Consider the following 55,981-nt stretch of genomic DNA (forward strand, 5'->3'; position numbering starts at 1 on the left):
GATCCGTGTGAACTCGGTCGCTCCGTCGATCGTCGACACGCCGATGAGTCGCGGCGACCTGGGCGAGGCCGCCCTCGACGAGCCGGCGTTCCCCGTGCAGACGGCGCACGAGGTGGCCGCGCACGTGGCCTACCTGCTCTCACCGCATTCCCGAGCCGTGAACGGCACGACCCTGATCAGCGACTTCGGGTACACAGCCCGGTCGGGATTCCCCGCCTGACGCGACCGCGTCAGCGAAGACCACGCGCACACGCGCGTCGGAGAGAACACAGGAGAAGACATGGGACTCGTGGTCGGATCGAGCGTCTCGGGGCGCGTCGTCGTCATCACCGGAGGGGGCACCGGCATCGGCGCCGCGATCGCCGAGCGCTACGCGGCGGAGGGGGCGCACGTCGTGGTCGTCGGCAGGAGGGCGGCGCCCCTGCAGGAGGTCGAGCGGGCGGTCGGCGCGGTGCCCGTCATCGCGGATGCAGCGGACACCGCCTCGGCGAACGCGGCGGTCGCCGAGGTGCTGGCCCGGTTCGGGCGCATCGACGTGCTGGTCGCGAACGCCGGGGGCCACGGGTTCTCACCGGTCGGTGACACCGACGATGCGAGCTGGGAGGCCGCGATCCGCGCGAACCTCACCACCGCGTTCACGATGGCGAGGGAGGCCCTTCCCGCCCTGATCGAGGCGAAGGGGCAGATCGTGATCGTCTCCTCGCTGGCCGGGCTCTTCGCCGGTCCATCGGTGGCCGGCTACACGGTGGGCAAGCACGCCCTGATCGGCCTGACCCGCACTCTCGCGCGCGACTACGGTCGGCACGGCGTCCGGGTCAATGCGATCTGTCCCGGCTGGGTGCAGACACCCATGGCCGACGACGAGATGGACGAGTTCGCCTCGCACGCGGGTCTCGGATCGCGCGAGGAGGCGTACGCCGCGGTGACCGCCGACGTGCCGCTGCGGCGCCCGGCCCGCCCGTCCGAGATCGCCTCGGTGGTGCGCTTCCTCGGCTCAGGGGAGTCGTCCTACATCACGGGCGCCGTCATCGTGGCGGACGGCGGCTCTCACGTGGTCGATGTGCCCACGATCGCGTTCGATCACGCGGGGATGTAGTCGTCGGCGCCGCTCACGCGCGGGGGTCTCAGCCGATCGTGAGCGTGAATCCGTCGCCATCGGCGTCGATCTTCACCTGCGTCAGATCATCGACGAGGAAGGTGGGCTCGTGCGCCGTGGCGTGCGGTCCGACCCCGATCACGCGCATCCCGGCCGCGAGCCCCGCGCGGATGCCGGCCCCGGAGTCCTCGAACACGACGCAGTCGGCGGGGGCGACTCCCAGCAGCTCTGCGCCCCGGAGGAAGCCTTCCGGGTCGGGCTTGGATGCGGAGACGTTCTCCGCGGTGACCGCGAGGGTGGGGACGGCGAGCCCGGCCTGGCGCATCCGTGCCGTCATGAGGGCGACGTTCGCCGAGGTGACGATGGCATGCGGGAACGGCTCGAGGGTGCGCAGCAGAGCGTCCGCTCCGGGGATCATGATGACGCCGTCCACGTCTTCCGCCTCGTTCGCGAGCATGACGTCGTTCTCGCGCAGGTTGATCGCGTGGTCGCGTTCGGGCAGCATGATCGCCATGCTCTGGTGCCCCTGGCGGCCGTGCACCACGCTCAGCACCGTCTCCGGTGCGATCCCGTGCGGCTCCGCCCACGCGAGCCAGAGCCGTTCGACGACCGACGTCGAGTCGACGAGGGTGCCGTCCATGTCGAGGAGGGCGGCGCGGGCGTGGATGATCTCGGTCACCCCTTCAGGCTAACCCCACGAACGCTCAGGGAGAGGACGCGGCGCTCAGCCGCCGAGGTAGGCGCGGTGCAGCAGCTCGGGGTCGGCCTGCAGCGCCTTCGCCGTCCCCTGGAAGGAGACGCGCCCTCCGGCGACGACCACCGCTTCCTCGGCCAGTCCGAGGGCGAGCTGGGTGAACTGCTCGACCAACAGTACGCCGACACCGGACTCGGCGATCGACTGCACGATCGGCATCAGCCGCAGGAACACCACGGGGGCGAGCCCGAGCGACATCTCGTCGATGAGCAGGATGCGGGGTTTCGCGGCGAAGGCGCGGGCGAGCACGACCATCTGCTGCTCCCCGCCCGACAGCAGGGCGGTGGGTGCGTCGATGCGCTTCTCGAGCTCGGGGAACTGCGCCAGCACCGCGTCGAACTCCGACGGGGTGCGTGCGGTGAGTGAGATGTTCTCGCGCACCGTCAGCGAGGGGAACACCGCTCGCCCCTGCTCGATGTGCACGATGCCGCGGCGCGCCCGCGCCACGCGCGAGAGCTTGTCGATCGGATCTCCATCCAGGATGATCGTGCCGGCGGAGTGGGGCGTCACCCCCGACACCGACTCGATCAGACTCGTCTTGCCCGCGCCGTTGGGACCGACCAGCGCCAGCACCTCTCCTCCGGCGACCCGCAGCGAGACGTCGGAGATCACGGGTCCGGCGCCGCGGCTCACCGTCACGGCGTCCAGTACGAGTTCGCTCATGTCAGAAGCTCCGTCTCTCCCATGTACGCCTTCACGACGTCGGGGTTCGCGAGGACCTCGGCCTGCGGTCCGCTCGCCAGCACTCGACCGAAGTCGAGCACGGTCAGGGTGGGGCATACGGAACGGACGAGATCGAGGTCGTGCTCGATGATGATCAGGGCGACGCCGTAGCGTGCCGGCAGGTCGCGCAGCCGCGCCGCGAGCGCCAGGTGCTCCTCGTGCGAGAGGCCGGCGGCGGGTTCGTCGAGGATGAGCAGACGCGGACGGGCGGCCACGTTCGCGGCGACCTCCACCAGTCGACGCGTACCCACATCGACGCTGGAGAGGCGCGCGCGCGAGGACGGGCATCCGAAGAACGTGAGCACCTCATCGATGTCGGAGGTCGCCAGGCGGCGCCGGGCTACGAAGCGCACGTAGGCGCCGACCGTGAGAGCGGGCGGAACCCTGTCCTGCTGGAAGGTGCGCCGCAGACCCCGTCGTGCGCGCCGGGTGGGGGAGAGCCCCGCCAGATCACGGTCGCCCAGCAGCACGCGCCCGCCGTGCTTCGGCAGGAACCCGCTGATCGCATCGACGAAGGTCGACTTGCCGGCTCCGTTGGGTCCGATCAAGCCCATGATCGATGCGGCCGGCACGTGGAACGAGACGTCGTCCAGTGCCTTCAGAGCGCCGAACTGCACCGTGAGCCCTTCCACGGTGAGCACGGGCGCGCCGCTCAGAGCAGCCTCGTCGACCGTCGCGGTGGTGGTCGTGGTGATGGCGGCCTCGTCTGCGCCGGCATCGGGCGGCAGGGCGGTGAGCTGCGCGTTCGCTGTTCGCCGGTCCGCGCGGCGGTAGAGCAGGTTGCGGATGCCCTGACCCAGGTTGGTACCGCTGGTGAGAGCCTGCACGCCGAGCACTCCGAAGACGACGAAGCCCCAGTCCTGCGGGATGCCCCAGCGCTTGAGGAGTTCGGGCACCAGCACCCACAGCAGGCCGCCGAAGATCGCCATGTCGATCAGGTGGGCTCCCGACATGATGGCCAGCACGTAGAGGGCGAGGGACTGCAGAGGCGTGAAACTCGATGCGAACGGCAGCTGCACCTGTCCGGCGAGCAGCCCGCCGGAGATGCCGCCGAGGGCCGCCGACACCGCGAAGGCGGTCAGCTTGGCCGTCTGCACGCTCTGGCCCGCAGCGGCCGTTCCGCGCTCGGAGAACGCGACGGCCTTCCAGCTCGACCCCCAGCGGCCGCGCTGCAGGAAGAACACCCCGAGTGCGCAGACCGCCAGCACCACGATGGAGAGGAAGAAGAACTGCCGGTCGTTCGAGAACATCGCTGGCCGCTCGATGGCGGTGCCCTCGGAGGAGCCGGGGAACTGGATCTGCACCAGGGTGACATCGGCGGCCGCGGCGAATCCGAGGGTCACGACCGCGAGGTTCACACCGCGCAGGCGCAGAGCGGGAAGCCCGACGAGGATGCCGACGAGACCGGCGGCGATGCCGCCCAGCACAAGCCACACGATGAACCCGCCCGGCGCCTGCATCACGTTCAGCAGCGACACGATCCACGCGCCGACGGCGGCGAAGGTGAGCTGGCACAGCGCGATCATTCCCGCGGAGCCGGTCACGATGCCCAACCCGAGGATCGCGATCGCGGCGGTGACCGCGCTGATCGCGAGGAAGACGAAGTATCCCGGCAGGGCCGAGCTGAGGATCGCGCCGACCCCGATGCCGGCGAGGGCGACGGCGAACGGCCATGTGACGCGGAACCACGAGCGGTCAGCGAGCGGCATCCCACACCTCCTTGCGCTGCGTCCACAACAGGAGGACGACGATGAACAGGAACGGGAGGAAGTTGCGCACCAGCGCCACCTCGTCGATCTGGGCGACGAGTCCGCCCAGCACCCCCAGGACGAGTCCGCCGACGACAGCCAGGTCGAGGCGGCGGAAGCCGCCGAGCAGCGCGGCTGCCGCGGCGGGGACGATGAGCATCGACAGGCTGGTGGCGTCGTTGGACTGCGACGGCGCCACGATGATGATCGCGATCGCGCTGATCACCCCCGTGACGAACCACACCGCGATCGAGAGCGGTCGGGAGCGGATGCCGAGCAGTTCCGCCGTCGTCGGACGCTCGGAGAGGGCGCGCAGCTGCGTTCCCACCCTGGTGCGCCGCAGGACGATCCGGACGGCGACCGCGGTCACGATCGCCATAGCGACCGTCGCGACGGTGACCTGGCTGACCACGACGCCGCCGATCGAGAACGCGGGACCGGCGATGATCGGAGCGAACGGCTGCGGCTTGTTGCCGAACAGGATGAACGACATCGAGATCAGCAGCAGGAGCGGTCCGACCGTCATCGCCGAGCGGGTGGTCGTCGATGCCTCGGACAACCATGTCGCCGCGATGAAACCGATCGCCGCGGCGAGGAGGCCTGCCACGAGCACACCGAGCACGGAGCCGGCCCAGATGGGCAGTCCGAGCTCGCGCACCAACCAGACGGCCGTGAAGCCGCCGAACATGCCGGTCGCAGCCTGGGCGAAGTTCACGACCCGCACCAGACGCGACATGAGCGTCAGGCACACGCCGAGAACCGCGTAGAGGCCGCCGGCGGCGAGTCCGGCGATGGCGCCTTGCAGCATGGGGCGTCCTTTCTGTTCCGTGGGGGAGGGGGAAGGGCCTGCCGCCGGTAATGCGCCCGGCGGCAGGCGGTCTGTGGGGTTACTCGCCGATGCGGAGCCAGTCGTCGGCGACCTGCTCCCAGGCGTGGGTGCCGGACTTGAGGATGATCGGCCAGCCCGCGGTGTTCTGCGTGCCGAACGCGTAGGGCGTGCCGACCATCGGGTTCTCGATGGGCTCCATGCTCTTCAGCGCCGCCGACACGCTCTCGCGGGTGATGTCGCCGTCGATGCCCTTCAGCACCTCGATGAAGTAGGTCGCCGCGAGGTAGCCGCCCTGGCTGAACGAGGTGAGCGGGATGTCGTTGTCCTCCATCAGCGTGCGCCAGTCGGCGTTGATCTCGCTGTCGTCGGTGAACGGGTAGAACTCGGCGGGCACGTAGATACCGGCGCCCGCGTCATCGATCGCCTCGGCGAAGTTCTCGCTGTAGACGCTCGTCAGGTACAGCCAGGTCACGTCGTCCCAGCCCTGTGCGTTGGCGGCTTTGACCTGTCCGATCGCGTCGGGCTCGACCGGGTTGATCGCGAGGGCCTTGCAGCCGGCCTCGCGCGCCTTGACGATGTAGGGGGTGTAGTCGGATGCGCCGTACGGGACCGTGTCGTCGACGTACTTCGGCTCCTTGCCGGTGATCTCGGACCACTTGTCGATCGCGGCCTGGTAGGTCGGACGGGTGGAGCCGGCGATCTCGAGCAGGATGCAGATGTCGTCGAGCCCGAGCACCTCCGACCCGTACTGCAGTGTGAGGGTCATGTCGTTGAAGGGGCCGACATTGGCGGGCGAGATGTTCTCGCTGTCGAAGCACCCCGTGTCCACGCCGATTCCGGGCATCGAGAGGATGCTCTCCTGCTCGTAGTACTTGGCGTTGATCTCGCACTCGATCAGACTCGCGGAGCCGACCAGGGCCACGGCGCCGTCGCTGCCCACCAGCTCCCGGGCCGACGCCGTCGCCGTCGCCGGGTCACCCTTGTCGTCGAGGGTCTTGTAGTCGATCTTGCGCCCGTCGAGTCCGCCGGCGTCGTTGAAGGCGTCGAAGACGGCTGCCGCGGCCTGCGAGGCCTCGGGGAACGTCGCCGGTCCACTGATCGTGTTGATGGACCCGACCACGATCGGGGCGCCTTCGCCTCCGCCGGATCCGCCGTCTCCACCGGCGCAGCCGGCGAGGGCGAGGGCTGCCACGGCGATGAGTGCCGCGGTGCCGGATACTCGCTTGTTCATGTGATTCCTGCCTCTCGTGTTCGGGTGGTGCTGTGTGTTCGGGTGGTGCTGTGCGTTCGGGTGGTGCTGGAGGTGAGGGACTCAGTCGCGCAGGGCGCGAGCCACGAGCTCGGTGTCGGTGAACTGCTCGAATGCGACGACCTCGCCGTCGGTCAGGCGCCAGACATGGGCGACCCGCGCGGTGAAGAACCGCCCGGTGCGCCGGAACGTGCCGGAGTAGGTGCCGATTCCCACGACCACGTCGCCCGCGTCGATGACCTCGTCGATCGCCACGGTGTAGTCATCCCAGTCCTCCTGGATCCGTCGGAAGACGTTCGCGGCGACGGCATCGGGACCGATGTACGTCCCCGCGTAGGGGAAGCCAGCGGCTTCGGTCCACCGCACGTCGGGCGCGAACGGCGCGAGCATCCCGTCGAGGTCGCCGCGGTCGCTCGCCGCGTAGTGCTCGCGGATGATGTCGGCGTTGCCCATGGTGTGTCCTCTTCTCGTCGTCGGTCAGACGGGTTGTGCGTCGGGGTAGGCGACGGACCCGAGCGGATAGATGTGGCCGCCGGCCCGCGAGTGCTCGGAATCGCCGTCGCCGTTGAGTCCGAGGAAGATCCCTGTCGTCATCAGCTGGTAGCCGAGGTCGTGCAGCCAGACGCTCGCGACCGCGATGCGGAACTCGCGGAAGCAGAACAGATACAGTCCGTCGGCGAACTTCCACACCGTCGACAGGTCCATGTCGCCGTGACCGCGCTGCACGCCCTCGAGGCACTGCCACGCGTAGCGTTGGCTCGACACGTACACGTGCTCGTACAGGTGGTGCGGGCTGTAGCGGTAGATGTTGCGCTTGCCGATCAGATCGCGGCTGGGACCGGGGACCTCGCCGGTGACCGGCCCCGCATCCGTCGTCGCCGCCCAGAAGTCCTGGCCGACCTGCGGTGTGCCCTCCACGGCCTCTGCCGCGATGCGTGAGCGGATGACGGTCGCGCGATTCGTGGTGGAGGAGACCACGAGGGTGAGCGCCTCGCGTTCACGGCTCTCGAACGGGATGTTGACGAACACCACGTCGTCGCGCACGCGGACGGCGTCGTAGGGGTCCCGGCCGGAGGTGCCGAGGCCCTCCCACGTCACGGCGTCCTCGTCGAAGCGGAGCGCGAGGGTACCGCCGTCGTCGAGCGTGAGGGTCAGCGACGTTCCGGCCAGCAGGATGCTCGGCAGGCGGAAGGTGTCGATTCCGGCGGCGAACTCGTCGTAGGTGCGCCATTCGTCGAGGGCCGGGTCGGTCGTGATGTCGGTCATGCGGGTCCAGACGTCGCACGCGGCAGGGCCTCTTCGCCCCGGGCACCGCGTCGTCGCGATGCGCTTGCCTCATGCTCCGTCCGGCGCCGCCCGGCGCTCAAGATCGCGGCACCCATCGCGCGCCGAGAGTCAACCGGCGTGCCGTACCGGGCAAGCGGTGGCTCTCGGCGCGCGGCGACTCAGTGCGCCGCGCGGTACTCGCTGGGGGAGATGCCGAACGCCGACTTGAATGCGCGGCTGAAGTGCGCGGCGTCGACGAAGCCCCAGCGGGCGGCGATCGCGGCGACGGGCCGGTCCGCGAGCATGGGGTCGAGCAGGTCGCGCCGGCACTGCTCGAGGCGACGCGTGCGGATCCACGTCGACACCGTGACGCCCTGCTCCTGGAACAGCCCGTGCAGATGGCGGGTGGAGATGAAGTGGGCCGAGGCGATCGTGGCGGGACCGAGGTCGGTCGACGCCAGATTGCGGTCGATGTAGGAGCGGATGCGCTGCACGAGGGCCCGGTGCGGATCTGCCGAGACGCCGTCGAGGCCGAGCTCGCGCGTGAAGACCGTGGAGACGAGGTCGAGGGCGCTGTGGGCCAGGCGGGCTCCCGTGGTGCCGGCGAGTTGGTCGAGGTTGCCGGCGAGCTGCGTCAGGTACGGCACCACCATGCCGCCCAGGCCCTCCTGGCCGGAGATGCGCACGGCGGTGAGCTGGCCGACGACGTCGGGGGGCAGGCTGATGAGGTGCTTCGGGAACATCACGACCATCGTGCGGAACCCCTCGTCGAAGACGAGCGAGTAGGGACGATCGGTGTCGTACACGGCGAGATCACCCGCCTGGAGCACGGCTTCCCGGTCGTCCTGGATGAGCAGACCGGTGCCGGCGAGCATCAGGCTGAGCTTGAAGTACGACCGGTCGCTGCGGGCGATCAGCTCGGGCGTGCGCTCCACGACGTGCGAGGTGGCGCGCACCTCTGTCACATGGACCTCATCGACCGACGCGCCGCGGATGACGCCGCGGAAGTGGTCGGGCCCTGCCGTGGAGACCTGCAGCGGGACGAACGACTCGGAGACCGCGGCGCGGAAATCACTGATGTTGCGCGCGACGAGAGTCGATACCGATTCGGCAGGAGCAGCGGGTGCACCGTTCATGACTGATCACCTCGGGTGGTGGAACGACGACGTTGTATACGATCCGTTCCGTGATGCTACCACCGGCTGCGGCCGAAGTGCTCCGCTCCTATGATGTGGTCGGGAAGGACGACGATGAACGCGCTCGCGAGCAGGGTCATGCAGGTGCTGCGTCAGGTGCGCGGTCCGGAGACGGCGGAGGCCGTCTTCGAGGCGACAGCGCTGATCGTCGGTGCCGGCTTCTTCGTGGCGGGCTTCGTGATCGGACTCCCGGTCTTCTGGGGCCACGAGCTGGCGATCAGCGGCAGCGGGTCGATCGGGGTCTTCGCCGCATACGGTGGCGCGATCACCGCGGTGATCGCCTTCGCCCTCGGACGCGTCGCGGTGCGACCGGCGCAGCCGAACCCGCAGCAGGCACGCGACGGATTCAGCGTGCCGGGGGATCGGCTGCGATGGTACGACCTCACCGCCATCGCCTTCGCCCACGCGGCGATCGCGTATCTGGGCTGGCTCGGCATCGCGGAGCTCCTCGAACGGAGCTTCACCGACGCTCCGGTGTTCCCGTTCCCCGGCGCGATCCTGGTGGCGGTCGCCTTCGCACTGACCGGATACGTCTCGTTCCTCAGCGCCGTCGCCCTCACCCCGATGGTGCTGTCGCTGGTGCTCGCGGTGTTCCTCGTGGTCGGCGCATTCGCCAGCATGCTCGCATCCAGTGACGTGCACTGGTGGCGCGACAACCTCTCGGCCCTGGGGATGAGCACGAACAGCGCATCGGTCGCCTTCAACGTGACGCTCGTCATCGCCGGTGTCATGATCACGACGATCTCCCGGTACGCGACAGCGGGGCTCCCGGCCGAGAGCGCCGACGAGCGTCGTGGGCGTTTCATGGTCCGCGGCGGTCTGATCCTGATGGGGATCTTCCTCGCGTGCGTCGGCATCTTCCCCGTGGACGAGTTCTTCCTCCTGCACAACACCGTCGCGACGGGCATGGCCGTCGTGTTCGGGATCGTCGTGGTCGGACTGCCGTGGTTCCTGCCGACCATCCCTCGCGTGTTCGTGGCCTTCGGATGGATCTACGTGCTGGTGATCGTCCTGCTCGCCGCCTTCTTCGCGGTCGGCTACTACAACCTCACCGCGGTCGAGTTGATCGCGGCCGTGCTGATCTTCAGCTGGATCATCGTCTTCCTGCGCACGGCGGGGTCGGTCACAGCCCCCGCCGTCACGGACGGTGCGTCAGCGGAGGCGAGCTGAGGGAATCCTTCTCGCCCTAGTCCCAGATCGGGTCGTCGGGGTCGGGGGAGTCCGTGCCGTCGGCGTCGGTCATGATGCGCGCTTCGGCGATCCATGACGTCAGGGAATCGTCGTGGAGCATGTGCGGTCGCGGTGAGCCCAGGAGGTCGGGGTCCGTCACGACGTCCAGCGGCTCATCGCTGGCGAAGATGACGACGTTGCCGAGTGGCCCTTCGTCATCTTCCGGTTCTGCATCGAGAACGACCGCGATGTGTTCGAACACGGAGCTCAGCGTGGCCGCCTGTCGTCGTGAGTACTCGAACGGGTGCCCGTCGAGCAGGTTCACCGCCACGATTCCCCCTGCTGCGGAGCGCGCGGCGACGCGGCGGTAGAACTCCTGGCTGGCCACGCGATGCCGGATGACCGCGGCATCCCACAGATCGACGACGGTGAAGCGCGCATCCACCCAATCGGTGTCGACCGCGGTGCTGCCGGATGCCGCCGCGACGAGCGCCGAGGATGGGGATGGCGGCGCCGACGGTCGCTTCCCGTCCAGAAGGTCCGCGTCGGCGACCGCTCGCGCATCGCCGAAGATGACTCGCAGATCAGCACCGGGGGGCAGGGGCAGCGCCGCGATCACCGCGGCATAGAGAGCGGGCTCGAACTCGACCGCGAGCTGAGGCGATCCGGGACGCGTGGCCTCGACGTAACGTGCGAGCGTGAGTGCTCCGGCCCCCAGATGCACGGTGAACAGCGGTGCACCGGGTTCGGCCGCGGCATCGATCGCTCTGGCGATGTGCTGGATGTAGGCGTATTCGAGTGAGGTGGGCTCGGTCATCGAGACGACGGACTGCGGAATCCCATCGACGCTGAGCTCGAAGCGACCGGGTCGCCTCTTCGACTCCATCAGCTTCGCCTTGCGATTGTCGAGCATGAGCGAGAACACCCGTCGATTCCTTGGCACCCGTCGATCCTAGATCGGGCGACGTCGGTCGGAGGTCACCCTGCCGGGCGACGGCGGGCCGGATCCCCGCACGCGGCTACCCTGGAAGGAACATGGCACATCTTCTCGGCGCTGAGGCGCTCCACCTCGAATATCCGACCAGGGTCGTCTTCGACTCCGTGACCCTCGGCATCGAGGAGGGCGACCGCATCGGCATCGTCGGCCGCAACGGCGACGGCAAGTCGAGCCTCCTCGGCATGCTGGCCGGCATCAAGGAGCCGAACTCCGGCCGCGTCACCGTGCGCGGAGGCACGCGGATCGGCGTGCTCGATCAGGCCGACAACCTGCCGGACGATCTCACGATCAGCGCAGCGGTGGTCGGTGACACCCCGGAGTACGAGTGGGCGGGTGACGCGCGCGTGCGCGACGTCATCGAAGGACTGCTCACCGACCTGCCGTGGGACGCGGAGATCGGATCCCTCAGCGGTGGGCAGCGGCGCCGGGTCTCGCTCGCGAAGCTCCTCACCGGGGACTGGGACGTCATCGCGCTCGACGAGCCCACCAACCACCTCGACGTCGAGGCGATCACCTGGCTCGCCGGGCACCTCAAGAAGCGCTGGTCGCCGAACTCGGGGGCCCTCATGGTCGTGACCCACGACCGGTGGTTCCTCGACGAGATCAGCACCGAGACCTGGGAGGTGCACGATCGCATCGTCGAACCCTTCGAAGGCGGCTACGCGGCGTACATCCTGCAGCGCGTCGAGCGCGATCGCATGGCGGCCGCGACCGAGGCGAAGCGTCAGAACCTCGCCAAGAAGGAGCTCGCATGGCTCCGCCGCGGCGCTCCCGCCCGCACGGCGAAGCCCAAGTTCCGCATCGACGCGGCCAACGAGCTCATCGCCGACGTGCCCGAGATCCGCGACAAGGTCTCGCTGCAGTCGCTGGCCGTCTCGCGGCTCGGCAAGGACGTGGTCGATCTCCTCGACGTCGGTGTGACCTACCCGACGGCGGACGGCGGCGAGAAGGTCGTGCTGCGCGACATCGAGTGGCGCATCGCGCCGGGCGAGCGCACCGGCATCCTCGGCGTGAACGGTGCCGGAAAGTCCACGCTGCTCGGACTCATCTCCGGCACCGTGGAGCCGACGGTCGGCCGCGTCAAGCGCGGCACGACCGTGAAGGTGCAGACCCTCACGCAGCGGCTCGACGAGCTCACCCAGCACTGGAACGACCCGGTGCGCGTGATCATCTCGGGCCTTCGCACCTCGTACACGATGGGGGCCGGTTCCAAGGCGCAGGATCTCACTCCTGGGCAGCTGCTCGAACGGCTCGGGTTCGACTCCGCCCAGCTCTCCACTCCGGTCAAGGACCTCTCGGGTGGCCAGCAGCGCCGTCTGCAGCTGCTGCTCGTGCTGCTCGACCAGCCGAACGTGCTGATCCTCGACGAGCCGACCAACGACCTCGACACCGACATGCTCGCCGCGATCGAGGATCTTCTCGACTCCTGGTCAGGCACGCTCCTCGTCGTCAGCCACGACCGGTACTTCCTGGAGCGCGTCACCGACCAGCAGTACGCGATCCTCGACGGTCACCTGCGCCACCTGCCCGGCGGGGTCGACGAGTACCTGCGGTTGCGCCACCTTCAGGCCTCCACGGGGTCGAAACAGACCGCGACGGCCGCCGCGACGGCGACGGCGACGGCGACCGCCACGGGGCTCGACGGTGCGGCCCTGCGCACGGCGCAGAAGGAGGTGTCCGCCCTCGAGCGACGCATCCAGAAGCTCACGCAGCAGGTGAACGCCGCCAAGACCGCGCTGGCCGACCACGACCAGTCCGACTACGAGGGTCTCGGCGAGCGGATGAAGAAGATCAGCGAGCAGCAGGCCGAGATCGAGGAGCTGGAGCTGCGCTGGTTCGAACTCACCGAGGAGATCGGCTGACGGAGGAATATCCTTCTCCCAACGCTGTTGGGAGGTAGGGATGGAAGGCCTCGAAGTAACAGTCCTGCTCGGACTCACGATTCTCGTCGGAACCCTTATCGCCCCGCGCGTGCGTCTCGCGCTGCCCCTCGTCCTGGTCATCTTCGGGCTGCTGCTGGGCTTCGTGCCGCAGCTGCGCGAGGTGCAGCTGCCGCCCGAGACGGTGCTGCTGCTGTTCCTGCCGGTGATGCTCTTCTGGGAGAGTCTCACCACGTCACTCCGGTCGATCCGGCGGGACTTCCGCTACATCCTCCCGATGAGCACCGTGCTCGTGGTCGCCTCGGCGTTCGCGGTCGCCGGCATCGGGGTGCTGTTCGGGATGCCGTGGGAGATCGCCCTCATCCTCGGGGCTGCGGTGGCTCCCCCCGATGCCACGGCCGTCGCCGCCCTCGGGCGCCTGCTGCCGCGCCGCATGTTCATGAAGCTCAAGGCCGAGAGCCTGACCAACGACGGCACGGCCCTGGTGCTCTACGCGATCGCGGTGTCGCTCGCCCTCGGCGGTCAGATCACCCCGTTGTCGGTCACGCTCGACGTGCTGCTGTCGTATGTCGGCGGCATCGCCGGGGGCGTCGTGGTCGCCGGCCTCGGCTATCTGCTGCTGCGGCGCACATCGTCGACGATCGTGATCAACGTCGCTCTGCTGCTGATCCCGTTCACGGCGTTCCTCGTCGCGGAGATGGTGCATGCCTCCGGTGTGCTCGCGGTCGTCGTGGCCGGACTCATCGTCGCCTACGTGGCGCCTCGTGTCACGACCGCCTCGTCGCGACGGCAGGCGGATGCGGCCTGGCCGTTCGGCGTCTTCCTGCTCAACGGCGCCCTGTTCGTGCTGATCGGCCTCGAGGTGCAGTACGTCGTGCACGAGATCTCGGCGGCGGCGATCGGGCGCCTCGTGCTCCTCACCCTCGCGGTGTGGGTGACGCTGCTGGTCGTGCGCTATCTGTTCCAACTGCTCAACGTGCTCGTCCAGCGTCCGGCCGGCCTTCGTCCGGCTCCCGGCGCTCGGGCACGGGCCAGAGTCGTCTCCACGGTCGCCGGCATGCGCGGTGCCGTGTCACTCGCGATCGCGCTGTCGGTCCCCGCTGCCGTCACCGAGGGCGGGGCCGTAAACGGACGCGATGAGATCGTGTTCGTCACCGCCGGTGTCATCCTCCTGAGTCTGCTCGTGCAGGGTCCGCTCCTGCCCGCCATCGTGCGGTGGGCGCGGTTCCCCGTCGATCATGTCGAGGACGAGGAGTACGAGCTCGCGGAGCGGGCGATCTCCGGGGCGGCGCTCGCCGCTCTCGACGACCTCGCCTCCGAGCACGGCGTCGGGCAGGAGGTGCTCGACCACGTGCGGTCCGAGGGGTATCGCATGCTCGAGGTCGCGAACGCCCGTGCCCTGGCCCGCGAGCAGGCTCTGGTCGACGCGGAGGCCGATGCGCTCGACGAGATGCTCGGCGAACCCGACCCGCTCGGCGCCGGAACCGCGGGACCGACCCGCCCCGTCGCCCCAGGAGCGGATCAGGACTCCGACGGCGGCACCGCGCAGATCGCGGCGGCCGACGCCACCGACGGCGGGGTGCTGCAGATCATCGCCACTTCGGCGGACGTCGATCTCGCCCAGCGCTCGCCGCTGATCCGCCACGACGAGCACACGAGACTCAAGCTCGCCCTCATCGACCGCAAGCGCGAGGTGCTGCTGGGGCTGCGCGGCTCCGGCACCGTCGATGACATCGTCGTGCGCCGCATCTCAGCCCGCCTCGACCTCGAGCAGGTGCGCCTGCAGGGGATCGAGGAGTACGACTGAACGTCGGCGGCAGCGAGCCCCGGTACGACGATCGGCGAACCCCGCCGAGGAAGACGAGGAGTGCGATGTCCACGACCATGAGAGCCATCGTTCTCGACCGGTTCGGCGATGAATCCGAGCTGCGCGGGCGTTCCGTTCCGACTCCGACGGTGGGGGAAAGCGACGTGCTCATCCGCGTCGATGTCGCCGGCGTCGGGTCCTGGGATCGGGTCGAGCGCGAAGGCCACTTCGAAGGGTCCTTCGGCGTCCCCTCGGCGTTCCCCTACATCCTCGGATGGGAAGGTGCGGGAATCGTCGAGGATGTCGGCGCCGAGGTCACGCGCTTCACGCGGGGAGACCGCGTCTACGCGGCGTCGATGCCCGTGCCGAGAGGGGGGTTCTATGCCGAGTACGCCGTGGTCGATGAGGAACACGTCGCACTCGTACCCGAACGCCTCACGAACGAGCAGGCGGGTGTTCTCGCCTGGGATGCACTGACCGCCGCTAGCGGACTCGACGTGATCGATGCCAGACCCGGCGACGCGGTGATGATCTTCGGTGCGAGCGGGGGGATCGGGCATCTCGCCGTGCAGCTTGCCAAGCATCGCGGGCTCCGGGTCCTCGCGGTGGCCTCAGGACGGGACGGGGTATCGCTGGCCGGAGGCCTCGGTGCCCATGCCGCCGTCGACGGTAGGCGGGACGACGTGCTGGCGGCCATCGAGAGCTTCGCTCCGGATGGCCTCGACGGCGCACTCGTCACCGCCGGAGGTCGGGCGGCCGAGGATGCGCTGCGCGGGGTGGCATCGACGGGGCGCATCGCGTGGGCGCACGGCGTGAATCCGCCGCCGTCGGCCGACCTCGTCGAACGCGTGTCGTTCTACGACGGCGACCGCAGCCGGGAGGCGCTGCAGCGTCTGAACGAGGTCATCGAGTCCAGTCTCATCGCCCCGCACGTGGCGCAGGTGTTCGAAGCTGATGACATCGTGACGGCGCACCGGGCGCTGCGAGGCCATTACGTGGGAAAGCTGGCGTTGCGCGCACCGCGCTCCTCGCGCCCGCTGTGACGCCGTGTGACACTCGATTCCGCGTGCGTCGCGCGGCCTGCCTAACGTATTCGAGTCCCCCCAAGAGAGGAACTCCTTCACATGTCACGCCGCACCACTTCCATCCTGGCCGCGCTCGCCGCGGTCCCGCTCTTCGTCGCACTCACCGGGTGCGCCACGGGGTCGTCCGATGCCGGATCCGGCAGTGAGGGATCGTCGGAGAACGAGGTCGTCAAGATCGGCGTCGTCGGCGAGAGCGATCCGCAGTGGCCCGCGTTCGTGGATGCGGCTGCGGCGGAGGGCATCACCGTCGAGCTCGTCGATTTCGGTTCGTACGAGCTTCCGAACCCCGCGCTGAGCGAGGGCGAGGTGGACCTCAACCAGTTCCAGCACATCGTGTATCTGGCGCAGTACAACGAGGCGTCGGGCGATGACCTTGCCGCGATCGGTTCGACGCAGATCTACCCGCTGGGCCTCTACTCGACGAAGTACGACTCCGTGAAGGACATCCCAGAAGGAGAGACCGTCGCTGTGCCCGATGACGCCTCGAACCAGGCCAGGGCGCTGCTGGTGCTGCAGGCCGCGGGGCTCGTCGATCTGAAGGACGGCGGTACCGCGTTCTCGGATCTCGCTGACGTCGATGAGAGCAAGTCCAAGGTCAAGGTCACAGCGCTGGAAGCGGCCCTCACCCCTGAAGCCCTGCCCGATGTCGCAGCGGCCGTCATCAACAACGACTTCGTGGAGGACGCAGGGCTTTCGTTCGATGACGCGCTTTTCACCGACGACCCCAAGGACCCGAGCGCGCTGCAGTATGTGAACATCTTCGCGTCGCGCGCTGAAGACGTCGACAACAAGACCTACCTCAAGCTGGTGGAGATCTTCCAGACCGACAAGGGCGTGCAGGAAGGCCTGGCGAAGTCGTCGGGCGGCACCGGCGTGACGCTTCAGACTCCAGCCGACGAGCTTGCATCGCTGCTCAAGGATGTCCGGAAGGACGTTGCCGCCAACGGCTGATCAACGTGACCTGAGAGAATCGGGCGACGCATGCGCGTCGCCCGATTCCGCATCTTCAGGTCGACCACGCCCTTCTCCCCTCTCAAGACCGGAGCACCCCATGCCGATCGTCTCCCTCGAGAATGTGTCGAAGAAATACCCATCCCCGGCGGCGGCCGACGAGCAGATCACGGCGGTCGACGACGTCACGCTGCAGATCGATCAGGGTGACGTCTACGGCATCATCGGCTATTCGGGGGCCGGCAAGTCGACCCTCGTGCGTCTCATCAACGCGTTGGAGCCTGCCTCCGAGGGGCGTATCACCGTCGACGATGTGGAGATCACCGCTCTCACGGAGCGGGAGCTGCGCCGCGTGCGCAGCGGAATCGGAATGATCTTCCAGCAGTTCAATCTCTTCTCTTCGAAGAGCGTGCGGGCGAACGTCGGGTACCCGCTCAAGCTCGCCGGATGGTCGAAGCCCGACATCGAGGCGCGAGTCGCCGAGCTGCTCTCCTTCGTGGGTTTGAGTGACAAGGCGCGGTCGTACCCCGAGCAGCTCTCCGGCGGTCAGAAGCAGCGCGTCGGCATCGCCCGCGCCCTCGCCACGAGGCCGGCGATCCTCCTCGCAGACGAGGCGACCAGCGCGCTCGACCCGGAGACCACGCACGAGGTGTTGTCGCTGCTCAAGAAGGTCAACGAGGAACAGGGCGTGACGATCGTCGTCATCACGCATGAGATGGACGTCATCCAGACGATCGCGACGAAGGTCGCCGTCATGGACCGCGGTCGCGTCATCGAGCAAGGCGACGTGTTCGAGGTCTTCTCCAACCCGCAACACGCGGCGTCGCAACGCTTCGTCGGCACGGTCGTGAAGGGGGTACCGTCTCCGTCCGAACGTGCTGTGCTCCGCGAGCGCCACGATGGACGCCTCGTGACGTTCTCGTTCCGCGACGGCGGTCCGTCCCAGGCGCAGGTCTTTCTTCAGCTCGCCGATGCGGGACTGGAGTTCGAGCTCGTGTTCGGGGGAATCAACGACATCCGCGGGCGGGCCTTCGGGCACCTCACTCTCGCGATCCGCGGCGAGGACGGAGTCATCGAGCGGACGCTCGCGAGCATCGCCCAACATGTCGACGTGTCCGACATCGACAGCGAGGAGGTGCGCTGATGGATCGTCTCATCGAGCTGGGGCCGGAGTTCTGGACGGCTGCTGTCGAGACTCTCTACATGGTCTCTCTCACGCTGGTGCTGGGCGGCCTGCTGGGTGGTCTGATCGGCGTCGGTCTGTACCTCACTCGGCCGGGAGGGATGCTGCAGAACCGCGCTGTCTCCGCGGTGCTGAATCTCTTCATCAACTTCTTCCGCCCCATCCCGTTCGTGATCCTGATCACGGTGCTGATCCCGTTCTCACGCTTCATCGTGGGCACTGGCATCGGCACGAACGCCGCGATCGTCGCGCTGGTCGTGGCATCGATGTTCGCGATCGGTCGTATCGTCGAGCAGCACCTCGTCGGGGTGTCGCCCGGAGTGATCGAAGCTGCCCGCGCCATGGGAGCGGGCCCTTGGCGCACGCTCTTCACCGTCGTGATCCCGGAGGCACTGGGCCCGCTCATCCTCGGATACACTTTCGTCATCGTCGCGCTCATCGACATGACCGCAATGGCCGGGTACATCGGCGCCGGCGGACTCGGCAATTTCGCGTTGACGTACGGCCGTCGTCAGTTCGAGCCCGTGGTGATGTGGGCGGCCGTGCTGCTCATCGTCGTCTTCGTGCACGTGGCCCAGACGCTCGGAACGCGCCTGGCGCGCAAAGTCATGCGCCGCTGACGGGATCTTCGCCGACGGGATCTTCGCCGGGGGGCGCGTGCTGCAGCGTGCGCCGCGTGGTGAACACCCGCTCCTCGCCGCTCAGCGGGTCGACGAACCGCAGCTCCCGCGCGAGCAGTTGCAGGGGGCGGTCGAAGTCGTCGGGCAGGTCATCGAGCAGCTCGGGGTAGAACCTGTCGTTGAGGATGCCGATGCCGAGGGCCGCGAGGTGCACGCGCAGCTGGTGCATCTTTCCGCTGTGCGGTCTGAGCAGGGTGTGCACCACGCGATCGTCGCTGCTGATCAGCGCGATCAGCGTCTCGGCGTTCGGTTCCCTGGAGTCGTCGACCTGCACCCGCACCTGGGCCCGCGGCTTCTCGATGTGGTTGCGATACACGAGGGGGAACGAGGGCAGCCCGCCGCCCTCGGGGAGTGCGGAGACCGCCTCGTAGACCTTCTGCACGTGCCGGTTCTCGAACATCAGCTGGTAGGCACCGCGGGTCGCCGGCCGCGTCGAGAACATCAGCAGCCCGGCGGTCGCACGGTCCAGGCGGTGGATCGGCGCCAGGTCGGGATTGTCGAGGAGATTGCGTAAGCGCACCAGCGCCGAGTTCTGCAGGAACTTGCCGCCGGGAGTCGTCGGCAGGAAATGCGGCTTGTCGACGACCACGAGGTGCTCGTCCTGGTGCAGGACCTCGATCTCGAAGGGGATCCGCGTCTCGACAGCGGGTTCGCGGTAGTACCAGACGAACTCGACGCTGCCCAGCGGGGCGTCGCGAGGGACGGGGGAGCCGTCGGCCCGCACGATCTCGCCGCGGTCGAACCGCGCGAGCAGACGCTCGGGATCCAGGTGGAAGAAGCGCTCGACCATGTAGGCCGCGGCGGTGGGCCACGGCCCGGTCAGCGGCACGTGCAGTCGAGTGGCTCCCACGCCGTCGCGCACAGGGAGGGGGGAGGGCATGCCCATCAGATGCGGCCGGTCACGAGTCGAAGCTCAGGCTCAGCTTGCGCAGCAGTCCCGCGAGGCGATCCCGGTCCGAGCGGGAGAGGGCCTGCAGCAGATCCGCCTCCACGTCGACCAGACGCGTGATGGCGGCATCCACACGGATGCGGCCGTCGTCGGTGAGCGTCACCAGCACACTGCGGCCGTCACCGGGGTCTGCCTCGCGACGCACGAAGCGCCGTCCGACGAGACGGTCGATCCGGTTGGTCATGGTGCCGCTGGACACCAGTGTCTGCTGCAGCAGTTGCTTGGGGGAGAGCTGGAACGGCGTGCCGGCCCTGCGCAGCGCCGACAGCACATCCCACTCCCAGTGCTCCAGATCGCTGCGACGGAACACATCACGGCGGGCGCGGTCGAGGTGTCGCGACAGACGATCCATCCGGGAGAGGACCTCGAGGGGCGAGAAGTCGAGGTCGGGGCGCTGGGTGTTCCACGCGCCCACGATCCGGTCGACCTCATCCGCCTCGCTCATCCGCCCATTATCGCGTGTGCGGGTCGGCGATCACGGACGCGGGGGCAGATCGAGCGTCATGAAGGTGCTGTACGGGTCGGCGGTGTAGCCGCCGAACGGTCCGCATTCACGGAAGCCGACCGCGTGGTACAGGGCTCGTGCCGGGGCGAAGAAGTCGACGCTCCCGGTCTCCAGGGAGATCCGGCGGATGCCGCGGGCCTCGGCATCCGCCAGGAGGAAGCCGAGCATCGTGCGTCCGAGGCCGCGTCCGCGCAGAGCGGGGTCAGTGCGCATGGACTTGATCTCCTCGTGTGCGTCCTCGACCGCTACCAGCGCTCCGGTGGACACGGGGCGGCCGTCGAGGTGACCGGCGAACAGCCGCACACCGGGGGCGAGCAGTCGCTCGAACACCAGGGCGTGACGACTCTCCGCCGGTGCCGTGTGCTCCATCTCCGCGTGATGGGCGACCAGGAACTCGGCGAGGGCGGGGCTCGCGGTCTCCACCCGCTCGATCACGATGCTCATCTCGTCAGCATCCCAGAGCCGTGTTTCCGACGGATGACGAGCGGTGGTGTCAGCGGATCCGGGGTCGGAGCATGGCAGACTTGTCCCCGCGGCGTCCTCGGGGCGGCGCGGTCCGCCGTGGTGTAATGGCAGCACGACAGCCTTTGGAGCTGTTAGGTCTAGGTTCGAGTCCTGGCGGCGGAGCATGACTGGGAACAATCTCGCCATCATCGTCCTCGCCGCAGGCCAGGGCACCCGCATGAAGTCGCGCCTGCCGAAGGTGCTGCACCCGATCAGCGGTCGTCCGCTGGTGGGTCACGTCCTCACCACGGCGGGGCGGCTCCAGGCCGCGCACGTCGAGGTGGTCGTGCGGCACGAGCGCGACCAGGTTGTCGCAGCTCTCCAGGCCGACTACCCGGATGCGGTGTTCGTCGACCAGGACGACATCCCCGGAACCGGACGTGCGGTGCAGGTGGCCGTGGACGCTCTCCCCGCCGACTTCGACGGCGACGTGCTCGTGCTCTCGGGCGACTGCCCGCTGGCCGATGCCGACACCCTCTCCGCCTTCCTCGCGGAGCACCGCGCCTCGGGTGCTCCGGCCACGCTGATGACGGCCCTGGTCGACGATCCGACCGGCTACGGACGCGTCGTGCGCGATGCCGACGGCGGCGTCGATCGCATCGTGGAGCAGAAGGACGCCAACGCCGAAGAGGCAGCCGTGCGCGAGATCAACGCCGGGATGTATGTGTTCCGTGCTGCGACGCTTCGGGACTACCTGCCCAGGGTCGGCGTCGACAACGCTCAGGGCGAGATGTACCTGACCGACGTCCCCGGCCTGCTGCGCCGCGACGGCGACAGGGTGGCGGCGTCGGTCGTCTCCGACATCTCGGTCACCTTCGGCGTCAACGACCGTGCTCAGCTGGCCGAGGTCGGTCGTCTGCTCAACCAGCGCATCGTGCGCCGCTGGCAGCTCGAGGGTGTCACCGTGATCGACCCGACCACCACCTGGATCGATGACGACGCGACGCTCGCGCCCGACGTCACGATCCTCCCGAACACGCAGATCCTGCGGGCCACGGCGATCGCCTCCGGCGCCGTCATCGGTCCGGACACGACTCTGGTCGACTGCGAGGTCGGCGAGGATGCGATCGTCCGCCGCACCGACGCCACTCTCGCCGTGATCGGCGCCGAGGCGACGGTGGGCCCGTTCTCGTTCCTCCGCCCCGGCACGGTCCTGGGCGCCAAGGGCAAGATCGGCGCCTACGTCGAGACCAAGAACGCCGAGATCGGCGCAGGCAGCAAGGTGCCCCACCTCTCGTACGTGGGCGACGCCACGATCGGGCGCGGCGTGAACCTCGGCGCGAGCACGATCACGGCCAACTACGACGACGTGAACAAGCACCGCACCGAGATCGGCGACGAGGTGCACACCGGGTCGCACACGGTGCTCGTCGCGCCCGTTAGGCTGGGAGCCGGTGCGAAGACCGGTGCAGGCGCCGTCGTCCGCAAGGACGTCCCCGCCGGCGCTCTGGCCATGAGCGTCGCGCCCCAGCGCAACATCGAGGGCTGGGTCGAGAAGAACAGAGCAGGGACGGGCGCGGCGGATGCTGCGTCCCGCGAGAATTCGGCGGAATAGGCGGACATGGCGCGCAAGAAGAAGACGGTCGATCTGGATCGCGACAACGGCGTGGCCCCCGGGATCATCGCCAAGACCAAGAAGCGGCTCGTCGTCGCCGGCGGTCGTTCGCACCCCGAGCTCACCGCAGCCGTCGCCGAGGCGCTCGGCACCGAGATCGCACCGGTGGAGCACCGCACGTTCGCATCGGGTGAGATCTACGCCCGCTTCGAGGTGTCGATCCGCGGCGTGGATCTCTTCCTCATCCAGACGTTCGGCGAACCGGTCAACGAGTGGCTCATGGAGACGCTCATCATGATCGACGCCGCCAAGCGCGCGTCGGCCAAGCGCATCACCGTCGTCGCGCCGTACTATCCGTATTCGCGTCAGGACAAGAAGGGCCGCGGCCGTGAGCCGATCAGTGCCCGCCTCGTCGCCGATCTGCTGAAGACCGCAGGCGCCGACCGTGTCATGAGCGTCGACCTGCACGCGGCGCAGATCCAGGGGTTCTTCGACGGTCCCGTCGACCACCTGTTCGCCAAGCCCGTCCTCCTGGACTACTTCGAGCGCACCCTGTCGCCGGCCGACCGGGAGATCCTCACCGTCGTGTCGCCGGACATGGGCCGCGTGCGTGTCGCCGACACGTGGTCGGACAGCCTCGGCGCTCCGCTCGCGATCATCCACAAGCGCCGCGACCCGAAGGTCGCCAACCAGGTCTCCGTGCATGAGATCGTGGGTGCCGTCGACGGCCGCACCTGCCTGCTCGTCGACGACATGATCGACACCGGCGGCACGATCGTCAAGGCGGCCCAGGCGCTCAAGGCGAACGGCGCCCACCGCGTCATCGTGGCGGCGACGCACGCGATCTTCAGCGATCCGGCATCGGAGCGGCTGCAGGACTCGTCCATCGACGAGGTCGTGATCACCGACACGATCCCGCTCACCGAATCGCGTCGCTGGGACAACCTGACCATCCTCCCGATCGCCCCGCTGCTCGCACGCGCGATCCACGAGGTGTTCGAGGACGGCTCCGTGACGAGCATGTTCGGCGGCGACGCGTAACGCATCGTCACGGCACAGCCCGCGCATAGCCGCCGTGCCTACGGTCGAATGGTCGACGAGCGCGTCGGCCGACACCGAGCCGGGAGGACCACAATGATCCGCACGACCGTACCGACCTCTGTCCGCAAGGGAACCGCACTCCTCGGGATCGCGGGACTCTTCGTCCTCGCCGGATGCTCCGGAACCGCTGACGCCGAGACGCCGAACAGCACCGGCAGCACGCCAGATGCCGGTTCTTCCTCCTCGTCGTCCGGCGGCGATTCCACGGGGACCTACGCCGACGGCACCTACACGGCCGAGGGCTCGTACCAGACGCCGGAGACGGTCGAGGAGATCTCCGTCACCCTCACGCTCGCCGACGGCGTCGTGACAGACGTCGAGGTCACGGGAGACCCGCAGGCCCCCGAGAGCAAGCAGTACCAGGGGCAGTTCATCGCCGGGATCGCCGACGAGGTCGATGGCAAGGCACTCGACGACCTGAACGTCAGCCGCGTGGCCGGCTCGTCGCTCACCAGCGGCGGGTTCAACAAGGCCGTCGAGTCGATCAAGGAGCAGGCCGCCTCCTAGGCGCCTGACTTCCCCATGGCGAGCTGGCGCTTCGAGGCCATCGGAACGCACTGGGAGATCGAGACGACGGACGCGCTTCCGGAATCCGCGACGGCAGCGGTCTCGGCGGAGATCGAGCGCTTCGACCGCGAGTGGTCCCGGTTCCGCTCGGACTCGGACGTCTCGCGCCTCGGTCGGGAGGGCGGCGCTCTGACTTCCACCGATGCCGGGCCCATGCTCGACGCGTATCGCGAGCTCTCCGCCGCGACCGGGGGAGCCGTCAATCCGCTCGTCGCCGACAGCCTCGACGCGCTCGGATATGACGCGGACTATTCGCTGACTGCAGGGGATCCGGTGCGCGCTCCCGATACCTGGGCGCAGGGCCTGTCCTGGACGGACACCGGGGTCACCGCATCCACCCCGGCCCTGCTCGATGTCGGCGCGCTCGGCAAAGGACGCCTCGTCGACCTCGTGACGGCGGTCTTGGCGGGCGTGCCCGGAGATCTCGTGGTCGACGCCGGCGGCGACATCCGCGTCCGCGGGTCCGGTGTGCGCATCGGCCTGGAGCATCCGTTCGACCCGACGAAGGCGATCGGGGTCGTCGAGGTGCAGGATCAGGCACTGTGCGCCTCGGCGATCAACCGACGGGCGTGGGGGAACGGGCTGCATCACGTGCTCGACGCCCGCACCGGACTCCCGGTGCGCACCTGGGCCGCGACCTGGGCGTGGGCACCGGAGGCGATGACGGCCGATGCGGTGGCGACGGCCCTCTTCTTCGACGGCGGCGACGAGATCGCGACCGCCTGGGGCGTCGAGTGGGTGCGGATGAGTACGGACGGACGCGTGCAGCGCTCGCCCGAGTGCCCGGCCGAGCTGTTCCTCGCCGCGGGGGAGTCGTCCCCGGCAGCCCAGAACTAGGGAAGAGTGGAAACGTGATCACCTCATTCGCCGCCGCACGTCAGCGGGTCCTCGCGGTGCTGGGCTCGCTGTCGATGTACCGCCTCGTGCTGTTCGCGCTCGTCGCTCTCGCGGTCGTCGCCTTCGTGCTCTCGCTGTTCGGCGTGATCGTCTCGCCCACCCCGCTCGAGCTCGTGGCATCGTTCCTCGTGCTCGCGGTCGTCATCTCCGCCGTCGACGCCGCGGCGCAGCGCATGCTCCGGCTGCCCTGGCGCATCGAGTCGTCGCTGGTGACGGCGCTCATCCTGCTGTTCGTGCTCCGACCGGGCGTCGAGGCCGGCGCGCTGCTCGGTCTCGCGCTCGCCGGTGCGGTCGCGAGCGTCTCGAAGTACCTGATCGCCTGGCGCGGGCGTCACATCTTCAACCCTGCCGCGTTCGGCGCCGCCGTGGTCTCGATCCTCGGAGCGTTCGGCGCCTTCGAGTGGCTGGGCACGTCGTCGTCGTGGTGGGTCGGCACGCCGGTGCTCACGATTCCCGTGGCCGTGCTGGGCCTCGCAGTGCTGTGGCGCACCGAGAAGATCCGAGTGGTCCTGGTGTTCCTCGCCGTCGCCGTGGCCACATCGGTCGTGCGGCAGGCCGTGCAGGCCGTGGAGTTCGACATCACCTTCGACATCGCGACGGCTCTGCAGTTCGCGCTGCTGCAGTCGCCGTTCCTGTTCCTCGGAGCGTTCATGCTGTCGGAGCCGCTCACCCTCCCGCCGCGCCGCCGGCAGCAGCTCGTGGTGGCTGTCGTCGTCGGGCTGCTCGCGGGGTGGCCGATCTCGGTGGCCGGTCTCTTCACGCTCGGTCAGGAGCGCGCCCTGCTGATCGGCAACCTGGTCGCGTTCGCCTTCGCCCTGCGCGGTTCGGTGCGGCTGGTGCTCGAACGGCGCGAGTTCGTGACCCCGACCGCCCAGGAGCTGACGTTCCGCGCCAAGGGCCGGGTGCGTTTCCTGCCGGGACAGTACCTCGAGCTCGACGTCCCGCATCACCGACCCGATGCCCGAGGAACCCGTCGGGAGTTCAGCATCGTGTCGGCGCCGGCCGATCTGCCGACGCTGCGCATCGCCTACAAGAACGGCGACCAGAAGCATCCGTCGAGCTACAAGCGTGCTCTCGCCGCGGCCGAGCCCGGTGCGACCTTCGCGGTGACCGGAACCTGGGGCGACTTCATCCTGCCCCGCGGGGAGCAGCCGGTGCTCATGGTCGCCGCCGGCATCGGGGTGACGCCCTTCGTGTCGCAATTGCGCCAGCTGCAGGCGACCGGGCAGCAGCGCGACGTGGTGCTCGTGTACGTCGCCTCCGACGCCTCCGAGCTCGCCTTCCGCGAGGAGCTGGCAGCGACCGGCGTGCGCACCGTCGTGTTCACCCGTGATGAGCCCGCCGACCTCCCGGCGCACTGGTCGTGGGCGCAGGGCGCGCGTCTGGATGCGGAGACCCTCGAGCGCACCGTCGCCGACCTGGCCGCGCGTCACGCCTTCATCTCCGGCCCGCCGCGGCTCATCGCCGACCTCGCCCCCGCCCTGCAGAAAGCACGGAGCCTCACGACCGACGCCTTCGCCGGATACTGATCCGGCCTACCCGTCGGGTCAGGCCGCGGGGGTGCCGCCGGTCGTCGCCGGGTTCATGGGGATGCGGACGGTGAAGGTCGTGTCACCGGGCTCGCTGGTCACGGTGATGAAGCCGTGGTGGCCCTCGACGATGGCCTTCGCGATCGCGAGCCCCAGCCCGGTGCCGCCGGTCTGACGAGCCCGCGAGCTGTCTCCGCGGGCGAAGCGGGCGAAGAGCTCGTCGCGGATGGCGGGGTCGATCCCTGGGCCGTCGTCGTGCACGCGCAGCACGGCATCCTCGCCCTCCTGAGCGACGCTCAGAGTGACGGTCGTGCCGGCGGGCGTGTGGGTGCGGGCGTTGGCGAGCAGGTTCGCGACGACCTGGTGCATGCGTCCGGCGTCTCCCACGATCGTCACGGGCTCGTCGGGCACGTCGATGTTCCAGTGGTGGTCGACCGCGGTCGGCCGCGCGTCCGAGAGACCCTCGAGGGCCAGCTGGGTGAGGTCGACGGTTCCGTAGACCAGCTCCCGGCCCTCGTCGAGACGCGCGAGCAGCAGCAGGTCCTCGACGAGACGGGTCATGCGCAGCGACTGGGCCTGGATGCGCTCCAGCGACGACGTCGTGCTCTCGATGACCTCGGGCCGCTCCGCCTCCTGGTCCGACTGGCGCAGGGCGCGCAGCGACAGCTCCGAGTACCCGCGGATGGACGCGAGCGGGGTGCGCAGCTCGTGGCTGGCGTCGGCGACGAAGCGCCGCATCCGCTCCTCGTTCTTCTGCCGGGAGGCGAGCGAGGTGTTCACGTGGTCGAGGAGCTTGTTCAGCGAGGCTCCGACGAGTCCGGTCTCGGTACGGGGATCGGCTTCGGAAGCGGGAACGCGCTCGGTGATGGTCACCTCACCGCGGTCGAGTTGCTGATTCGCGACCCTGGTCGCGGTCAGTGCGACGGCACGGAGGGGACGCAGGCTCACGCGGATGGTGATCGCCGTGGTCAACGCGAGGAGGATCAGACCGCCGATCGTCGCCAGGGCGATCACGGTGAGCAACTGTGTGAGCTGGTTCTGGATATCGTCGCGGGGGAGACCGGTCACCACGATCAGGCCGTTGCTCGTCGGCAGCGCCATGACGCGGTACGAGCCGAGGTCGGTGAGGGTGACGGTCGCGACGGAGACGTCTTTCAGCGCGGTCGCTGCTTCCGCCATCTGGGCGCCCGTCAGCGTCGTCAGCAGGCCGCCGATACCGTCGTCGGCCGTGGCCGATGTGGCCGATGCGGTGAGCCCGCTGTACCCCGTGACGGGGCTCCACACTGCGAAGAGCAATCCCGGCGGCGGTGTGGAAGGTCCGTCCAGGATGTTCTGCGCGGTGGCCGACGAGGGTGCGAAGGCCTCGGTCGCCCGGACGAGCTGGTGGGCGTAGGTGCTCAGCTTCTGGTCGAGCTGGTCTTCCATCGTCTTGCCCAGCGTCGCGCTGGTGATGACGGCGACGATGATGAGGATCAGCGACACGAACCCGATCACGGCGGTCATCAGCCGTGTCTGCAGGCTCATCGGCCTTCTCATCATCGTCGCTGAGCTCACTGCGGGGCCTTGATCATGTAGCCGACGCCGCGCACAGTGTGCAGCAGCGGCGTGCGTCCGGCGTCGATCTTCTTGCGCAGGTACGAGATGTACAGCTCGACCACCGACGACTTGCCGCCGAAGTCGTAGCTCCACACCCGGTCGAGGATCTGCGCCTTCGACAGCACTCGGCGCTCATTGCGCATCAGGTAGCGCAGCAGCTCGAACTCGGTCGCGGTGAGCTCGATCTCGGTGCCGTCTCGCACGACCTCGTGGCTGTCCTCGTTGAGGGTGAGGTCGGCGACGCGCAGGATCGACTGTCCGTCGTCGGCGGTGGCGTGGCCGGTGCGGCGGATGATCGCCCGCAGCCGTGCGATCACCTCCTCCAGGCTGAACGGCTTCGTGACGTAGTCGTCGCCTCCGGCGGTGAGACCGGCGACGCGATCGCCCACGGCGTCCTTCGCAGTGAGGAACAGCACGGGGACGAGGTTGCCGGACTCCCGCAGACGCTTGAGCACGGACATCCCGTCGAGGTCGGGCATCATGATGTCGAGCACGAGCGCATCAGGTTCGAACTCGCGCGCCACCTGGAGCGCCTCCATGCCGGACGAAGCGGTCCTCACCTCCCAGCCCTCCATGCGCAGTGCCATCGCGAGCAGGTCGGTCAGCATCTGCTCGTCGTCGACGGCGAGGATGCGCAGGGGGGAGCCGTCGGGGCGGCGCAGTTCGGGCAGGTCGCTGGTCATGTGCCTATTCTGCGGAATCTCCTATGCGATTTCTATGGAGAACGCTATGCGTTGTCTGGGAGATCCGCAGGAGCGCTCAGATCACGCGCTCGTCGGGGAGCGCGAGGAAGTCCATGCCGTCCTGCAGGGCGAGGCGGTCGGACAGCTCGCCGAGGGGTCCGTCGAGATGACCGCAGGCTCGCACGCCGAGGCGCTTCGGGCCCGGCAGCGCGTGATACACCGCGAACTGCCCGCGCGGGTCGACGGCGGGATCGAGCACGGCCGCACTGACGTGCACGGGAATGCGCAGACGACGTGCCGCGATCGCCGCGTCGAAGTAGTCGAGGACGGGGCGAACCTCTGGATGGTCGCGCAGGTGCCCGCGAACGGCCTCTCCGCTGCCGGTGCAGCGCCGCGAGAGGCGCACGTCGTGGTTGCCGAAGCTCGGGACGTCGAGGACCGCGCGTCGGAACCGGGCGTCCCAGGGAAGGGCCAGGGCGCCGATGCCACCGCCGAAGCTGCCGCCGCTGAAGTCGAGCGATCCCGCCACGGCGGGCGCGATCTCGAGGAGGATCGTGGCTGCGCGCCAGATGTCGGCTGCGCTGAAGCGATGCGAGTAGGTGTCGCGATGGGCGATGCCGGCCAGGACATGCTCGTCCGGCGATGCGGGGAAGCGGCTGGCGGTGCCGACGTGCGTCCCGGGGGCGACGGGGAAGATCGCCGCGGTATGGGCGGGCACCCTCTCGACGTCGGGTCCCGTGCGACCGCCGTAGCCGTGCCCGACGACGAGGCCGCGCCGCGCGTCGGTGACGGCATGGGGCCGCATCACGAAGGCGGTGGCGTGTTCATCGGCCGAGGAGCGGAAGCGGATCTCCATCACGCGATGCGTCGCGGTCTCGGGGTGCTCACGAATGAGCTCCCACGCCACCGCTCCCGCACCGAACTCCTGAAAGGTGCCCCGCCAGAAGGCGTCGAAGTCCTCGGGCTCTGCCGGTGATTCGGGGGGAGTGAGGAGCGCACTCAGCGAGTACTCCGTCATCTCCTCGCGAGGGGTCTGGGTCACCGCGGGCGTCCTTTCGGGGTGGTCTGCCTCGACGACGCTACCGGTGTCGAGCGGAAGCGTCGGTGGGAGGATCGGTGAGGCGCGTTCCATTGACATGATCGCATATGAATTGCAGTATGTGGATCATGGATTCAATAGCTGGCGATGGAGCCGAAGACAATCCCCTGATGTGGAGCCGACGCTCCGTGCTGCGAATGCTCGTGATCGCCGGTGTGCTTCCTCCGGTGCTCGGCTCGTCCTCCGGCTCGGCACCCGCTGCGGCCACCGAGCTCACCACGCCGGGCGGGGTCTATGCCGATGCGCTCCGCCGCCTGGAGAAGCCGAATCTGGCGTTCTCGCAGGTCGCCCAGCTGGTCGGCCAGAACCACCGGATGACCTTCCTCCAGGCGACGTGGGACGGCGGGGCGACCATTGTGCGCGACCTGGAGATCAAGCACAACGGCGGCTGGTTGTCGATCACCGACCCCGCCCATCGGTTCGACGAGCAGTGGCTCGTGCTGGAGGGGGCACTGCCGACGGGGAGCGCCCCGGAGCTGTACGGGCCGCTCACCCCGAGCTGGCTCGGTTTCACCTCCTACCAGGTGCTCGGGCCGCAGGCCATCGAGCTGACCACGAGCACCGACGATGTCGATCTGGTCGTGCGGTGGAGGCTGGAGGGCGCTCACCCCGAGGCCCACCACGTGCTCACGGCCAAGACCGCCGGCGACTACATCGTCGGCTACCAGAGCCAGGACACGAGGTCGCTCGACGACCTCGACGAGGTGCTGTGCGGTTCGTACCAGCATGCGCTCTCGGTGCTCGACGGCTCCGCGCCCCTGGGTGCCTGGGAGCTCTTCGCGCCGATGGCGCTGACGCAGTACTCCGTCGGCGGCGTCGCCGTCACCTCGGGGGTGTACCTGCCGTCGGAGGTCGCCGAGTTCGTGCATGAACGTCAGCTCATGGCGGACCGGCAGCCGTACGGCATGAGCCTGCGCAACGACAGCCTCGACATCGTGCCGTCCATGTACTCGCCGCAGCCGGGCCTGCGCACGGCCATGACGGGCGGACAGCAGCGGGGATTCGCGTTCGGCATCGCCGCTCGTGCGGACACGCTGTACGGCACCTACGCGCAGCTGTGCCGGAACGAATACGGTCTGAGCGCCTATCGGCACAACGTCTACGACCGATCGCTCACGGATGCCGTGCACGCGATGACAGCGCTGATCGCGGTGGAGCCCAGCGGCGACGACTCCGTCGACTACGTCCCGTCGTACTCGGGCTGGTGGAACCGCGCGAAGGGCTTCGTCGACGTCGAGAACGAGGATGCGGTCCGCGCCGCGGCGAGCGGGGTCGTGCTCGCCGCGCACTATCTGACCGGAACCGCCGACAGCACGCTGTACGAGCGTCGCGCGCGGCCGCTCGTGGAGTATCAACTCTCCCGCAAGGGCATCGGGCACACGCCGATGATCGGCAGCCCGGTCTACAACGACAAGACCCAGTACCGGATCGGGCGGATCCCCACCGATGCCGTGAATCTCGCGTCGCTGTACCAGCTCACGCACGGGCGGAATGCGGGCATCCAGCGGCTCGCGGTACAGGCGACCAAGGCCGGCGTTGTCGGTCAGAGCAGGGCGCCGTTCTCGAACGCGCTGGCGACGTACCGGGTCACGGGGGATCCGGCCTATCTCGCGGAGGCGACGCTGATCGCGCGGCGCTACTCGCAGGAGCAGATCCTCACGCCCTATCGGAGCAACGGACAGCCGCCGGGCGGGTTCGCGTACAGCTTCTCGAAGTACTGGGTCGACCTGCTGGAGATGTTCGAGGCGACGGGCGAGACCGAGTTCCTCGACGGGGCATATCGCGAGGTGCAACGGTTCATCACGCAGACGGCGGTGCGCCCGGTGCCCGACACCACCGTCACCGTACCCGTCGGGTCGGTCATCACGCAGCAGTACGACTGGGAGTCGCGTTCGTCTCTCCCGTCGTACCCGACGACGAACGTTCCGACGGAGACTGTGCCGGCCTGGTACGTCTCGCCCTCCGGCCTGACGTTCGAGGCGCTGTCGTCGTTCAAGCTCGGCGTCAGCACATTGACGAACCCGGGCGGAGGCTACGTGTTCAACCCCTGCTGGGCCGGAGCTCTGCTGCGCCTGGCGCATCACACCGGTGACGAGCTGCTCGCCGACATCGCGCACAACATGGTGATCGGGCGCTTCACCACGTATCCCGGCTATTACGGGCGGCAGTTCCAGGTCGCGCACATGAAGCCCGACTTCGCGACCAGCGGGCCGGTCGGCATCACCGGGTACTACTTCCACCACGCGCCCGCCCAGCTCGGTCTCGCGATGGACTATCTGATCAGCGAGAGCTTCTACCGCAGCGCCGGCGCGATCGAGTTCCCGCACGTGTTCGAGGCGGACTTCGCGTATTTCAAGTTCTTCGCCTATGGTCACGCGCCGGGGACGTTCTTCGGCGAGGACGGCGTGTGGCCGTACTTCCCCGAGGGGCTCATCGAGGTCGACAACCCTCTGGTCAACTGGATCGGCGGCGTCGGCAACGAGGCCCTGTACGTGAGCCTCACGAACTCCGCCGGCACCCCGCAGCAGGTGGTGGTCGACCTCTCCACCGACCTGACGGGCCTGCCCCGCAGCTCGTCGAACGCGGTCGAGGTCGTGGCCGCGAACGGCGCCCGCTCGACCACCGCGGCCCAGAGCGGCCGCGTCACCGTCACGGTGCCTGCCCGCGGGTTGGTGGCACTGGTGGTGCGGAACGTCACGGTGCAGAGGCCGGGGCTGCCCTTCGACGACATCGTCGATCACGGGGGCGACAGCTTCCACGAGGTCGACTCCGATCCGGCGACCGAGTACGGGGTCGCGCGCGGGATGCTCCTGGTCCGTCCCGACGGGCAGGGGTACGACGCCTACGTGCAGATCGACACCGAGCAGCAGGCCACGCTGTCATATCGCATCGGCACGCAGGCGGTGCAGCAGGCGCCACAGAAGGCGTACCCGTTCGAATGGACGATCCCCGTCGACGACCTCACCAAGACGTTCCGATACACGATCACCTCCGGGGGCACGACCACGCCCGAGGTCACGCTGCGACTGCCCGCGCGGATCAGCGGAGCGAATCCCGGTCTCGCGGGCGACGTCATCGCGCAGGCGACGGGAACCGCGGGCGACCGCGTGCCGCTGATCATCGAGGTGCGAAACGCCACCGACGATCCGATCACGGGCACCGTGGCGGTGACCCTGCCGTCTGGCTGGCAGATCGAAGGTGCGGTCCCGTCGCTCTCCGTGCCCGCACAGGGATCTGCGCGGGTGGAATCCGCGGCCGTCATCGCGACGGCCGCAGCGCTCGGCGAGGTCGAGGTGAAGGCGAAGCTGACGATCGCCGGCGAGGACCCCGTGACGCTGCGCCCCGCCGCGATCGAGGTGATCGACCGGCGCCGGCTGGTGTCGCTCACCTCGGACGTCGAGATCGTCAGCGGCCCCGGCGCGGTAGCCACACTGACGGCTCTGGTGATCAACACCGGGGTCACCCCGCTGCAGGGAACCCTCGCGCTCTACGGCCTCACGGGCTGGAGCGTCGGGCAGCAGAGCGCGACGATCACGGTGCCGCCGAGGTCCGATCTGACCCACACCTGGACGGTGACGGCAGGGGTCGGCGTCGCACCGGGGTCATCGACCCGATTCGAGGCGCGGCTGGATCAGACGCTGCGTCGAGGGGTGCTCGTGCGGGTCGCCGACGAGGGCGTGATCGCCCACACCCAGTCGCCGTGGCCGGGCTACCTGGAATCGGGCAACTGGTACCCCAGCGGGCTCTCGGGCTGGAACGGGACCCGTACGCGGTACAGCGATTCCGACTCGGTCGGCAGCACCGTGACGTGGAACGTCGATCTGCCGCAGGCGGGGCTCTACCGCGTCTCGGTCTGGTATCCGACGAACCCCACGACCACGACGTCGGCGGCCTACGTCGTGGAGCATCAGAACGGAAGCTCCGAGGTGATCGTGGATCAGACGCAGGGAGCGGCGGCCTGGCGCTCGCTGGGTTCGTTCCGCTACGGCGCGGGGGCGACCGGGACCGTGCGGCTCGAGGTGCGCAACACCAGCATCCACCGGGTCAGTGCGGCGCAGTTCGTCCGTATCGGGGACTGACATGACGAAGGGGTGGGCCGGCCGGAGAGATCCGGCCGGCCCACCCCTTCGTGGTGCGTGTGGAGGGGGGTCAGTGTCGCACGTACTCCTTGATCGCGTCCTCGTCGACCGTCACGCCGAGGCCGGGACCGGTCGGGACGACGAATCCACCGTCGGCGCGCACCTCGAGCGGCGTCGTGAGCAGGCGGTTGGCGACCGGGAGTGTGAACGGCTGGTATTCGAACGCGAGGAGCGAGGCGGCGCTCGCTGCGACGTGCACGCCGGCAGCCATCGCGATGCCGAAGGCGGCCGAATGGTGAGGTGCGACCTGCACGTGGAATGCATCGGCGACCGCGGCGATCGCGAGGCCCTCGGTGATGCCCGTGCGACCGATGTCGGGCTGCGTGAGTCCGACGGCGCGGCGGGTGAGCCAGTCGGTGAACTCGAAGCGGCTGCGCATCGCCTCGCCGACCGCGATCGGGGTGGCGAGCGCGGTCGACAGATCACGGTGGCCCTCCACGTCTTCGGGAGCCAGCGGCGCCTCGAAGAACCAGGCCTTCCGGTCGTCGAGCTCCCGACCGAGTGCCCGCGCCTCGCCGAGCCGGTACGTCCAGTGCGCGTCGAGCGCGACGTCGAGGTCGGGGTGGACGCTGCGGACAGCGTCGTAGGTGGCGAGGTCGGTGCGGATGTCGACGCCGAGGTGCAGCTTGATGCGGCGTACACCGCCCTCGACGAGCTCGGCCGCCTTCTCCGCGCGCTCGACGTCATCGACGCCGCGGATCCCCGAGACGTAGGTAGGCAGCACCTCGTGGAAGCGGCCGCCGGCGAGCTCGGACACCGACAGGCCGGTGGCGTGACCCCAGAGATCCCACAGCGCGATGTCGACGGCGGACATGGCGTCGGCCTGGTGGCCCGTGAGGTGACCGCGCTCGCGCATCGACTCGGTCATGCGGTGCCAGAGCGTGCGCACCGAGCGAGGGTCCTCGCCGATGATGAGCGGGGTGAGCAGGTTGTCGACGATCGCGGCCGCCACGACGGGGGCGACCGGCGCCAGTGCCTCGCCCCAGCCGACCAGACCGCCGTCGGTCTCGATCTTCACGAGCAGGGTCTCGTAGCCGGGGGAGTACAGGCTCCGCCAGGGCGGGCGGATCACGTAGCCGCGGTGGTCGACCGCGGTGTCGCCGGCGTAGGAGTTGTTCGCCTCCTCTTTCGACAGGTAGAGCGGGAAGGTCTGGACGCGCGTGATTCTCACAGGGGTCTCCAAAGACATCGATGGGCGAGCGGCCGGCGGCTGGTGCCGCGGTCAGGGATCAGGGGGCCGCCTCGCGGCCGGACGTCAGAGCGCCGCGAAGGCCGACGCGGTGCGGGACGGGCTGTAGCCGAGAGCCACGGAGATCTCGTCGGCGGCCTCGATCAGCTGCAGCGCGAGTTCCTGGTGCGGGGCGTGCAGGTCGAGCACCGAAAGGGGGCCGCTGGCCGAGATGCCGGCCACGATCTCGCCGGCACGGTTGCGGATCGGGGCGGCGATGCAGGCACGTCCGAAGGCGAGTTCTTCGATCTCGGTCGAGTAGCCGCGACTGCGCGTCTCGTCGAGCGCGAGCTGCATGCTGTCACGGTCGACGATGGTGTGCGGAGTGAAGCGCTGCGGCGCCTGCGCGAAGTACTCGTCCACCTGCGCGTCCGTCATACCCGAGAGCAGCGCCTTGCCGATGCCGGTGGCGTGCAGCGGGCCCGTGCGACCTGCCATGTCGAACGACTTGGGTGCGAGTGCTCCCTCGAAGTTGCACAGGTACATGAAGGTGAAGCCGCTGAGCTCGGCCACGTTCACACCGATCTCGATCCTGCGAGCGAGGTTCTGTGCGATCTGCCGCGATGCGCGGAAGATGGGCGAGCCGTTGAGGGCGATCGTGCCCAGGGACACGGCCGCGGGGCCCAGGCGGTAGAGCCCGGTGCGTGAGTCCTGCACCACGAACTTCAAGCGATCGAGCGCCGACATCATGCGCGAGACGGTGGACTGGCCGAGGCCGGTAAGAGTGCACAGCTCGGAGACCCTCAGCTCACCGGATTCCTCGGTGAAGCATGCGAGCAACGACATCGCCCGTTCGACGGTCTGGGTGCCGCCCACCGATTCCGATGCCATGGTCACTCCTCCTCAGTGCTGCCGCCGCGGATGCGACGCCGCGGTCGATCGCCGCTGCCAGTCATCCTATTCAGAGAAATGGCTTCAAGCAACACAAATGTGGGTGTCTTATGCATCTTGTGGATTTCGCATCCGCATTGTGGTTAACTGGCCGCACGTCGACGTTGACGACTGTGACGACGACGCGCAGGGCCCCACGGGGTCGTCTCTACTGGAAAGTGACTGCAATGCAACAAGCCATACTCGAGCGGCCCGCAGAGAGCGAGCAGAAGGCCGTCGAGCCACGCTCCGGGCGACGCTCCACGCTGGGCGCGAAGGATCGCACCTTCGGTTTCATGATCGCACTTCCCGCGGTCCTGCTGTTCCTCGTGATCGCGATCTTCCCTCTCGTGTCGAGCATCTTCACGAGCCTCTTCGACCAATCGCTCCTGCGCCCCGAGCGCACGTTCGTGGGTTTCGACAACTATGCGGCCGTCTGGGAGGAGTTCTTCGCCCGGCTCGGCACGACCGTCGTGTTCGCGTCGCTCGCCACGGTCTTCCCCCTCGTCCTCGGCGTGGCGCTGGCACTGCTGCTGAACGCCCGCATGCGCGGACGCAACATCCTGCGCGGCGCCCTCATGCTGCCGTGGCTGCTCCCTGGTGTCGTGGTCTCCTTCCTCTGGGCGTGGATCTTCAACGACAGCTACGGCGTCGTCAACCATGTGCTCTCGGTCTTCGGCCTGCCCGAGGTGAGCATGCTCGGCACCCCCACCGGCGCCATGGCCGCCGTGGTCATCGCCAAGACCTGGCACTCGTTCCCGTGGATCATGGTCGTCGCGCTCGCGGTGCTGCAGACCCTCCCGAGCGAGCAGATCGAGGCCGCCACGATCGACGGCGCGACCCGCGCGCAGCGGTTCCGTCACATCTCGCTGCCGCACATCGCCGGCCCCGTCACCCTCGTCGCGGTGCTGGAGTTCATCTACAACTTCGGCAACTTCGACACCATCTTCGTCATGACCGGCGGCGGACCCGGCAACTCGACCACGACGCTCGCGGTCAGCCTCTACGACCTCGCCTTCGGCAGCTACGAGCTCGGCAAGGCCTCCGCCATGGGCGCGCTGTGGCTCGTGCTGCTGGCGATCATCACGAGCGGATACCTGTTCCTCAACCGACGGCTGGAGAAGTGATGCGCCGTAGTCGCGACGTGGGGGAGTCGATCATCCGCCCCCACCTGTCCATCCCGGGGCGCGTCCTGCTCCTCTTGCTGGCCCTGTTCGGCCTGCTGCCGGTGTACTGGCTCACGGCCACCGCCTTCACGAAGAAGGAGGACGTCTTCTCCCTCGACCGTCCGTTCTTCCCGGTCGACCCGACGTTCGAGAACTTCATCGGCTTCTTCCAGAACGACCTGCTGCTGAAGAACCTGCTCAACAGCATCATCGTCTCCACCGGCACCGCCCTGCTCGCGGTCCTGGTCGGCGGGCTGATGGCCTACTCGCTGTCGAAGTTCCGCTATCGCGGGCGCAACGCCATCATGTTCATGTTCCTGATCGGCCAGCTGATCCCGGGTGCACTGCTGCTCATCTCGCTGTACCTGATGCTGAGCTCGGCCGGTCTGCTGTACAGCTACACGGCGCTGATCATCTCGTTCACAACCTTCACGCTGCCGCTCGCGGTGTTCCTGCTGAAGGGCATCATCGACGCCCTTCCCGACGACATCCTCGAGGCGGCCAAGGTCGACGGGCTCTCGCGCACGGGGACGATGTTCCGCATCGTGTTCCCGCTCGTGGTCCCCGGCCTCATCACCGCGGGCATGTTCGCCTTCATGCGCGGGTGGAGCGATCTGCTCTTCGCGCTCACGCTCGCCGGCCCCGACAAGCAGACGCTGCCCGCCGGTCTCACCCAGGCGTTCATCCGCGAGGGCACCGCCGACTGGCCGGCGCTCATGGCGGCGTCCCTCATCACTTCCCTGCCGCTCGTCCTCATCTTCATCCTCCTGCAGCGCTACTTCGTGTCCGGCCTCGCCGCCGGAGCGGTCAAGGGATAGCGATGCACCGCAGAACAGCTCGTCCCCCTCACCCCGAAGGAGCAGTCTCATGAACCTCTCGAACTCGCAGCTGAGCCGCCGAGCCTTCCTCGGAGGCGGAACCGTCCTGGCCGCGTTCGGCGCTCTCGCGCTCGCCGGCTGCGCGACGCCCGCCGCGCCCGGCACCGGCGCCGGGGCCACGGCCGCCGGAGCCACGAAGGCCAAGACCATCAACTTCTACGGCAACTCGCTCGGCGAGGAAGCCCTGAAGTCGGCGTGGCAGGGCATCCTCGACGGCTTCTCGAAGCAGGAGGGCGTCAAGGTCGCCCCGGTCATCTACCCGTACGATCAGGCCGCCACGCAGCTGGCCCTGACCGGACGCTCCGGCAACCTCATGGGCGTCGGGCAGTCGGGCGGCTGGCAGGTGCTGACCCCGATGAACGTGCTCGCCGACCTCTCCGACCTCGCGAAGGGGCTGGGCATCCCGCAGGGCGTGCTCGACTCGTACACGATGGACGGCAAGCTGCTCGTGCTGCCGCTGACGGCCGCCGGCATCGGCATCATCACGAACGGCGAGATCGCCAAGAGCGTCGGCATCACCTCGGGCATGACCGTGGAGCAGTTCGCCACGGCGCTCGAGAAGATCAAGAAGCAGGACTCCTCGCTGATCCCGTACGCCGCTGTCACCAAGAACCCCGACCTGAAGGACGCCGTCCCGTGGATGTGGGGCTTCGGCAGCGATGTCGTCACCGACGACCTGAAGTGCACCCTGGGAGACGCCGAGAGCGTCAAGGCGGTCACCTGGTACAAGTCGCTGCAGGACGCCGGGCTCACGCAGACGAACGTGGCGCGCAGCGATGCCCGCATCCTGTTCGCGAGCGGGCGGGCGGCCCTGTACGACGACGCCCCGCTCGCGTCGACCTTCGTCAAGACGAACGGCGCCGCCCAGAACATCATCGACAACATCGGTGCCATCTCGCGTCCGACCGCCGGTGGCAAGGACTCGTACAACCGGGCCTGGGGCAGCGGCGTCTTCGCGACGGCGGGTGAGGGCGAGCTCACGAGCCGCGACTTCATCCTCTACGCGGCGACGAACGTGGAAGCGGCGACCGCGCTCTACGAGAACTCTGCCGTGGCGCCCGCCGCCAAGAGCGTGGCCGACAAGATCCCGGCTCTCGCCGCCGACAAGTTCCAGGGCGCGTTCCGCACCGAGGTCTCCGAGCACGCGCGTGGTGCCGCGTGGGACCGGGTCGCCGTGACCGCACAGATCGATGCGGCGATCGGAGCGGGGGTCGCGACGATCCTCGCGGGTCAGGTCGAGGCGCAGGCCGGCCTCAACGCGCTGAAGAAGGAAGTGCAGGGGCTCCTCGACGCCAACGCCTGATCCGAGCGTTGCTCACGAAGAAGGCCGCGTCCCGGGAGGGGACGCGGCCTTCTTCGTCGATGTGCGCGGCTCAGAGCCAGCGTTCCCGCAGTACCGGCTTCAGCCAGGCCGCGGGGGAAGAGATCGACAGCCCCCCGTCGACGGCGATGGAGGTGCCGGTGACGAAGGAGGCGGCGTCGGAGGCGAGGAACGCCACCACCGACGCCACCTCCTCCGGGCGGCCGATGCGTCCGAGCGGGTATCCCTCGCTCTCGCCCGTGTCGGCGGCCGAGATGCTTCCCGGTTGCACGGCGTTCACGCGGATGCCGCGGGGGCCGTTGTCGAGGGCGAGCTGCCGGATGAGGCCGTCGACGCCCGCCTTGGCGGCCGCGTACGCGGGGAGGGCGGGTGCGGCGAGGGACGAGTTGACCGACGTCACCGCGACGATCGACGATCCCGCGGAGAGCCGGGGGAGGGCCGCTCGCGCCACGAAGAACGCGGAGTCGAGTGTGGCGCCCACCGCGCCGCGCCAGTCCTCGTCGCTCGTGTCCTCCGCGCGGGCGATCGGCATACGCCCTGCTGCGAGAACGACGACGTCGAGTCGGCCCAGCGCCTGCTCCGCGTCCGTGACGGCACGGTCGGCGGCCTCGGGTCTGCTGCAGTCGGCGACGAGGTAACGCGCGAAGACGGGGTCGTCGGAGTGCTCGAGCCCCACTCCGACGACGGCGTCTCCGCCGTCGACGAAGGCGCGGGCGATCGCGAGGCCGATGTCGGAGCTGCCGCCGATCAGCAGAACACCGCGGCCGCTCACACGCGCACCGTGGCCGGGATCGGCGGAAGGGCGAGCTCGTCGATCACGAGTTTGACCGAGGCGCGGCTGCCGGCGTCCAGGCGTGAGGCCGGGTAGCGCACGGTCGCATGATCGATCACGCCACGCGCGACGAGGACCTCCTTGTGCACCGCCCACGCGATGCCGCCCTGCAGACCGATGAGCACGAGAGGGAGCATACGACGGAACTCGGCGCGAGCCTCGTCGACGCGCCCCTCGAGGAACTGGGCGAGCACGGGGCCGAGGAGGTCGGGGAACTCGCACGCGGGCATGGTGCCGACGGCGCCCCTGGCGTATTCCTCAAGGCAGAACTGGGCGTTCTGCCCGCCGAGCACGGCGAAGGCGGGATCGCCGATGGCCGCGACCACCGCTCCGACCTTGGGGGCGGTCGGGGGAGCTTCCACCTTGACGGAGTCGACGCCGTCGAGGCGGGCGATCTCGGCGATCAGCGCCGGTGCCATCACGACGCCGGTGACGCCGGGGGCATCCTGCACCATGACGGAGAGCGAAGTGGCGTCGGCGACGTCCCCGTAGAAGTCGACGAGCGTGCCGGCCGGGGGCTTCACCATGAACGGCGGAAGCACCATGAGGGCGTCAGCGCCCCCCTCTTCCGCGAGCAGCGCCTGCTCGATCGAGGTCGCCGTGGAGGTGCCGTTGACGCCGGCGATCACGGGGACTCGGCCGTCCACCACCCGGACGACATCGTCCAGGATCGTGCGTCGCTCCTCGGTGGTGAGGGCGAAGCCCTCGCTCGCCATGCCGAAGACGGCGACGCCGTCGACGCCGGACGCGAGCTGGAACTCGACCAGCCGGCGCAGACCCTGGCGGTCGAGGGCGCCCGACTCGTCGAAAGGTGTTGCCAGGATGGGCATCAAGCCGTGGAGTGTCGGAGCCATCAGCTGTTTCCCCGCTTCATCATCGTGTGTCCACATTTCTCGCAAGTGTTATGCATATTGTGAGATAGTCTGCCACATAACGGTTACGAGCTACCAGCAAAGGATGACCCGGATGCCGCACACCCAGACCTCCCGACGCGTCGAGATCCTCTCCGACGCCCGTTACGTCCAGGCCGAATCGCCGCGCTGGGACGGTCGGGACGGGAGCCTCGCCTGGATCGACATGGCGACCGGTTCGCTGCATCGCGGACGCATCGAAGACGGACGGGTGGTTCCCGAGACCGCGGTCGTCGTCGGCGCGCAGATCGGCGCCCCGATCCCGCTCGCGCAGCCGGGGGCGGGCTGGCTCGTCGGCGTCGACCGCCGCGTGGTGCATGTCGGTGATGACGGCGTCGTCTCTCCCCTCACGGGCGACATCGCGGGGCCGGGCGACTACATGAACGACGGCGGCGGTGATCCGTCGGGGCGGTTCTGGGTGGGCAGTCAGTCGATGCCCCGCGACCCCCACTGCACGCTGTGGAGCGTCGGTCCCGACGGCGAGCCGACCGCTCGCCTCAGCGGGGTGACCGTGTCGAACGGACTCGCCTTCGACCGCACCGGCTCGACGCTGTACTACATCGACACGCTCCCGCACCGCAGCATCGAGGCCTTCGACGTGGCGCCCGACGGCGAGCTCTCGAACCACCGCACCCTGTGCCGGGTCGAGGGCGGCAACCCCGACGGCATGGCCATCGACCTCGACGGCATGCTCTGGGTCGCGGTCTGGGACGCCTCCGAGGTGCGCCGCTACTCGCCCGCGGGTGAGCTCGTCGAGACGATCAGCCTTCCGGCGAAGCGGCCCACCGCGGTGGCGCTCGTGGACCGGCTGCTCGTGATCACGACGGCGAGCATCGGGCTCTCCGACCCCACGGATGCCGACGGCGCCCTGCTCGGCGTGCGGGTCGACGTCGGCGGTGCACCCGCTTTCCCCTGGGGAGGCGGGGCGCCGATCGTGGCATCTGCCGGCTCCGTGGAGGAGGACGCATCGTGAGCACCGTCGACAACGCCGAGCTGCAGGAGCGGCTGCGCAGCACCCGGCTCGTCGCGATCCTGCGGGGGACGGATGTCGACGCCACGGTCGCCGCGGCGCGGACGCTGCTTCAGGTGGGCGTGCTCACCCTCGAGATCGCCCTCACCCTGCAGGACGCGGAGGAGGCGATCGCGCAGGTCGCGCAGGACGCCCCGGCGACGGCGCTGGTCGGTGCGGGCACGGTGCTCGACGAGGCCGATGTCGAACGAGCGGTCTCCGCCGGTGCACAGTTCATGGTCACGCCCACCCTCAGTGCCTCCGTCCCCTATGCGGTCAGCCAGGGCATCGGTGTGCTGGCGGGCGTCTACACGCCCACCGAGATCCAGCGGGGCCACGACCTCGGGAGTGCGGCTGTCAAGCTGTTCCCCGCGTCGGCGCTCGGATCCGGCTTCCTCCGTGCCGTGCGCGACCCCTTCCCGCAGGCGCGGATCATCCCGGTGGGGGGTGTGCGCGTCGACACGGTCGCCGAGTATCTCGAGGCGGGTGCTTTCGGCATCGGGGTGGGCGGGCCGCTCGTCGGAGACGCCACGGCTCCCGGCGGCGACCTCGAGGCGCTCGCGGTTCGCGCCGGCGCGTTCGTCCAGGCGTGCGCGCCGGATGATCCGCGCCTTCCATAGGTTCCTCATCACCTGTCCCTCGATCTCGCATATGCGCGATTCCTAACGTCGATCTCGCCCCGCGATGGCCGCGGCGGAAGGAGAGAGATGTACGGAACATATCTGCGGCGCGAACTGGCCGGCCGCAAGAAGCAGACGATGATCGTCGCGATCGGACTGGCGATCGCGATCGCCCTCGTGATCGTCGTCAACGCCCTCACCGCAGGAGTGCGCGACGCACAGGCGCAGGCCCTCGCCTCCGTCTACGGTGTCGGTACCGACCTCACCGTGACCGGCGCGACCACGGAGCCGGGCCAGGGCGAGGGGCCGCGCTTCGATTTCGATGCGGGCGCCGGGGAGAGCGACGGCGAGACCACCACCCTCGCGCAGTCGATGCTGCGGACCGATTTCCTGCGCGGCACTCTCGACTCCTCGGTGCTCGACACCGTCGCCGGCACGGACGGCGTCGCTGCCGCGTCTGGGGCGCTGAGTCTGACGAACTCCACCTTCTCCGGCGAGATGCCCAGTGGCGGTTTCGGACAGCAGGATGGTGAGCAGCCGTCCGCTCCCGAGGCCGGACAGGCACCGCCGGACGCCGGACAGGGCGGCGGAGCATCCTTCGGCGTCGATTCCTTCTCGGTGCTCGGGATCGATCCCGCCGAGACCACGGTGGGCCCGCTCGCCTCCGCCGAGGTGACGGACGGTCGCGGCTTCGATGCTGCTGACGATGAGGCGCTCGTCGCGCTGGTCGACCGCACCTATGCCGCCACGAACGAGCTCTCGGTGGGGGACACCATCGACGTGGCCGGCTCCGATGTCGAGATCGTCGGCATCCTCGGTTCGACCTCGGACAGCGCGGACACAGCGGCGAACGTGTACCTGCCGCTGAGCACTGCGCAGACGCTCGCCGGTGTCGACGACGTCATCTCCACCGTCTACGTGCAGGCGGACTCCGCCGCCTCGATCGACGCCGTGCAGGCGGCTCTCGCAGATGAACTCCCCGACGCGACCGTCACATCCCAGTCCGAGCTCGCCTCGACCGTCTCCGGCTCGCTCTCCAGCGCGACCGCATTGATCACGAACCTCGGCACGTGGCTCTCGATCATCGTGCTCGTCGTCGCCGTGGTGCTCTCGGTGCTGCTCACGCTGTCGGGCGTGGGGCGTCGCACGAGGGAGTTCGGCACCCTCAAGGCGATCGGATGGTCGAACGGTCGCGTCGTGCGGCAGGTCGCAGGCGAATCGATGGTGCAGGGGCTGATCGGGGGCGCCGTCGGGCTCGTCCTCGGCATCGCCGGGATCGTGCTGATCAACGTCCTCAGGCCCACGGTCGCCGCGAGCAGCGCGGGTCAGGGCGCGGGCCCCGCAGGCATGGGCGCCGGTCCTACCGGCGGTGGGGGCGGGATGCTCCAGACTCCCGCCGCCGACGTCGTCCTCCAGGCGCCCTTCACGCCGTGGGTGCTGGTGGCGGCGATCGGTCTCGCCGTGCTCGGCGGACTCGTCGCAGGCGCATTCGGCGGCTGGCGTGCCGCCAGACTCAGCCCTGCGGAAGCGCTGCGGTCGGTCGCATGAGTATTCAGCACACGGACGATGTCCCACAGCGCACGCCATTGCCCGAGCAGTCGTTCCACGAGAAGGAGAACCGCATGACCATCGCAGACCTCGAGCCGACGACGCCACGACGCGAGGACGAGCACCCGCTCTACCGCGTGGCGGGCGTCACGCGGACGTACACGCAGAAGGGCCGCATCGTGAAGGCGCTCACCGGAGTGGATCTCGACATCATGCCCGGCGAGTTCGTCACGATCCAAGGGCCGACAGGCGGGGGGAAGTCGACGCTGCTGCAGCTGCTCGGGGCACTCGACACGCCGTCGACGGGTTCGCTCCTGCTCGACGGCAGAGAGCTCGCATCGGCCTCGGCGAAGGAGCTCGGCCGTATCAGGGCGCAGGAGATCGGTTTCGTGTTCCAGGGGTTCAACCTGATCCCCACGCTCACCGCCACGGAGAACGTGGACATGGCGCTCGAGCCCCTCGGCCTCGACAGGGCGCAGCGCCGCACCAGGGTGGCCGAGGCACTCGCCCACGTCGGGCTCGACGACAGGGGTGACCATCTGCCCACCGAGCTCTCCGGAGGGCAGCAGCAGCGCGTCGCGATCGCACGCGCCATCGTGAAGAGGCCGCGCGTGCTCCTCGCCGACGAGCCGACGGGCAATCTCGACGAGAGCATGCGCGACGAGATCCTGACGCTGCTCGAATCGCTGTGCGCCGAGGGGATCACGATCATCGTCGTGACGCACGACTCGGCGGTCGCGCGTCATGCGACACGGCGGCTGCGTCTGACGAAGGGCGTGGTGCAGGACATCACGAAGTAGGGGAGTGCGGCATCGTGGTGCGATGCACGAAGGGCCGGGTACCTCGCGGTACCCGGCCCTTCGACGGCGAGACGTCAGTGCGTGTCTTCCGCCTCGATCTCGGTGCGGTCGCCCGACCACAGCGTGTGGAAGGTGCCCGGCTTGTCGACGCGCTTGTAGGTGTGCGCGCCGAAGAAGTCGCGCTGACCCTGCACGAGCGCTGCGGGGAGGCGGTCGGCGCGGATGCCGTCGTAGTACGACAGTGACGACGAGAACGCGGGCGCGGGGATGCCGGCCTCGGCGGCCGCGATCACGACGCGGCGCCACGGCGCCTGGGCGCGGGTGATCGCCTCGGTGAAGTACGGGGCGGTGAGCAGCACGGGCAGGTCGGGGGTCTCGGCGTAGGCGTCGGCGATGCGGTTGAGGAACTGGGCGCGGATGATGCAGCCGCCGCGCCAGATCTTCGAGATCGCGCCGAGGTCGATGTTCCAGCCGTACTCGGCCGCACCCGCGCGGATCTCGTCGAAGCCCTGCGAGTAGGCGACGATCTTCGACGCGTAGAGCGCCAGGCGCACGTCTTCGATGAACGCCTCGGTGTCCTCGACGGAGAACTCCTCCTCGGGGCCGGGGAGGTCGCGCGACACGGCGCGCTGCTCGGGGTGCGAGGAGAGCGAGCGGGCGAAGGTCGCCTCGGCGATGCCCGAGACGGGAACGCCCAGCGACAGTGCGGTCTGCACGGTCCAGGCGCCGGTGCCCTTGGCTCCTGCCTGGTCGAGGATCACGTCGACCAGCGGCTGGCCGGTGGAGGCGTCCACCTGGCGCAGCACCTCGGCGGTGATCTCGATCAGGTACGACTCGAGCTCGCCCTTGTTCCACTCGGCGAAGATCTCGGCGATCTCGGCCGGCGACTTGCCGGTGCCGCGGCGGATGAGGTCGTAGGCCTCGGCGATCAGCTGCATGTCGGCGTACTCGATGCCGTTGTGCACCATCTTGACGAAGTGACCGGCGCCGTCGTGGCCGACGTGGGTGACGCACGGCTCGCCCTCGGCGATCGCGGCGATCGACTTCAGGATCGGTCCGAGCGTGATCCAGGACTCGTCGGAGCCGCCGGGCATGATCGAGGGGCCGGTGAGGGCGCCCTCCTCGCCGCCGGAGATGCCGGCGCCGACGAAGTTGATGCCGGTCTCGCGCACGGCCTTCTCACGACGGATGGTGTCGGGGAAGTAGGCGTTGCCGCCGTCGACGATGATGTCACCCGGCTCGAAGACCTCGACCAGCGAGTCGATCACGGCGTCGGTCGGGCCGCCGGCCTTGACCATGATGATCGCGGTACGCGGCTTCTGCAGCGAGTCGGCGAACTCCTGGTAGGTGCGGGCCGGGACGAAGCCGGCCTCGGGGTGCTCGTCGAGGAGCGTCTGGGTCTTCTCGTAGCTGCGGTTGAAGATCGCCACCGTGTTCCCCTCGCGGCTGGCGAGGTTGCGGGCGAGGTTCGATCCCATGACGGCGAGTCCGACGACTCCGATGTTCGCTGATGCTTCGGGCACAGAAGGCTCCTCGATCGTGAAGAAGGGGTGGTTTCAGCGTATCGCTGTACGGCAGGTCAGTGGCCACCTGTGTCACGAGAGGCGATGAAGCGTCGTGACACGGCGATGTCGCGGTCACCGAGACCGGCGGCGACCAGCTCGTCGAAGGCTGCGCGCAGGGCGGGCAGCAGGACGGGGGAGGTGCCGGTGGCATCAGCGATGTCGGCCGCGAACCCGAGGTCCTTCACCATGTACCGCGCGATACCGCTGGGGGAGTCGTCGCCGGTGATGAGCTTCTCACGACGGCTGTCCAGAAGCCGCGATCCGGCATATCCGCCCGAGAGCAGCGACCACAACGCGTCGAGATCGAGGCCGGAGCGGTCGGCGAGCACGGTGGCCTCGCCGAGCGCCATGATCGTCGCGGAGACCACGAGCTGGTTGCAGGCCTTGGCGACCTCGCCGGCACCGAGCGGGCCGAGCAGGACGGGTGTGCCGCAGGGGGCGAGCACCTCTGCCGCGACGGCCGCGTCGTCCGGGGCGCCGCCGAGCATGATCGAGAGGGTTCCGGCGATCGCCCCGTCCTCGCCGCCCGAGACCGGGCAGTCCACGACACGTACCCGGCCGTCCGTCTGGTCCGAGACACGCTCCGCGAACGCGCGGACGGCGGGCGCCGAGGAGGTGGAGCCGATGAGGATGAGCAGGTCGCCGGCATCGGCGAGCAGTCCGTCGGGGCCGTCGAGCATGGCCTCGAACGGAGGGAGGTCCGGCAGCATCATGAGCAGGACGTCTACTCTGGAGGCGAGCTCGCGTGGCGTCTGCGCCCAGGAGGCTCCGGCGGCCAGCAGTTCCGGCTGCGGGCGCCGCGCGTGGATGACGAGCCGGCCGTGTGCGGCGAGCAGATGGTCGGCCATGGGGCGGCCCATGGCGCCGAGGCCCACGACGCCGACGGTGACGGATGAGATGGTCATGCGCACACGGTAGCAACAATCCAACAGATAGAACAGTGTCCAACCTGCTGGAACTGGGCTAAGGTGAGGGATCCAGACTTCCCGAGGAAGGGACCAGCATGACGGGGACCGAGAAGAAGCTGCGCGCCGTCGTGGCGGTACCGCTGGCGGAAGACCTGTGTCGGCTGATCGAGGAGCTCGAGCCTCGCGTCGAGGTGATCCGCGATCACGCGCTCATGCCGCCGATGCGCGGACCCGCCGATTGGTCCGGCGACCCGGACCACGTGCGCACACCGAGCGAGCAGCAGGCCTTCGATGAGATGGTCGACTCGGCCGACGTGCTGTTCGGGATCCCCGATGTGGATGCGGCGGCGCTGGCGCGCACCGTGGCTGCCAATCCGCGGCTGCGCTGGGTCATGACGACCGCTGCCGGTGGCGGTGCCTCGGTCAAGGCCGCCGGTCTCGATCGCGAGCAGCTCGACCGCGTCGTCTTCACCACCAGTGCGGGCGTGCACGGCGGACCGCTCGCGGAGTTCGCGGTGTTCGGGGTCATGGCGGGCGCGAAGAACCTCCCGCGTCTTCTCGCCGACCAGGGCACCCGCACCTGGCCCGACCGCTGGGAGATGCGTCAGTTCGACGAGATGACCGTGCTGGTCGTCGGCCTCGGCGGCATCGGCGCGGAGTGCGCGCGACGTTTCCACGCGCTCGGCGCGCGAGTGTGGGGAACGACACGGTCCGGCGAGCCGGTGGACGGAGTGGATCGCCTGGTGCCGCTGGACGAGCTGATCGACGTGGTGGCCCACGTCGACGCGATCGTCGTCACCCTTCCCGGTACTGCGCAGACCCATCATCTGATCGGCGCCGAGGTGTTCGAGGCCGTGAAGCCGGGAGCGATCATCACCAACGTCGGCCGCGGCACCGTTGTCGACGAGACCGCTCTGCGTGGTGCGCTCGACGACGGTCGGATCGCGTTCGCGGCTCTCGACGTCTTCGAGCAGGAACCCCTCGATGCCGCCTCGCCGCTCTGGGGCCATCCGAACGTTCTCGTGAGCCCGCACACCGCGGCCCTCAGCTCGAAGGAGGAGGAGCGCATCGCCCGCCGCTTCGCGGAGAACGCGGCGCGCCTACTCGATGGCGAGCCGCTGACCGCCGTGGTCGATACGGTCGAGTTCTACTGATCGGCCTGCAGGCGGCGACCGCCTGCAGGAATCCCTGAAGGCGGAAGGCGCGGCCATGGACGACGACACCCGCGAAGGACGCGACCCCGCGCCGGCCGTGACTCGCAGCATCCGCCTGCTCGGCATCCTCGCCGAGGCCGGTGGCCCGCGTACCCTCACCGAGCTCGCGGGAGACCTGGGGCTGGCGAAGTCGTCGACGGCGAACCTCTGTCTGGCGCTCGAGGCCGGCGGCATGGTCGACCGCACCCCGCAGGGCTACCGTCTCGGGGTGCGCACCGCGGAGCTCGGAGGAGCGTTCGCGGCGCAGTTCAACCAGGTGCGCGAGTTCTACAGCGTGTGCGAGGCCTCCCCGCAGCTCGCCTCCGAGCTCGTCCAGGTCGCGATGCTCGACGGCACCGATGCGCTCTACCTCGCCAGGCACGAGGGATCGCGGTCGCTCCGGCTGGGCACGCCGCTCGGCTCGCGGCTCCCGGCCCCGCTGTCGGCGACGGGCCGCGCGCTCCTGGCGGCGATGAGTGACACCGAGGTGGTCGAGCTCCTCGGCGAGGATGCCGTCTTCCCTCAGCTCACCGAGCGGAGTGCGACCACCATGTCCGGCCTTCTGGAAGTGCTGGCCACGGCCCGCCGCCGAGGCTGGGCGCTGGACGCCGAGGAGTCCTTCCGTGGCATCGTCGGCGTGGCCGTGCCGCTGGAGGGCTGGGCTCCGACCGATCCGCCCCTCGCGCTGGGAGTGGCGATCCGCGCCGCCGAAGCCGACTACGAGCGCATCGAGCGCGTGGGTGAGGCTCTGCGCGAGGCCGCCGCGGCGCTGACGAACCCGTTCAGCGCCGCCGTCCGGCGCTGACCCCTCGCGCCGCGCAACCGGCGGAGCCCTTATGGAGGGCCATGCTTTTCGTGCGCCTGACTCCGGTCCAAAGGGTTGAACACAATCCAACGGGCTGGTACAGTCGGGGTCACGCCGCAGGCGAAGCCGATCGAAGGAGATGGCCGTGACCGACCCCCGCACCCCCGTCCGAGCAGCGTCCGATGACCCGGAGTACGCGGCGAACCTGCGTCGCGCGACACTCGCGTCGAGCATCGGCAGCGCGCTGGAGTACTTCGACTTCGCGCTCTACGGCCTCTCGACCGCGCTGATCTTCAACGTGCTGTTCTTCCCTCAGGACGACCCGGCCATGGCCACGGTCGCCGCCTTCGCGACCTTCGGCGTCGGGTTCCTCGCTCGTCCGTTCGGCGGCCTGTTCTTCGGCGTCCTCGGAGACAAGCTCGGGCGCAAGTGGGTCCTGGTCGCCACGATCGTGCTGATGGGCGGAGCCTCCACCGCGATCGGTCTGCTGCCCACCTACGCCGCGATCGGTGTCTGGGCGCCGATCCTGCTGGTGCTGATGCGTCTGCTGCAGGGCTTCGGGGCCGGGGCCGAGCAGGCGGGCGCGACCGTGCTGATGGCCGAGTATGCGCCGGTGAAGCGCCGAGGCTTCTTCTCGGCCCTGCCATTCGTCGGCATCCAGGCGGGAACGCTGCTCGCCGCGGTCGTCTTCGGCCTGATCACGCTGCTCCCCGAGGACCAGCTGCTGAGCTGGGGCTGGCGCGTGCCGTTCCTCGCCTCCTTCGCGCTGATCCTGCTCGCGCTGTTCATCCGGATGCGACTGCGCGAGACGCCGACGTTCATCGAGCTCGAGAAGCACGAGCAGGTCGCCGACCGCCCGATCAGGGAGATCTTCACGCACGGGCTGCCCGGTGTGATCGTCGGTGTGGGTCTGCGGATGGCCGAGAACGGCGGCTCCTACATGTTCCAGACGCTCGGACTCGCGTTCTTCGTCACCGTGATCGGCGACAACGCCGACAAGAGCCTGCTCACGTGGGGTGTCACCCTCGGATCGCTGATCGGCGTGTTCTCCGTGCCGTTCACCGGCCACCTCTCCGACCGCTTCGGTCGCCGTACGGTGTACCGCTTCGGGGCGGTGTTCATGCTCGTCTACACCTTCCCCGCGTGGTGGCTGCTGTCGCTCGGAAACTACGCCGTGGCGATCGGCGTGATCGCGATCGGCATCGGTGTCGCCGTGAACAGCATGCTCGGACCGCAGTGCGCCATGCTCCCCGAGCTCTTCGGCAACCGCCACCGCTACCTGGGTGTCGCGATGGCCCGCGAGATCTCGGCCGTGCTCGCGGGTGGTCTTGCCGGTGTCCTCGGTGCCTACCTGATCGCGGTGAGCGACGGCAACTGGGTGCTGCTGGCCATCTACATGGCCGTGCTCGCCCTCATCACCACCGCATCGACGTTCCTCGCGCCCGAGACCCTTCGTCGCGACCTCACCCGTGTCGACGACGCGATCAAGGTCTCGAGGGCCGAGGCCGGCGACGACGTGTTCGCCACCACGGTGTCGATCAAGGCCGTGGCCCGATGACCGCGCTGCCTGCGGGACTCGCCGCCTTCGATCTGACGGGGCGCACAGCGCTGGTCACGGGGTCGAGCCAGGGGATCGGCAGGACACTCGCCGCGGGGCTCGCCGGCGCGGGCGCGACCGTCGTCGTACACGGACGGGATGCCGTCAAGGCCCGGACATCGGCCGACGAGATCGCGCACGCCACGGGAGCCGTCGTGCACAGCGTCGTCTTCGACGTGACCGACGCCGCGGCGGTGGATGCCGGCATGGCCGAGGTCGAGCGTCTGGTGGGAACCCCCGACATTCTCGTGAACAACGCCGGGGTCCAGCGCCGCGCGCCGATCGCGGAGTTCGCCGACGAGGACTGGGACGCGCTCGTGCAGACCAACCTCTCCAGCGTCTTCCATCTGTCGCGACGGGTCTCCGCCGGGATGATCGCCCGCGGCTCGGGCAAGATCATCCAGATCGGCAGCGTGCAGTCGCAGCTCGCACGTCCTTCGATCGCCGCCTACTCGGCCACCAAGGGTGCCATCGTGATGTTCACGAAGGGGCTGTGCGCCGACCTCGCCCCGCACGGCATCCAGGCCAACGCGATCGCTCCCGGGTACTTCGCGACCGCGCTCACGAAGGCGCTCGTCGCGGACGAGCAGTTCTCGCAGTGGGTGCGCGGACGCACGCCCGCCGGCCGCTGGGGAGATACCCAGGACCTCGTCGGCGCCCTGCTGTTCCTCGCCAGTGGCGCGAGCGACTTCGTCAACGGGCAGACGCTGTTCGTCGACGGCGGCATGACGGCGGTCGTCTGATGCGTCTCGGGCGCATCGACACCGCCGACGGCCCCCGCTGGGTGCGCGAGACGGAGGAAGGGCTGATCCTGCTGGCCGATCCCTTCGTCGCCTTCGCCGAGGGGCGTCTGCCGAGCGATGAAGGAGACGCCGTCGACGCGGCGATGATCGCGCCGGTGGACCCCGTGGTGATCGTCGGCATCGCCCAGAACGGGCCGGAGCACGTGTCGCCGGTGCAGGCGTGGCTCAAGAGTCCGCGGACGGTGATCGGCAGCGGTGCCGAGGTCGTGATGCGTCGCGATGCCGGTGCCCAGGTCGCCGAGGGCGAGATCGCCGTCGTGATCGGGCGCCCCACTCCGGGGCTGACCGTGCACAACGCGCACGAGTACGTGCTCGGCGTCACTGCGGTGAACGACCTCTCGAGCCCGGATCGCGCAGCGTTCGACCCCCGCAACTTCGAATCGAAGTCGGGGGAGGGCTACACCCCGCTCGGCCCCTGGATCGACACCGAGGTCGGGATCGACGACGTGAGCCTCGAGGTGGAGGTCGACGGACGCCTCGTCGCCGAGACGGGAAGCAGGCAGTTGCCCATGTCGATCCGGGAATGCCTCGCCTACGTGGCCGCGTGGTCGCCGCTCGGACCGGGAGACGTCGTCATGACCGGCGCTCCGCACTCCCAGACACCCGTGGAGCCCGGGCAGACCGTGACCGTCAGGGTCGCGGGAATCGAGCTGGTCACGGCATTCGTGTGACCGAGGAAGGAGTGCGGTGAACAACCTCGCCGTGGTGGCGCACGCCGCCGAGGATCTGCGGATCGAAGACATCGGCGCCCCGGCGCCCCGACCGGATGAAGCCGTCGTGGACATCGCCTACGGCGGCATCTGCGGATCAGACCTCCACTATTGGCGCCACGGAGCCGCCGGTGCCTCGGTGCTGCGTGAGCCGATGATCCTCGGACACGAGGTGTCCGGCGTCGTCTGCGTCGCCGCGGCCGATGGCACGGGGCCCGCCGTCGGCACTCCCGTGGCCGTCCATCCGCTCACCGCGCACGGTGACGGACGCACCCCCTGGCCGGCGGCGCATCCCAACCTCGCGCCGGCGTCGACGTATCTCGGTTCGGCGATGCACCTGCCGCACACCCAGGGGGCCTTCGCGCGCCGCGTCGCCCTGCCCGCACGCATGCTGCACGCGCTTCCCGCCGGTCTCGACCTGGAGACGGCGGCGCTCGCCGAGCCCGCAGCCGTCGCCTGGCATGGTGTGCAGCGTGCGGGTGATGTGCGTGGTCTGCGGGTCGTCGTGATCGGTGCCGGCCCCATCGGCCAGCTCGTCGCGGCGGTGGCGCAGCGCGCAGGGGCCTCTTCCGTGATCGTCACCGACCTTCAGCAGCAGCCCCGCGACATCGCCGAAGCCCGCGGCATCCGGTCGATCGATGCACGGGCCGAGAGTGAGATCTCCGAGCTGCACGCCGACGTCGTGATCGAATCCAGCGGAACCGTCCCCGGGCTCTCGGCCGCCGTCTCCGCCGCCGCCCGCGGGGGCACGGTGGTGATGCTCGGGCTCCAGCGCGGAGGAGAGGTGCCGGCGCCGATGGCCACCGCCATCACCCGCGAGCTCACGCTGCGCGGTTCCTTCCGCTTCGGGGCGGAGTTCGACGAGGTCATCGCCGCCCTCGCCGACGGCAGCCTCGACGTGCGCGGTATCATCAGCCACGTGCTGCCGGTGGACGATGCGCTCGACGCCTTCGCACGGGCCGCCGACCCCGCGAGCTCCTGCAAGGTGCTCATCGACTTCGGCCGGGAGGCATGAGTGTGCGCATCGTCGTGATGGGCCCGAGCGGTTCGGGAAAGTCGACGGTGGGGGCGTTCCTCGCCGATGCTCTCGGTGCGCGGTTCATCGACGGCGACGACCTGCATCCGGCAGCGAACGTCCGCAAGATGGCGGCGGGAATCCCCTTGGACGACGCGGATCGGCAGCCCTGGCTCCGCCTCGTGGGCGAGACCCTCCAGGCCGAGGAGCGGATCGTCGTCGCGTGCTCGGCACTCCGACGTGCCTATCGCGAGGTCATCAGAGCCGAGGCGCCGGACACCTTCTTCGCGGAACTCGCGATCGGTCGGGCCGTGCTCGAGGAGCGGATGCGTCTGCGGACCGATCACTTCATGCCGGCGGCGCTCCTGGACTCGCAGCTCCAGACGCTCGAGTCCCTCGAAGCCGATGAGCACGGCATCAGGGTGGACGAGTCGGCGGACGTTCCGACCGCATCCGCCGTCATCGCCGCGGCGGCACGGCTGCCGCGCTGAGTCCTGCGGAGGTCAGTCCTTGCGGTACCCCGAGCGGCCCATCGCGAACAGTGCGATGAACGACGTGACGGCAGCGCACACGGTCATGGCGCCGATCAGCCAGAGGAGTGCGTGCGAGAGGAAGGCGCCGTCGAGCATGGGGGTTCTCCGTGTTCTGCAGAAAAAGGACCGGTGTCCTCAGCCTATCGGGTCATCCGGTACCATTGAGGCTGTACCTCGGCGAGGGATGCTTCTGCGCGTGCGCGAACATCCGTTATCGACGCGGCGAAGCAAGCCCGGTGGCTTTCCTCCTGCGTCAGCGAGTTCGAAAATTCCAAGACCACCGCGCGGCGCCTTCGCTGCGTGCCCCGAAGGAGAACCCCATGTCTGAAGACACCAAGGTCCAGGCCGAGCTCCGCGAGAGCTTCGGCAAGGGCTTCGCCCGCCGCCTCCGCGCCGCCGGCAAGATCCCCGCCGTCATCTACGGCCACGGCACCGAGCCGGTGCACGTCGCGCTGCCGGGCCACCAGGTCTCGCTCATCATCCGTCGCGCCAACGCTCTCCTCGAGCTCGACATCGAGGGCAAGGGCCAGCTCGCCCTCGTCAAGGACGTCCAGCGCGACCCGGTGCACCAGATCATCGAGCACATCGACCTGCTCGTCGTGAAGAAGGGCGAGAAGGTCGCCATCGACGTCCCGATCGTCGTCACGGGCGAGTCCGCTGCGGGCACCATCGTCAACCTCGATGCGACCACGCTGTCGATCGAGGCCGAGGCCACCCACATCCCCCAGAACATCGAGGTCTCGGTCGAGGGCCTGGAAGAGGGCGCGCACATCACCGGCGCCGACGTGAAGCTCCCCAAGGGCTCCACGCTGCTCTCCGACCCCGAGGTGCTCGTCGTCGCGATCTCCGTCCCGGCTGCACCCACCGAGGATGACGAAGAGGGCGAGGCCGCCGCGGCGACCGAGGCGGCAGAAGAGGCCGCCGCGGAGTGATCTCCGGCTGATTCATCACAGAGGGGGCGCGATCCGATCGCGTCCCCTCTGTCGTATCCTGACCGAGGCTCTGCACCCCGGGCAGTGAGAGGACGAGGACATGGCATCGACCTGGCTCGTGGTCGGGCTCGGCAACCCCGGCCCCCGTTATGAGGCCACACGGCACAACATCGGCCAGATGGTGGTCGACGAACTGGCCTCGCGACGCAGCGAGGCGTTCCGCGAGCACAAGGGAGGAGCGCGCGTCGTGGAGACGTGGTTGCGCCCCGGGGCGGACAAGGTGGTGCTGGCCAAGCCGAACACCTTCATGAACGTCTCCGGCACGCCCGTGGCGGCTCTGGCCCGGTTCTACTCGGTCCCCGCCGAGCACGTGATCGTGGTGCACGACGAGCTCGACATCCCGTTCGACACGGTCAAGCTCAAGACCGGCGGCGGTCACGGCGGACACAACGGCGTGCGCGATGTCGCACGCGCCCTGGGCACCGCCGATTTCCCGCGCGTGCGGGTGGGCATCGGCCGTCCCGTCGGGCGCCAGGATCCCGCGGACTGGGTGCTCGCCCCGTTCGGCAAGGAGGAGCGGCCGAACCTGCCGATCCTCGTCGCGGACGCCGCCGACGCGGTCGAGCTGCTGGTGGGCGAAGGCCTTCTCGCAGCGCAGCAGAAGCACCACGCACCCCGGTGAGCCGCGCGGCGACGCCCGACCGCTGACGACCGATCAGGCGGTGTAGCCGGCGAGGCCGGTGGCGCTTCCCGCGCCCAGCGCGATGACCAGGACGATCGAGAAGATCACCGCGCCGAGGACGGCCACGACGAGCGCCGCGATACCGGCCCCGCGGCCCTGCTTCTTGCGGATCGCGATGATACCGAGCACGATCGCCGCGATGCCGAGGATCGTGCCCGCCCAGAAGGAGAGCTCCGTCCAGAGCACCTGATCGCGTACCGGGGCGAAGATGCGCAGATCATCGCTGTACGTCGTCATGCTCGGCGGGATGACGCGGC

The 55,981-nt window shown here is 69.1% G+C and carries 54 protein-coding genes and 1 tRNA gene (2 of these 55 running past the window's edge); 32 read left to right on the plus strand and 23 right to left on the minus strand.

Annotated elements, in window-relative coordinates:
• Together D514_RS21865 and D514_RS21870 are read left to right on the plus strand one after the other, a co-directional pair.
• Positions 1–220 carry the 3' end of an SDR family NAD(P)-dependent oxidoreductase gene (locus D514_RS21865; protein WP_017828402.1) on the plus strand. The gene continues 548 nt to the left of window position 1, outside the view, so 220 of the gene's 768 nt are visible here — the last part of the coding sequence; its start codon lies beyond the left edge, outside the window; the stop codon is at positions 218–220.
• A 60-nt stretch (positions 221–280) separates the two neighbouring features.
• A complete protein-coding gene (locus D514_RS21870) occupies positions 281–1,096 on the plus strand; it encodes an SDR family NAD(P)-dependent oxidoreductase (protein ID WP_017828403.1) in 816 nt (271 codons plus the stop codon).
• A 28-nt stretch (positions 1,097–1,124) separates the two neighbouring features.
• Here D514_RS21870 and D514_RS21875 read toward each other — a convergent pair whose 3' ends face one another.
• The 8 genes from D514_RS21875 to D514_RS21910 form a co-directional block, all read right to left on the minus strand.
• Positions 1,125–1,775, minus strand: a complete 651-nt coding sequence (locus D514_RS21875) for an HAD-IA family hydrolase (RefSeq protein ID WP_017828404.1) — start codon at positions 1,773–1,775, stop codon at positions 1,125–1,127.
• A gap of 45 nt (positions 1,776–1,820) precedes the next feature.
• Positions 1,821–2,513, minus strand: coding sequence for an ABC transporter ATP-binding protein (locus D514_RS21880; RefSeq protein WP_017828405.1), 693 nt, complete (start codon positions 2,511–2,513; stop codon positions 1,821–1,823).
• Entirely contained in the window at positions 2,510–4,282 is a 1,773-nt protein-coding gene (locus tag D514_RS21885) for an ATP-binding cassette domain-containing protein (protein WP_017828406.1), read from the minus strand. Before D514_RS21885 ends, D514_RS21880 begins: the two co-directional genes overlap by 4 nt.
• Positions 4,269–5,129 (minus strand): branched-chain amino acid ABC transporter permease, encoded by an 861-nt coding sequence (locus D514_RS21890; protein ID WP_017828407.1) that lies wholly within the window; start codon positions 5,127–5,129, stop codon positions 4,269–4,271. Before D514_RS21890 ends, D514_RS21885 begins: the two co-directional genes overlap by 14 nt.
• Positions 5,130–5,208: 79 nt before the next feature.
• Positions 5,209–6,381 (minus strand): ABC transporter substrate-binding protein, encoded by a 1,173-nt coding sequence (locus D514_RS21895; RefSeq protein WP_017828408.1) that lies wholly within the window; start codon positions 6,379–6,381, stop codon positions 5,209–5,211.
• A gap of 81 nt (positions 6,382–6,462) precedes the next feature.
• Entirely contained in the window at positions 6,463–6,852 is a 390-nt protein-coding gene (locus D514_RS21900) for a nuclear transport factor 2 family protein (RefSeq protein ID WP_017828409.1), read from the minus strand.
• Between the two features lie 24 nt (positions 6,853–6,876).
• Positions 6,877–7,665: a MoaF C-terminal domain-containing protein gene (locus D514_RS21905; RefSeq protein WP_017828410.1), complete on the minus strand. Its 789-nt coding sequence runs from the start codon at positions 7,663–7,665 to the stop codon at positions 6,877–6,879.
• Positions 7,666–7,844: 179 nt separating this feature from the next.
• Entirely contained in the window at positions 7,845–8,801 is a 957-nt protein-coding gene (locus tag D514_RS21910) for a helix-turn-helix domain-containing protein (RefSeq protein WP_017828411.1), read from the minus strand.
• Between the two features lie 114 nt (positions 8,802–8,915).
• On the opposite strand from D514_RS21910, the gene D514_RS21915 reads away from it, so the two are divergent.
• A complete protein-coding gene (locus D514_RS21915) occupies positions 8,916–10,031 on the plus strand; it encodes a DUF998 domain-containing protein (protein ID WP_017828412.1) in 1,116 nt (371 codons plus the stop codon).
• Positions 10,032–10,047: 16 nt separating this feature from the next.
• On the opposite strand, the gene D514_RS21920 is transcribed toward D514_RS21915, so the two are convergent.
• Positions 10,048–10,974: a spermidine synthase gene (locus D514_RS21920; protein WP_144052913.1), complete on the minus strand. Its 927-nt coding sequence runs from the start codon at positions 10,972–10,974 to the stop codon at positions 10,048–10,050.
• A 92-nt stretch (positions 10,975–11,066) separates the two neighbouring features.
• Here D514_RS21920 and D514_RS21925 point away from each other — a divergent pair, with 92 nt between their 5' ends.
• The 6 genes from D514_RS21925 to D514_RS21950 all read left to right on the plus strand — a co-directional run bounded on the left by D514_RS21925 (position 11,067) and on the right by D514_RS21950 (position 18,554).
• The gene (locus D514_RS21925; protein ID WP_017828414.1) at positions 11,067–12,890 is read left to right on the plus strand and encodes an ABC-F family ATP-binding cassette domain-containing protein; all 1,824 of its coding nucleotides are present in this window, start codon (positions 11,067–11,069) and stop codon (positions 12,888–12,890) included.
• A 40-nt stretch (positions 12,891–12,930) separates the two neighbouring features.
• Complete coding sequence (locus tag D514_RS21930; protein WP_017828415.1) at positions 12,931–14,715, plus strand: Na+/H+ antiporter; 1,785 nt, start codon at positions 12,931–12,933, stop codon at positions 14,713–14,715.
• A 65-nt stretch (positions 14,716–14,780) separates the two neighbouring features.
• The gene (locus D514_RS21935) at positions 14,781–15,758 is read left to right on the plus strand and encodes an NADP-dependent oxidoreductase (RefSeq protein WP_017828416.1); all 978 of its coding nucleotides are present in this window, start codon (positions 14,781–14,783) and stop codon (positions 15,756–15,758) included.
• Positions 15,759–15,839: 81 nt separating this feature from the next.
• A complete protein-coding gene (locus tag D514_RS21940; RefSeq protein WP_017828417.1) occupies positions 15,840–16,751 on the plus strand; it encodes a MetQ/NlpA family ABC transporter substrate-binding protein in 912 nt (303 codons plus the stop codon).
• 100 nt (positions 16,752–16,851) lie between these two features.
• Positions 16,852–17,895: a methionine ABC transporter ATP-binding protein gene (locus D514_RS21945; protein ID WP_017828418.1), complete on the plus strand. Its 1,044-nt coding sequence runs from the start codon at positions 16,852–16,854 to the stop codon at positions 17,893–17,895.
• Positions 17,895–18,554, plus strand: coding sequence for a methionine ABC transporter permease (locus D514_RS21950; RefSeq protein WP_017828419.1), 660 nt, complete (start codon positions 17,895–17,897; stop codon positions 18,552–18,554). Before D514_RS21945 ends, D514_RS21950 begins: the two co-directional genes overlap by 1 nt.
• On the opposite strand, the gene D514_RS21955 is transcribed toward D514_RS21950, so the two are convergent.
• From D514_RS21955 to D514_RS21965, 3 genes are read right to left on the minus strand one after another with little or no spacing between them, the layout of a single operon-like run.
• Positions 18,541–19,494: a pseudouridine synthase gene (locus D514_RS21955; protein WP_201764747.1), complete on the minus strand. Its 954-nt coding sequence runs from the start codon at positions 19,492–19,494 to the stop codon at positions 18,541–18,543. The two genes, D514_RS21950 and D514_RS21955, sit on opposite strands and share 14 nt — an antisense overlap.
• 19 nt (positions 19,495–19,513) lie before the next feature.
• Positions 19,514–20,008: a MarR family winged helix-turn-helix transcriptional regulator gene (locus D514_RS21960; protein ID WP_017828421.1), complete on the minus strand. Its 495-nt coding sequence runs from the start codon at positions 20,006–20,008 to the stop codon at positions 19,514–19,516.
• A gap of 30 nt (positions 20,009–20,038) precedes the next feature.
• Positions 20,039–20,512 carry a GNAT family N-acetyltransferase gene (locus D514_RS21965; protein ID WP_017828422.1) on the minus strand — a complete coding sequence of 158 codons (474 nt, stop codon included), beginning with the start codon at positions 20,510–20,512 and terminating at the stop codon, positions 20,039–20,041.
• A gap of 111 nt (positions 20,513–20,623) precedes the next feature.
• Here D514_RS21965 and D514_RS21970 point away from each other — a divergent pair.
• From D514_RS21970 to D514_RS21995, 6 genes are all read left to right on the plus strand, one after another.
• A tRNA-Gln gene (locus D514_RS21970) sits at positions 20,624–20,695 on the plus strand.
• A 1-nt stretch (position 20,696) separates the two neighbouring features.
• The gene (gene glmU / locus D514_RS21975; protein ID WP_017828423.1) at positions 20,697–22,127 is read left to right on the plus strand and encodes a bifunctional UDP-N-acetylglucosamine diphosphorylase/glucosamine-1-phosphate N-acetyltransferase GlmU; all 1,431 of its coding nucleotides are present in this window, start codon (positions 20,697–20,699) and stop codon (positions 22,125–22,127) included.
• A gap of 6 nt (positions 22,128–22,133) precedes the next feature.
• Positions 22,134–23,168, plus strand: coding sequence for a ribose-phosphate diphosphokinase (locus tag D514_RS21980; RefSeq protein WP_017828424.1), 1,035 nt, complete (start codon positions 22,134–22,136; stop codon positions 23,166–23,168).
• A 93-nt stretch (positions 23,169–23,261) separates the two neighbouring features.
• A complete protein-coding gene (locus D514_RS21985) occupies positions 23,262–23,735 on the plus strand; it encodes an FMN-binding protein (RefSeq protein WP_017828425.1) in 474 nt (157 codons plus the stop codon).
• 15 nt (positions 23,736–23,750) lie between these two features.
• Positions 23,751–24,632: an FAD:protein FMN transferase gene (locus D514_RS21990; protein ID WP_017828426.1), complete on the plus strand. Its 882-nt coding sequence runs from the start codon at positions 23,751–23,753 to the stop codon at positions 24,630–24,632.
• 74 nt (positions 24,633–24,706) lie between these two features.
• Entirely contained in the window at positions 24,707–26,221 is a 1,515-nt protein-coding gene (locus D514_RS21995) for an FAD-dependent oxidoreductase (protein ID WP_236610900.1), read from the plus strand.
• 18 nt (positions 26,222–26,239) lie between these two features.
• On the opposite strand, the gene D514_RS22000 is transcribed toward D514_RS21995, so the two are convergent.
• From D514_RS22000 to D514_RS22010, 3 genes are all read right to left on the minus strand, one after another.
• Complete coding sequence (locus D514_RS22000; RefSeq protein ID WP_017828428.1) at positions 26,240–27,745, minus strand: cell wall metabolism sensor histidine kinase WalK; 1,506 nt, start codon at positions 27,743–27,745, stop codon at positions 26,240–26,242.
• A 26-nt stretch (positions 27,746–27,771) separates the two neighbouring features.
• Positions 27,772–28,500 carry a response regulator transcription factor gene (locus D514_RS22005; protein ID WP_017828429.1) on the minus strand — a complete coding sequence of 243 codons (729 nt, stop codon included), beginning with the start codon at positions 28,498–28,500 and terminating at the stop codon, positions 27,772–27,774.
• A 76-nt stretch (positions 28,501–28,576) separates the two neighbouring features.
• Positions 28,577–29,542, minus strand: coding sequence for an acetylxylan esterase (locus D514_RS22010; RefSeq protein ID WP_186004803.1), 966 nt, complete (start codon positions 29,540–29,542; stop codon positions 28,577–28,579).
• A gap of 167 nt (positions 29,543–29,709) precedes the next feature.
• Between D514_RS22010 and D514_RS22015 the strand changes: the two genes are divergently transcribed.
• The gene (locus D514_RS22015) at positions 29,710–33,678 is read left to right on the plus strand and encodes a hypothetical protein (RefSeq protein WP_017828431.1); all 3,969 of its coding nucleotides are present in this window, start codon (positions 29,710–29,712) and stop codon (positions 33,676–33,678) included.
• 70 nt (positions 33,679–33,748) lie between these two features.
• Here the strand turns inward: D514_RS22015 and D514_RS22020 are convergent, their stop codons facing one another.
• Together D514_RS22020 and D514_RS22025 are read right to left on the minus strand one after the other, a co-directional pair.
• Complete coding sequence (locus tag D514_RS22020; protein WP_017828432.1) at positions 33,749–34,909, minus strand: mandelate racemase/muconate lactonizing enzyme family protein; 1,161 nt, start codon at positions 34,907–34,909, stop codon at positions 33,749–33,751.
• Positions 34,910–34,993: 84 nt separating this feature from the next.
• A complete protein-coding gene (locus D514_RS22025; RefSeq protein WP_017828433.1) occupies positions 34,994–35,797 on the minus strand; it encodes an IclR family transcriptional regulator in 804 nt (267 codons plus the stop codon).
• Between the two features lie 227 nt (positions 35,798–36,024).
• Between D514_RS22025 and D514_RS22030 the strand changes: the two genes are divergently transcribed.
• Genes D514_RS22030 through D514_RS22040 form a run of 3 tightly spaced genes read left to right on the plus strand, consistent with a single transcriptional unit; the run spans position 36,025 to position 39,183 of the window.
• Positions 36,025–36,963 carry a carbohydrate ABC transporter permease gene (locus D514_RS22030; protein ID WP_017828434.1) on the plus strand — a complete coding sequence of 313 codons (939 nt, stop codon included), beginning with the start codon at positions 36,025–36,027 and terminating at the stop codon, positions 36,961–36,963.
• Entirely contained in the window at positions 36,963–37,820 is an 858-nt protein-coding gene (locus tag D514_RS22035; protein ID WP_017828435.1) for a carbohydrate ABC transporter permease, read from the plus strand. Before D514_RS22030 ends, D514_RS22035 begins: the two co-directional genes overlap by 1 nt.
• A gap of 49 nt (positions 37,821–37,869) precedes the next feature.
• Entirely contained in the window at positions 37,870–39,183 is a 1,314-nt protein-coding gene (locus D514_RS22040) for an ABC transporter substrate-binding protein (RefSeq protein WP_017828436.1), read from the plus strand.
• A gap of 70 nt (positions 39,184–39,253) precedes the next feature.
• Here the strand turns inward: D514_RS22040 and D514_RS22045 are convergent, their stop codons facing one another.
• Together D514_RS22045 and D514_RS22050 are read right to left on the minus strand one after the other, a co-directional pair.
• The gene (locus tag D514_RS22045) at positions 39,254–39,973 is read right to left on the minus strand and encodes an SDR family NAD(P)-dependent oxidoreductase (protein ID WP_017828437.1); all 720 of its coding nucleotides are present in this window, start codon (positions 39,971–39,973) and stop codon (positions 39,254–39,256) included.
• Positions 39,970–40,863 carry a dihydrodipicolinate synthase family protein gene (locus D514_RS22050; protein WP_236610895.1) on the minus strand — a complete coding sequence of 298 codons (894 nt, stop codon included), beginning with the start codon at positions 40,861–40,863 and terminating at the stop codon, positions 39,970–39,972. Before D514_RS22050 ends, D514_RS22045 begins: the two co-directional genes overlap by 4 nt.
• Before the next feature lie 136 nt (positions 40,864–40,999).
• On the opposite strand from D514_RS22050, the gene D514_RS37945 reads away from it, so the two are divergent.
• From D514_RS37945 to D514_RS22070, 4 genes are all read left to right on the plus strand, one after another.
• Complete coding sequence (locus D514_RS37945; RefSeq protein WP_017828439.1) at positions 41,000–41,917, plus strand: SMP-30/gluconolactonase/LRE family protein; 918 nt, start codon at positions 41,000–41,002, stop codon at positions 41,915–41,917.
• Positions 41,914–42,573, plus strand: coding sequence for a bifunctional 4-hydroxy-2-oxoglutarate aldolase/2-dehydro-3-deoxy-phosphogluconate aldolase (locus D514_RS22060; RefSeq protein WP_017828440.1), 660 nt, complete (start codon positions 41,914–41,916; stop codon positions 42,571–42,573). The genes D514_RS37945 and D514_RS22060 overlap by 4 nt, the downstream gene beginning before the upstream one ends.
• An 87-nt stretch (positions 42,574–42,660) precedes the next feature.
• Complete coding sequence (locus tag D514_RS22065; protein ID WP_017828441.1) at positions 42,661–44,121, plus strand: ABC transporter permease; 1,461 nt, start codon at positions 42,661–42,663, stop codon at positions 44,119–44,121.
• A gap of 74 nt (positions 44,122–44,195) precedes the next feature.
• Complete coding sequence (locus D514_RS22070) at positions 44,196–44,921, plus strand: ABC transporter ATP-binding protein (RefSeq protein ID WP_051056544.1); 726 nt, start codon at positions 44,196–44,198, stop codon at positions 44,919–44,921.
• 74 nt (positions 44,922–44,995) lie between these two features.
• On the opposite strand, the gene gndA is transcribed toward D514_RS22070, so the two are convergent.
• Both gndA and D514_RS22080 read right to left on the minus strand, forming a co-directional pair.
• Positions 44,996–46,444, minus strand: a complete 1,449-nt coding sequence (gene gndA / locus D514_RS22075) for an NADP-dependent phosphogluconate dehydrogenase (protein WP_017828443.1) — start codon at positions 46,442–46,444, stop codon at positions 44,996–44,998.
• Between the two features lie 56 nt (positions 46,445–46,500).
• A complete protein-coding gene (locus D514_RS22080; RefSeq protein ID WP_017828444.1) occupies positions 46,501–47,391 on the minus strand; it encodes an NAD(P)-dependent oxidoreductase in 891 nt (296 codons plus the stop codon).
• 98 nt (positions 47,392–47,489) lie between these two features.
• On the opposite strand from D514_RS22080, the gene D514_RS22085 reads away from it, so the two are divergent.
• The 7 genes from D514_RS22085 (at position 47,490) to D514_RS22115 (ending at position 54,008) form a co-directional block, all read left to right on the plus strand.
• On the plus strand, positions 47,490–48,548 hold the full coding sequence (locus D514_RS22085; protein WP_017828445.1) for a D-2-hydroxyacid dehydrogenase: 1,059 nt from the start codon (positions 47,490–47,492) through the stop codon (positions 48,546–48,548).
• Positions 48,549–48,603: 55 nt separating this feature from the next.
• A complete protein-coding gene (locus D514_RS22090) occupies positions 48,604–49,392 on the plus strand; it encodes an IclR family transcriptional regulator (RefSeq protein WP_017828446.1) in 789 nt (262 codons plus the stop codon).
• 139 nt (positions 49,393–49,531) lie between these two features.
• Positions 49,532–50,950 carry an MFS transporter gene (locus D514_RS22095; protein WP_017828447.1) on the plus strand — a complete coding sequence of 473 codons (1,419 nt, stop codon included), beginning with the start codon at positions 49,532–49,534 and terminating at the stop codon, positions 50,948–50,950.
• Positions 50,947–51,732 carry an SDR family oxidoreductase gene (locus D514_RS22100; protein ID WP_017828448.1) on the plus strand — a complete coding sequence of 262 codons (786 nt, stop codon included), beginning with the start codon at positions 50,947–50,949 and terminating at the stop codon, positions 51,730–51,732. Before D514_RS22095 ends, D514_RS22100 begins: the two co-directional genes overlap by 4 nt.
• Positions 51,732–52,463, plus strand: a complete 732-nt coding sequence (locus D514_RS22105) for a fumarylacetoacetate hydrolase family protein (protein ID WP_017828449.1) — start codon at positions 51,732–51,734, stop codon at positions 52,461–52,463. The genes D514_RS22100 and D514_RS22105 overlap by 1 nt, the downstream gene beginning before the upstream one ends.
• A gap of 16 nt (positions 52,464–52,479) precedes the next feature.
• On the plus strand, positions 52,480–53,517 hold the full coding sequence (locus D514_RS22110; RefSeq protein WP_017828450.1) for a zinc-binding dehydrogenase: 1,038 nt from the start codon (positions 52,480–52,482) through the stop codon (positions 53,515–53,517).
• On the plus strand, positions 53,514–54,008 hold the full coding sequence (locus tag D514_RS22115; protein ID WP_017828451.1) for a gluconokinase: 495 nt from the start codon (positions 53,514–53,516) through the stop codon (positions 54,006–54,008). Before D514_RS22110 ends, D514_RS22115 begins: the two co-directional genes overlap by 4 nt.
• 12 nt (positions 54,009–54,020) lie before the next feature.
• Here the strand turns inward: D514_RS22115 and D514_RS39360 are convergent, their stop codons facing one another.
• Complete coding sequence (locus tag D514_RS39360) at positions 54,021–54,146, minus strand: hypothetical protein (RefSeq protein ID WP_017828452.1); 126 nt, start codon at positions 54,144–54,146, stop codon at positions 54,021–54,023.
• A 224-nt stretch (positions 54,147–54,370) separates the two neighbouring features.
• On the opposite strand from D514_RS39360, the gene D514_RS22120 reads away from it, so the two are divergent.
• Together D514_RS22120 and pth are read left to right on the plus strand one after the other, a co-directional pair.
• Positions 54,371–54,982, plus strand: a complete 612-nt coding sequence (locus tag D514_RS22120) for a 50S ribosomal protein L25/general stress protein Ctc (protein WP_017828453.1) — start codon at positions 54,371–54,373, stop codon at positions 54,980–54,982.
• 100 nt (positions 54,983–55,082) lie between these two features.
• Positions 55,083–55,664, plus strand: coding sequence for an aminoacyl-tRNA hydrolase (gene pth, locus D514_RS22125; protein WP_017828454.1), 582 nt, complete (start codon positions 55,083–55,085; stop codon positions 55,662–55,664).
• A gap of 33 nt (positions 55,665–55,697) precedes the next feature.
• On the opposite strand, the gene D514_RS38345 is transcribed toward pth, so the two are convergent.
• A protein-coding gene (locus D514_RS38345; protein WP_236610904.1) for a hypothetical protein crosses the window boundary here: on the minus strand, positions 55,698–55,981 show its 3' end. It continues 454 nt past the right edge of the window; 284 of the gene's 738 nt are visible here — the last part of the coding sequence; the start codon falls outside the window, past its right edge; the stop codon is at positions 55,698–55,700.

The organism is Microbacterium sp. UCD-TDU (assembly GCF_000340625.1).
GTDB classification, from domain to species: Bacteria; Actinomycetota; Actinomycetes; order Actinomycetales; family Microbacteriaceae; genus Microbacterium; species Microbacterium maritypicum.

What these genes read in the sequence shown, in the direction of transcription:
- D514_RS21870 (WP_017828403.1), top strand. Translation starts at nt 281, where the DNA reads ATGGGACTCGTGGTCGGATCGAGCGTCTCGGGGCGCGTCGTCGTCATC.
- D514_RS21880 (WP_017828405.1), bottom strand. Translation starts at nt 2,513, where the DNA reads ATGAGCGAACTCGTACTGGACGCCGTGACGGTGAGCCGCGGCGCCGGA.
- D514_RS21885 (WP_017828406.1), bottom strand. Translation starts at nt 4,282, where the DNA reads ATGCCGCTCGCTGACCGCTCGTGGTTCCGCGTCACATGGCCGTTCGCC.
- D514_RS21890 (WP_017828407.1), bottom strand. Translation starts at nt 5,129, where the DNA reads ATGCTGCAAGGCGCCATCGCCGGACTCGCCGCCGGCGGCCTCTACGCG.
- D514_RS21895 (WP_017828408.1), bottom strand. Translation starts at nt 6,381, where the DNA reads ATGAACAAGCGAGTATCCGGCACCGCGGCACTCATCGCCGTGGCAGCC.
- D514_RS21900 (WP_017828409.1), bottom strand. Translation starts at nt 6,852, where the DNA reads ATGGGCAACGCCGACATCATCCGCGAGCACTACGCGGCGAGCGACCGC.
- D514_RS21905 (WP_017828410.1), bottom strand. Translation starts at nt 7,665, where the DNA reads ATGACCGACATCACGACCGACCCGGCCCTCGACGAATGGCGCACCTAC.
- D514_RS21910 (WP_017828411.1), bottom strand. Translation starts at nt 8,801, where the DNA reads ATGAACGGTGCACCCGCTGCTCCTGCCGAATCGGTATCGACTCTCGTC.
- D514_RS21915 (WP_017828412.1), top strand. Translation starts at nt 8,916, where the DNA reads ATGAACGCGCTCGCGAGCAGGGTCATGCAGGTGCTGCGTCAGGTGCGC.
- D514_RS21925 (WP_017828414.1), top strand. Translation starts at nt 11,067, where the DNA reads ATGGCACATCTTCTCGGCGCTGAGGCGCTCCACCTCGAATATCCGACC.
- D514_RS21930 (WP_017828415.1), top strand. Translation starts at nt 12,931, where the DNA reads ATGGAAGGCCTCGAAGTAACAGTCCTGCTCGGACTCACGATTCTCGTC.
- D514_RS21935 (WP_017828416.1), top strand. Translation starts at nt 14,781, where the DNA reads ATGTCCACGACCATGAGAGCCATCGTTCTCGACCGGTTCGGCGATGAA.
- D514_RS21940 (WP_017828417.1), top strand. Translation starts at nt 15,840, where the DNA reads ATGTCACGCCGCACCACTTCCATCCTGGCCGCGCTCGCCGCGGTCCCG.
- D514_RS21945 (WP_017828418.1), top strand. Translation starts at nt 16,852, where the DNA reads ATGCCGATCGTCTCCCTCGAGAATGTGTCGAAGAAATACCCATCCCCG.
- D514_RS21950 (WP_017828419.1), top strand. Translation starts at nt 17,895, where the DNA reads ATGGATCGTCTCATCGAGCTGGGGCCGGAGTTCTGGACGGCTGCTGTC.
- D514_RS21955 (WP_201764747.1), bottom strand. Translation starts at nt 19,494, where the DNA reads ATGCCCTCCCCCCTCCCTGTGCGCGACGGCGTGGGAGCCACTCGACTG.
- D514_RS21960 (WP_017828421.1), bottom strand. Translation starts at nt 20,008, where the DNA reads ATGAGCGAGGCGGATGAGGTCGACCGGATCGTGGGCGCGTGGAACACC.
- D514_RS21965 (WP_017828422.1), bottom strand. Translation starts at nt 20,512, where the DNA reads ATGAGCATCGTGATCGAGCGGGTGGAGACCGCGAGCCCCGCCCTCGCC.
- glmU (WP_017828423.1), top strand. Translation starts at nt 20,697, where the DNA reads ATGACTGGGAACAATCTCGCCATCATCGTCCTCGCCGCAGGCCAGGGC.
- D514_RS21980 (WP_017828424.1), top strand. Translation starts at nt 22,134, where the DNA reads ATGGCGCGCAAGAAGAAGACGGTCGATCTGGATCGCGACAACGGCGTG.
- D514_RS21985 (WP_017828425.1), top strand. Translation starts at nt 23,262, where the DNA reads ATGATCCGCACGACCGTACCGACCTCTGTCCGCAAGGGAACCGCACTC.
- D514_RS21990 (WP_017828426.1), top strand. Translation starts at nt 23,751, where the DNA reads ATGGCGAGCTGGCGCTTCGAGGCCATCGGAACGCACTGGGAGATCGAG.
- D514_RS21995 (WP_236610900.1), top strand. Translation starts at nt 24,707, where the DNA reads ATGTACCGCCTCGTGCTGTTCGCGCTCGTCGCTCTCGCGGTCGTCGCC.
- D514_RS22000 (WP_017828428.1), bottom strand. Translation starts at nt 27,745, where the DNA reads ATGAGCCTGCAGACACGGCTGATGACCGCCGTGATCGGGTTCGTGTCG.
- D514_RS22005 (WP_017828429.1), bottom strand. Translation starts at nt 28,500, where the DNA reads ATGACCAGCGACCTGCCCGAACTGCGCCGCCCCGACGGCTCCCCCCTG.
- D514_RS22015 (WP_017828431.1), top strand. Translation starts at nt 29,710, where the DNA reads ATGTGGAGCCGACGCTCCGTGCTGCGAATGCTCGTGATCGCCGGTGTG.
- D514_RS22025 (WP_017828433.1), bottom strand. Translation starts at nt 35,797, where the DNA reads ATGGCATCGGAATCGGTGGGCGGCACCCAGACCGTCGAACGGGCGATG.
- D514_RS22030 (WP_017828434.1), top strand. Translation starts at nt 36,025, where the DNA reads ATGCAACAAGCCATACTCGAGCGGCCCGCAGAGAGCGAGCAGAAGGCC.
- D514_RS22035 (WP_017828435.1), top strand. Translation starts at nt 36,963, where the DNA reads ATGCGCCGTAGTCGCGACGTGGGGGAGTCGATCATCCGCCCCCACCTG.
- D514_RS22040 (WP_017828436.1), top strand. Translation starts at nt 37,870, where the DNA reads ATGAACCTCTCGAACTCGCAGCTGAGCCGCCGAGCCTTCCTCGGAGGC.
- D514_RS22050 (WP_236610895.1), bottom strand. Translation starts at nt 40,863, where the DNA reads ATGCCCATCCTGGCAACACCTTTCGACGAGTCGGGCGCCCTCGACCGC.
- D514_RS37945 (WP_017828439.1), top strand. Translation starts at nt 41,000, where the DNA reads ATGCCGCACACCCAGACCTCCCGACGCGTCGAGATCCTCTCCGACGCC.
- D514_RS22065 (WP_017828441.1), top strand. Translation starts at nt 42,661, where the DNA reads ATGTACGGAACATATCTGCGGCGCGAACTGGCCGGCCGCAAGAAGCAG.
- D514_RS22070 (WP_051056544.1), top strand. Translation starts at nt 44,196, where the DNA reads ATGACCATCGCAGACCTCGAGCCGACGACGCCACGACGCGAGGACGAG.
- D514_RS22080 (WP_017828444.1), bottom strand. Translation starts at nt 47,391, where the DNA reads ATGACCATCTCATCCGTCACCGTCGGCGTCGTGGGCCTCGGCGCCATG.
- D514_RS22085 (WP_017828445.1), top strand. Translation starts at nt 47,490, where the DNA reads ATGACGGGGACCGAGAAGAAGCTGCGCGCCGTCGTGGCGGTACCGCTG.
- D514_RS22090 (WP_017828446.1), top strand. Translation starts at nt 48,604, where the DNA reads ATGGACGACGACACCCGCGAAGGACGCGACCCCGCGCCGGCCGTGACT.
- D514_RS22095 (WP_017828447.1), top strand. Translation starts at nt 49,532, where the DNA reads ATGGCCGTGACCGACCCCCGCACCCCCGTCCGAGCAGCGTCCGATGAC.
- D514_RS22100 (WP_017828448.1), top strand. Translation starts at nt 50,947, where the DNA reads ATGACCGCGCTGCCTGCGGGACTCGCCGCCTTCGATCTGACGGGGCGC.
- D514_RS22105 (WP_017828449.1), top strand. Translation starts at nt 51,732, where the DNA reads ATGCGTCTCGGGCGCATCGACACCGCCGACGGCCCCCGCTGGGTGCGC.
- D514_RS22115 (WP_017828451.1), top strand. Translation starts at nt 53,514, where the DNA reads ATGAGTGTGCGCATCGTCGTGATGGGCCCGAGCGGTTCGGGAAAGTCG.
- D514_RS39360 (WP_017828452.1), bottom strand. Translation starts at nt 54,146, where the DNA reads ATGCTCGACGGCGCCTTCCTCTCGCACGCACTCCTCTGGCTGATCGGC.
- D514_RS22120 (WP_017828453.1), top strand. Translation starts at nt 54,371, where the DNA reads ATGTCTGAAGACACCAAGGTCCAGGCCGAGCTCCGCGAGAGCTTCGGC.
- pth (WP_017828454.1), top strand. Translation starts at nt 55,083, where the DNA reads ATGGCATCGACCTGGCTCGTGGTCGGGCTCGGCAACCCCGGCCCCCGT.